Here is a 56,185-nt window from a genome sequence, read left to right as displayed (position 1 = left end):
CAAGGGCGGCAAGATCGAGTTCCGTGTCGACAAGCACGGCAACCTGCACTTCATCATCGGCAAGGTCTCGTTCGACGAGAAGGCGCTCGTGGAGAACTACGCGGCGGCCCTCGAAGAGGTCCTGCGTCTCAAGCCGTCGTCCTCGAAGGGCCGGTACATCACCAAGGCCACGCTGACGACGACGATGGGCCCCGGTATCCCGCTGGACCAGTCCAAGACGACGAAGCTGCTCGAGGACGACGCCGCCTGACGGCAGTCCTCCCCGCGGACGGTCCTGAGTCCGCACCACGCACGACGGCGCGGCACCCGACCAGGGTGCCGCGCCGTCGTCGTCTCAGCAGGTCGCCCGAGGGTGCGCCGGCCGGGTCAGCAGGCGCCGAGGTCCTTCCAGACGCCCCACTGCCCGCTCTGCGCGGGGTTCTCGTTGGTGGTCCACCACTTGGCCTCGTAGGTGCGGCCCTGGTGGGAGACGCGGGCGCCACCGGTGTAGACGGCGGAGGCCGACCACGCGGTCGCGGTGCAGGTCCCGGGGTTGGTGGGGTTCGTCGGGTTGGTGGGGTTGGTCGGCTCGGTGGGGTTGGTCGGCTCCGTGGGCGTGGTCGGACCGCTCGCGAGGCGGCCGCCGATCACGGACGCGACCTGGTAGCCGTTGGTCTTGTCCCAGTTGATCGACCAGGTCATGACGCCGCCGATCTTGCCGTACGGCTTCGCGGGCTTGAAGGCGCCGCAGCCGGTGCCGACCTCGAGGCAGTCGACGGCCTTGACGACGTTCGCGAGCGGCTGGTAGCCGCCGCCCGCGGCGCGCGGCACGGCCGGTACGCCGATGCCCACCTGGTCGGGGCGCAGGCCCATCTCGAGCTGGATGCAGGTGAGCGCGGTGAGGAAGTCGACCGTGCCCTGCGAGTAGACCTGCTGGTTGCAGCCCATCATCGAGCCGGAGTTGTAGTACTGGGTGTTGACGATCGTGAGGATGTCCTTGATCGCGAGGGTGAGCTGGTAGTACCCCATGCTCGTCGCCTGGTAGTCGATCGTCTGCGGCGCCATGGTGAGGATCAGGCTCGGACCGACCTTCGCCGCGAGCTGGTGGAGGGCGCTCGACATGTACGTGGCGTTGATGCCGTGCTCGAGGTCGATGTCGACGCCGTCGAAGCCGTACTTCTGCATGAGCGCGTACGTGGTGTCGGCGAAGTTCTTCGCCTCGGTCGCGTTCGAGACGATGACGTTGCCCTTCTCCCCGCCCACGGAGATCACGACCTTGCGGCCCTGCGCCCGGATGGCCGCGACGTCGGCCTTGAACTGGGCCTCGGTGTAGCCGCCGAGCTCCGCGCTCGCGAGGTTGAACGTGATGCCGCCGGGGGTCCCGGCGAGGTTGTCCGCGAACGCGATCGCGACGAGGTTGTACGCCTGGGGGACCTCGGACAGGCGCATCGTCACGGAGCCGTTGTCGAAGTTGTGCCAGTAGCCGGTGAGCCACTGCGTGCTGCCCGACGGCGCGGCGGCGCTCACGGGAGCGGCGGGCGCGGCCGACGGCGCCGCGGCGGTCGCGGGCGCGGCGGCGAGCGCTCCGCCCGCGACGACGGTCGCCGCGGCGACGACGGAGGCGAGGGCGCGCAGCGCGCGCCCGGTGAGGCCGCGCGTGCGGCCGGGGAGGACTGTTCTCACGGAGGTGCTCCTCGTGCTCGGGCGGGGCGCGTCGTCGCGCCTCGCCGGTCCGCACCCGCGGTGTGGGTGCAGGGGTCGCTCCCGACGCTAGGCCCGGTGCCCGCCGCGCGGCATGAGGGATTCCCCGGAACTTCGGGCCCCGCGGTTACGGGAGAACTCGTACCCTCCGGGAGGCGTGGCGCCGCGCCGGGGGCAGCCGCCGTCGGGCCCTCACGGCGCGGTGCCGGGCCCGCCGTCGTGGGCCGGGCCGTGCCCCGGCAGGTGCCCCAGGGCGGGCAGGTGGGACCCGTGCGGCACGGCGTGCCGCGCGGCGTCGGTCCCGCCGAGACCGAACGTCGCGACGGCGGCGACCACGACGGACACCGAGAAGAGCGCGACGAGCCGCGCCCCGGCGCGCGCCGGCGGGCCGTCGGCGGGGACGCGCGCCGGTCGGGCGAGGACGCACGCCGTCGCGACCCGCAGGGCGGCCGCGGCGGCCGCACCCGCGGAGAGCGGCACGCCGGACGCGACGGGCACGGCCACCCCGGCGACGGTCGCGACGAGGAGCAGGGCGATCCCGGCGCGCGGGACCGCCGTCGGGCGCCCGGGCCGCGGCCCGCGGGCGAGGAGCACGAGCGCGACGACGAGCTCCCCGGCCCCGGTGGCCAGCGCGAGCAGGCCGGACGGCGCCGGGAACGCGCCCCGGACGAGCCCGAGGTCGACGATCCCGGCGCCGAGCAGCGCGAGCGCGGCGCCGACGCGGCGGGTCGGGACGGGCGTCGTCATGCCGTGACGGCGCGGCCCGCGTCCTCGCGGTCCGCGGCGAGCCCGACGCCGAGGAGCAGCAGAGCGCTGGCGAGGTGCAGCACGTTGTCGGCGCCGTTGAGCGCGATGATGTTGGCGCCGGTGTCGACGAGGAACAGCCCCACCACGCCGACGAGGAGGTACACCGCGCCGATCGCGACGTTCGTGCCGCGCGCGGCCCGGACGCTGCGCGACGCGAGCAGCAGCGCCGCCCCGATGCCGAGGTGGACGATGTTGTGCAGGGGGTTCACCTCGAACAGCAGGAGGTTGCGGCCCTCGGTGGCGGCGAAGCCGACCCCCGACGTCACGACGAAGCCGGCGAGGCCGACCAGCAGGTAGACGGTGCCGAAGACGGCTGCGAGCAGGCGGTTCGGGGACGAGGTCATGGTGGTCTCCGCTCGGTGGTCGCGCGGCCTCTCCGCGCGTCGCCCCGGGTTCGGAGCGGTGCGGGATCCGGACGGGTCCGCCGGTGCGGGTCCCGGACAGGGATCGCTCCGGACGGAGCCGACCGCGATGTATCAGACGGGCGGTCCGCCCCTCTCGTCCGGGTGGAGGAGCGCCGACCAGACGCTCCCGCCCGTGTGCCGGAGGGACGAGATGCGACGCAACCGCACGAGCCGGGAGGGGTGTGACCAGTGACGATGGTTGTCGACCCCACCGGCCCGGCCGTAGAATCAGGCGCTTCCGGGGACCCCCCGCTGATGCCTGACCGGACGAGCGTGCCGAGGACAGTGCGCCCCATGACCAGAACGACCGACGAGGTGGCCGACACCGGCGAACCGGGCCTCAGCCTGGGGGACCGGGGTGCGTTCGCGCTCCTGGAGTACCGCGACGGCCGCCCGGAGGCGCTCGGTGACTTCGTCCGCGAGGCCTCCCCCCTCCTGTGGCACACGGTGCGCGCGCAGGGCGTCGAGCGCGAGCAGGCCGACGACCTCGTCCAGACGGTGTGGGTCGCGCTCGTGCGCAACGCGATGACCATCAAGGAGCCGCACGCCGTCCTCAAGTGGCTGCTCATCACGGCCAAGCGCGCGGCCTGGGAGGCCGTGCGCAAGCACCGCGACGAGGCCCGACGGCGCACCGAGCTCCCGGACGACACCGACGAGGGCGTCCCCGAGCTCCCGTCGGGCGACCCGACGCCGGACGTCGAGGTGCTCCGCAACGAGCGCGACCGCTCCCTCTGGGCCGCGCTCGACCGGCTGCCGGAACGCTGCCGCCAGCTCCTGCACCTCGTGTCGCTCGCCGACCGTCCGGACTACAAGGCCATCTCGGCCGCCATCGGCATGCCCGTCGGGAGCATCGGCTCCACGCGGGGCCGCTGCCTCGCCAAGCTGCGCGACATCATCGACGACCAGGGGGAACCGTGGGAAGCATCATGAGCACCGAGCCGACGCACAGCCCCGACGAGCCGCTCGACGCCGTCGACCTCGCCCTCCTGGCCGACCTCGCGCGGATCGCCGAAGAGATCGACCCCGTCCCGGACGGCCTCGTCGAGCGGTCGCTCTTCGCGATCACGCTCGCCGGGCTCGAGGCCGAGGTCATGGAGCTGGAGTACGTCCAGGCTCCCGCGACGTCCGTGCGCGGCGACGCGCCGCCCGTCGAGGCGCGCACGATCACGTTCACGTCCGAGTCCGTCACGGTGATGATCTCGCTGTCCCCGACGGACGACGGCCGCATCCGCATCGACGGCTGGGCCGCCCCCGCGACGGCGCTGCGCGTCGAGCTGCACCGCCCCGGCGTGGTGAGCGAGACGACGAGCGACGACGACGGCCGCTTCGTCTTCGAGGCCGTCGACCGCGGCCCGGCGAGCCTCGTGGTCCGCCGCGCCGACGGCGCCGGCGGCGCCGTGAGCACGCCGGTCGTCGAGCTCTAGCACCCGGTGGGCCGCGGGCGACGCCCGCGGCCCACCGACCGCACCACCACCAGCAACCCTTCCCCGCGCAGCGGTGCGCGGGCGGCCGCCCGTCGACGACGACGCGCGCGGCACCGGACGAACGTCATCTCCCGAGGAGGAGCACGTGAGCGAGACCCCTGAGCCCCCCGCAGCGGCGGACCCCGGCTTCTTCGGCGACCGGCCGAGCCGGCTCCAGTGGCGCACCCGCACGATCGACCCGGTCGCCGCGCAGCGTCGCGCCGGGCAGCAGTCCCCGCACCCGACCTGGTACGTGGGCGACCGCATCCTCATCCCCGAGTCGCCGTTCGACCGCGAGGGGAACCGCTCGCTGCGGTGGCTCGAGCGCGCGGCCGAGCGTCTCGGCCTCCGCGTGGAGGTGCAGCAGGAGAGCCTCGACGACGCCGAGCTCGTCCGTGAGGCGGGCCTCGACCCGGAGACGACGACCGACCTGCTCCGCACGTTCGGCTACTCCGTGCGCCTGCGCTACCGCGACGACGCCCAGGGACAGCTCCCGGACGCCTGGCACCTCGTCGAGGAGCTGCGCGGACGGCTGTGCCCCGACGACCGGCACAGCCCGCGGCTCGCGCTCGACCACATGGTCGCGCCGACCCCGTTCATCGGCGGCCAGCCGTACACCCAGCCGTTCCCGTACACGCAGCCGCACCCGTACACCCAGCCCCACCCCTACACGCAGCCGCACCCGTACACCCAGCCCCACCCCTACACGCAGCCGCACCCCTTCGCGGGCACGGCCGAGTACTCGCTCCCGGGCTCGGGCGGCCGCACGCCCGTGAGCTGGATCGGCCCCGTGCCGCGCCGCACGCTGCCCGCGGGGGAGACGCCGTGGGTCGCGGGCGACGGCGTCCGCCGCCCCGTCGTCGCCGTGCTCGACACCGGCGTCGGCGAGCACCCGTGGTTCGACGACGACCTCGAGACGCGCGGCACGATCGTCGTGCGCGATCCCGAGCTGCTCGGTCAGCCGCTGTCGACCCTCCCGCCGACGGAGTACCCGTACGAGGACCCGGAGATCGGCGGCGTGTCGGTCTCGCCCCTCACCGGCCCGCTCGACCCGGTCGCGGGCCACGGGACGTTCATCGCGGGTCTCGTGCACCAGCTCTGCCCGGACGCCGTCATTCTCGCCCCGCGCCTCTACGGCGGGTCGGGCGTCGTGCCGGAGCGCGACCTGCTGCGGACGCTGCGCCGCGTGCTCCTGTGGCACGTGCTCGGCCTGGCCGGTCGCGACGGCTACGCCCCGATCGACGTCCTCGTGCTCTCGCTCGGGTACTACCACGAGCGCCCGGAGGACGCGGACTTCGACGCCCCGTTCGGGGCGCTCATCCGCGCGCTGCGCCGGTACGGCGTCATCGTCGTCGTGTCGTCGGGCAACGACGGCCAGACCCGCCCGACCTACCCCGCGGCGTTCGCCCCGCGGATCGACCGGAAGGTGAGCCCTCCCGTCCCGCTCGAGGGGGTGACGCTGCTCCTCGACGAGCCGCCGGTCCTCACGGTCGGCGCGAAGAACCCCGACGGGACGGTGTCGCTCTTCAGCAACGACGGCCCGTGGATCACGTGCACCCGTCCTGGCGCGTCCCTCGTGTCCACGATCCCGCGCACGATCGACGGCGCCGTCGCGCCCTCGCGCCACGTCCCCGAGCTCTGGGGACCGGGGTTCCGCGCCACGATCGACCCCGAGGGGTTCCAGGGCGGGTTCGCCACGTGGAGCGGGACGTCGTTCGCGGCGCCCGTCCTCGCGGGCGAGCTCGCGGCGTCGCTGCTCGAGCGGATCGGCGACGACCCGACGGACCCGGACGTCGTGGAGCCCGGCCAGGGCGCGCCGGACCGCTGCGCCTGGCTGTGGCCGTCCATTACCCTGGCGACGGGTCTGGTCCCGACCCCGGGTGACGACGCATGAGGTGATGAACGGTGGTGCGCAGCGGCCGGGAGGTGCTCGAGGCCCGGCTGGCCGCTGCGCAGGCCGTGAACGCGCGCGGCCAGCACCGGCGCGCGAGCCGCGCGTTCGCGCAGATCGTCCAGGACGTCGACGCCGCGGGCGAGGACGCGAGCCGGGACGACGCCTACCTGGCCGCGCGCGCCCTGCTGGGGCTCGCGCTCGCCGAGTTCGAGCTGACGGGCGACGTCGACGGCGCCTACGAACGGCTCGCCGAGGTCGAGGCGCGCGGTGCCGCGCTGGCCATGCGCGACCTGGCCCTCGTCGTGCGGTCGCAGCGCGGGCTCCTGCGGCTGCGGACCGGCGACGTCTCCGCCGCGCTGGACGAGCTGGAGACGGCGGCCGAGGTCATCGACGACGCGCGCCCCCTCGACGCGGCCGTCCTGCTGCTCAACCTCGGCTCCCTGCGCCTCGAGCTGGGCGACGCCGAGGGGGCGAGCCGCGACCTCGACGACGCCGTCCACCGGGCCACCGCGCTCGGGGACGAGCTCCTGGTGTCCAAGGCCCGGCACAACCTCGGGTACGCGGAGTACCTGCGCGGCGACCTGCCGGTCGCCCTGCGCGCCATGGACGAGGCCGCGGCGCAGGCGCCGGACCGGCACGCCGCCGTCGGGCTCATCGACCGCGCGCAGGTGCTGCTCGACGCCGGCCTGCTCACGGAGGCGGACGAGGCGCTGAGCGAGGCGCGCGAGCACCTCTCCCGCTACCGCATGCTGCGCGACCTCGCAGAGGTCGAGCTGGTCCGGTCGCGCGTCGTGCTCGGCCTGCGGCGGTACGCCGAGGCGCGGCGCCTCGCGCGCTCGGCGTCGCGCCGGTTCGACCGCCTCGGCAACAGGCCGTGGGTGCTGCGCGCCCGCGTCGCGGAGCTCCAGGCGGCGCTCACCGAGCACCGCGCGACACCCGTGGGCCCGGCGCGCGCCCGTCGGCACGCGACCTGGGCGCTCGACCTCGCGCACGACGGTGAGACCCTGGGCAGCGTCTCGGGTCTCGGGATCACGGTCCCCGCGCGACTCCTCGCCGTCGAGTGGCTCGTGTCCGCGGGCGACGTGCGCGGGGCGCAGGAGGTCTTGCGGGCCGTGCCCCCGCGGCTCGGCCGCGCACCGCTCCCCGTCCGGCTCCAGCACGAGGCGGTCCTCGCGCAGCTCGCGTTCGTGGCGGGCGACCGGCGCGCCGGCGTCCGCGCCGTGCGGCGCGGCCAGGCGGCGCTCGCGGACCACCGGGCGCGGCTGGGGTCCGTGGACGCGGTGACGGCGTCCGCGGTGCACGGCGTGCGGCTCGGCAACGTCGACGTCGAGGCCGCGCTGCGCACCCGGCGCCCCGGGACGATCTTCGACGCCGTGGAGCGTGGCCGGGCGGCGTTCGCCGGGACGGGCCGCGTGCGCCCGCCGGCGGACCCGGTCCTCGCGGACCTCCTCGCCGCCGCCCGGCGCGAGGTCGAGGCGGCCCGCGCGCTGGGGGCGCCCTCGGACGCGGCCAGCCTCGCGCGCCGGCAGGACCACCTCCAGGCGGCGCGGCGCCTCCAGGACGACGCACGACGGCGCTCCTGGCAGCACGGGGGAGGGGCCGCGGCCCCGGTCCCCGCGTCGGAGCGGCGGCTGCGCGCCACGCTGGCCGACGCCGGGTCCGACGCGGTCGTGGCCGACCTCATGCTGGACGGCGACGACGTGCTCGCCGTCCGCGTCAGTGCCCGGGGTTCCCGGCTCGTGCGCCTCGCGTCGCGCGCAGCGGTCGCCGAGCAGGTGCGCCGTGCGCGCGCGGACTTCGCGGTCCTGTCGAACGTGCTCATCCCGGTCCCCATGCGCGAGGCCGCCGTCGGCTCGCTGTCCCGGACGCTGGCCGCGCTCGACGACGCGCTCGTCGTCCCGCTCGAGGCGGACGGCGACCTCCACGTCGCTGCCCGCGACCTGCTGCTCGCGCTGCCGTGGGCCTCGCTGCCCTCGCGGCGCGGGCTGCGCACGTGGGCGAACTCGTGGGTGGACCTGCGCGACGGCGAGCCGGTGCGCCGGACGGACGAGGCGCTCGTCGTCGCCGGACCGGGCCTGCGCTTCTCCGGCGCGGAGGCGAAGCTCGTCGCGTCCGTCTGGGAGGGGGCCGAGGCGCTCGCGGGGGAGGAGGCGACGTGCGAGGCCGTCGTCGACGGGCTGCGCACCGCGGGGGTCGTGCACCTGGCCGCGCACGGCACGCACGAGACCGACAACCCGTTGTTCTCGTCGCTGCGGCTCGCCGACGGCCCGCTGTTCGCGCACGAGCTCGACGGCACCGACCTGCACGGTGTGGTCGTCGTGCTGTCGGCGTGCGAGGTGGGGCTCTCGACGCCGCGCATCGGTGGCGAGTCGCTCGGCCTGACGAGCGTCCTGCTGCGGCTCGGCGCCCGCGCGGTGATCGCGAGCGTGGCCCCGCTGCGCGACGACGTCGCGGCGCGCGTCATGCCGTCGCTCCACGCCGAGCTGCGCGACGGCGCCATGCCGGGGACGGCGCTCGCCCGGGCCGTGGCCGACGAGCCCGAGCCGGTACCGCTGGTCTGCTTCGGCCCGCTGGTGCTCTGACGGCACGGCCCGTGGTTTGGAGCACGCGCCGTCGTCCCGTACGATGAGCGTGTACCCAAGACCGCCGGTCGTCCGACGCTGCCCGCAGACTCCGTCTGCAGGACGTGACGGACCGAAGTCCCGCCCACGAGGCGGAGGCCAGCGCAGGTAGCGAATCGACGACGTCCGCCCGGCCCCGCCGCGCGTGCGACTGCGAGCCCCGCGCCTGCGCGGGGCTCTTTCTCGTTCCGGGACGGACGCCGGTGGTACCACCACCGGAAGGATTGCCATGGCGAGGCCGGACAAGGCAGCCGCAGTCGCCGAGATCTCGGAGAAGTTCCGTGACTCGAACGCTGCCGTGCTGACCGAGTACCGCGGGCTCACCGTCGCGCAGCTCAAGCAGCTGCGTCGGTCGCTCAGCGGCAACGCAACCTACGCCGTGGTGAAGAACACGCTGACCGCTATCGCGGCCAAGGAGGCCGGTGTCGAGGGACTCGACGCCGACCTGCAGGGCCCGTCGGCAATCGCCTTCGTCACCGGGGACCCGGTCGAGGCAGCCAAGGGTCTGCGTGACTTCGCCAAGGCGAACCCCGCGCTGGTCATCAAGGGCGGTGTCCTCGACGGGCGCCCCCTGACCGCCGCGGAGGTCACGAAGCTCGCGGACCTCGAGTCCCGTGAGGTCCTGCTGGCCAAGGCGGCCGGCGCGATGAAGGCCAAGCTCTTCCAGGCTGCCTACGTCTTCACCGCGAACACCGCCCAGGCCGCCCGCGTCATCGATGCCCTGCGTCAGAAGCAGGAATCGGAGGGCGCTGCCGCCTGATCCCGCGCCCGGGGCACGCCCCGGTCTCGTGATCCACGCAGCGCAAGCACACACCCCGCTTCTGGCAGGCCCGCACCGGGCCGCTGCCGAGCACCGACCGAAAGGAACGCCATCATGGCGAAGCTCAGCACCGACGAGCTCATCGAGCAGTTCAAGGAGCTCACCCTCATCGAGCTCAACGAGTTCGTGAAGGCCTTCGAGGAGACCTTCGAGGTCACCGCCGCCGCCCCCGCCGCCGTCGCGGTCGCCGCCCCCGCGGGTGGCTCGGGCGACGCCCCGGCCGAGGAGGAGAAGGACGAGTTCGACGTCATCCTCGAGGCTGCCGGCGACAAGAAGATCCAGGTCATCAAGGAGGTGCGCGCGCTCACGTCCCTCGGCCTGAAGGAGGCCAAGGACCTCGTGGACGGTGCCCCGAAGCCGGTCCTGGAGGGCGCGAACAAGGAGACGGCCGAGAAGGCCAAGGCTGCCCTCGAGGGCGCCGGCGCCACGGTCACCCTCAAGTGATCGCACCGGTCCCGTCCTGACGGGACCGGTCGCACGCCGCACGAGGCCCGCACCCCGCCCGGGGTGCGGGCCTCGTCGTTCTCCGGGGGCGGCGCCGGGCGGGCAGGAGGGCCCGGGGGCGGCCCCGCGGCGTCGCGCGGCGTCCTGGGGGGCGACCGGGATCCGACGGCGTCGGCGCACCGGCTTCACGGAACGGCCACGAGTGTGCCACCATGTGCGGGTCGACGACGCAGGACAGCGAGGTCGACAGCAGCAGGTTCAGGGCCCGCACGGCGGGCCGGAGGACGGGCGACGAGGCCCGTGCGAGTACCGGCGAGGCGCGCAGCGCCCGGGACCGGGCGGGGGAGTGTGCCCCGAGGTTGTGTGGCGACGCCTTCTTGGGGTATGCTCACGCTTTGCGCTGTCCTGTGCCCCCGATCTCATATACCCCCGACCCCCTCGACGACGTACGTGCGCGTCCGCGAGGTGTCGTGGCGGCGGTGATCGTGTCCAGCCCGGCCGGTGCAGCGTTCTTTCGATCTGCAGGGAAGGACCCCTCTTGGCTGCCTCGCGCACCCCTTCTGCTCCGTCCGCCGACGCCATCGCGAACCGCACCGCATCGCGTCGCCTCTCCTTCGCCAAGATCTTCGAGCCGCTCGAGGTCCCCGACCTGCTGGGCCTCCAGACCGAGAGCTTCGACTGGCTGCTCGGCAACGAGGCGTGGCAGGCGCGCGTCGCCGCCGCGGCCGAGGCCGGGCGCCAGGACGTGCCCTCGACGTCGGGTCTCGAGGAGATCTTCGAGGAGATCTCCCCGATCGAGGACTTCGGGTCCTCGATGTCGCTGTCGTTCTCCAACCACCGCTTCGAGCCGCCGAAGTACACGGCCGACGAGTGCAAGGAGAAGGACTTCACGTACGCCGCGCCGCTGTTCGTCACCGCGGAGTTCGTCAACTACAACACCGGTGAGATCAAGAGCCAGACGGTCTTCATGGGCGACTTCCCGCTCATGACCGAGCGCGGCACGTTCATCATCAACGGCACCGAGCGCGTCGTCGTCTCGCAGCTCGTCCGCTCGCCCGGCGTCTACTTCGAGCGCGCCGCCGACAAGACGAGCGACAAGGACATCTTCTCAGCGAAGATCATCCCGTCGCGCGGTGCCTGGCTCGAGTTCGAGATCGACAAGCGCGACGCCGTCGGCGTGCGCGTCGACCGCAAGCGCAAGCAGTCCGTGACCGTGCTGCTCAAGGCGCTCGGCCTCACGGAGTCCGAGATCCGCGAGCAGTTCGCGGACTTCCCCTCCGTGCTCGACACGCTCGAGAAGGACCACGTCCACACGCAGGACGAGGCGCTCGTCGACCTCTACCGCAAGATCCGCCCGGGCGAGCCGCCGACGGTCGAGGCCGGCCGCGCGCTCCTCGAGAACTTCTACTTCAACCCGAAGCGCTACGACCTCGCGAAGGTCGGCCGCTACAAGGCGAACAAGAAGCTCGGCATCGACGCGCCGCTCAGCGACTCCACGCTGTCGGTCTCGGACGTCGTCGCGACGATCAAGTACCTCGCGGCGCTGCACGCGGACCACGCGAGCATCCCGGGCACCCGCAACGGCGAGGCCGTCGAGGTGCGCGTCGAGACGGACGACATCGACCACTTCGGCAACCGCCGCATCCGCGCCGTCGGCGAGCTCATCCAGAACCAGGTCCGCACGGGCCTGTCGCGGATGGAGCGCGTCGTGCGCGAGCGCATGACGACGCAGGACGTCGAGGCGATCACGCCGCAGACGCTCATCAACATCCGCCCGGTCGTGGCGTCCATCCGCGAGTTCTTCGGCACGTCGCAGCTCTCGCAGTTCATGGACCAGAACAACCCGCTCGCGGGCCTGACGCACAAGCGTCGTCTCTCGGCCCTCGGCCCGGGTGGTCTCTCGCGCGACCGCGCCGGCATGGAGGTCCGTGACGTCCACCCGTCGCACTACGGCCGCATGTGCCCGATCGAGACCCCTGAGGGTCCGAACATCGGTCTGATCGGCTCGCTCGCGTCGTACGGGCGCATCAACCCGTTCGGCTTCATCGAGACGCCGTACCGCAAGGTGACGGCGGGCAAGGTGACCGACGAGGTCGTCTACCTCACGGCCGACGACGAGGACCGCCACGTCATCGCGCAGGCGAACCAGACGCTCAACGCCGACGGCTCCTTCGCGGACGAGCGCGTGCTCGTGCGCACCAAGGGCGGCGAGGTCGAGATCGTCCCCGGCGCGCAGGTCGACTACATGGACGTCTCGCCGCGCCAGATGGTCTCGGTCGCGACGGCGCTCATCCCGTTCCTCGAGCACGACGACGCGAACCGCGCCCTCATGGGCGCGAACATGCAGCGCCAGGCCGTGCCGCTGGTCCGCTCCGAGGCCCCGCTCGTCGGGACCGGCATGGAGTGGCGCGCGGCCGTCGACGCGGGCGACGTCGTCGTCGCGACGAAGCCCGGTGTCGTCACCGAGGTCTCGGCCGACCTCGTGCTCGTCGCGAACGACGACGGCACGACCGGCAGCTACCGGATCGCGAAGTTCCGCCGCTCGAACCAGGGCACGAGCTACAACCAGCGCGTGCTCGTCGACGAGGGCCAGCGCGTCGAGCCCGGCTCCGTCCTCGCGGACGGCCCGGCGACCGACGAGGGCGAGCTCGCGCTCGGCCGCAACCTCCTCGTGGCGTTCATGTCGTGGGAGGGCCACAACTACGAGGACGCGATCATCCTCAGCCAGCGTCTCGTGCAGGACGACGTGCTCTCCTCGATCCACATCGAGGAGCACGAGGTCGACGCGCGCGACACCAAGCTCGGCCCCGAGGAGATCACGCGGGACATCCCGAACGTCTCCGAGGACGTCCTGGCGGACCTCGACGAGCGCGGCATCATCCGCATCGGTGCCGAGGTCGGCGCGGGCGACGTCCTGGTCGGCAAGGTCACGCCGAAGGGCGAGACCGAGCTGACCCCGGAGGAGCGCCTCCTGCGCGCGATCTTCGGCGAGAAGGCGCGCGAGGTGCGCGACACGTCCCTCAAGGTGCCCCACGGCGAGTCCGGCACGGTCATCGGCGTGCGCGAGTTCAACCGCGAGGACGGCGACGAGCTGCCCGCGGGCGTGAACCAGCTCGTGCGCGTCTACATCGCGCAGCGCCGCAAGATCACGGACGGCGACAAGCTCGCCGGCCGTCACGGCAACAAGGGCGTCATCTCCAAGATCCTGCCCGTCGAGGACATGCCGTTCCTCGAGGACGGGACGCCGGTCGACGTCGTCCTCAACCCGCTGGGCGTCCCCGGTCGTATGAACGTGGGCCAGGTCCTCGAGACCCACCTCGGGTGGGTCGCGAAGCAGGGCTGGGACATCTCGCTCGCCGACGGCAAGGACCTCTCCTGGAAGGAGAACGTCCCCGAGATCGCCGCGACGTCCGAGCCGGGCCGTCCCGTCGCCACCCCGGTGTTCGACGGCGTCCACGAGGACGCGCTCACGGGCCTGCTCTCGACGACGATCCCGAACCGCGACGGCGACCGCATGGTCGGCGCCGACGGCAAGGCGCGCCTCTTCGACGGCCGCTCCGGCGAGCCGTTCCCCGAGGCCGTGTCGGTGGGCTACATGTACATCCTCAAGCTCCACCACCTGGTCGACGACAAGATCCACGCGCGCTCGACCGGCCCGTACTCGATGATCACCCAGCAGCCGCTCGGTGGTAAGGCGCAGTTCGGCGGTCAGCGCTTCGGCGAGATGGAGGTGTGGGCCCTCGAGGCGTACGGCGCGGCCTACACGCTCCAGGAGCTCCTCACGATCAAGTCGGACGACGTGCCCGGTCGCGTCAAGGTCTACGAGGCGATCGTCAAGGGCGAGAACATCCCCGACTCGGGCATCCCGGAGTCCTTCAAGGTCCTCCTCAAGGAGATGCAGTCGCTGTGCCTGAACGTCGAGGTGCTCTCGAGCGACGGCGTGTCCATCGAGATGCGGGAGTCGGACGACGACGTGTACCGCGCAGCCGAAGAGCTCGGCATCGACCTGTCGCGCCGCCCCAACGCGGCGTCCAGCGTCGACGAGATCTGATCTCGGGCAGGTGGGAGCGGGTCACCCCGCTCCCACCGACGACCCCCACACCAACCGTCTTTTTGGCGTCGGGGCCGGCCACGGCCGGTCCCGGCAGGCGAAGGAAGTAGGACAACTTGCTCGACGTCAACGTCTTCGACGAGCTGCGTATCGGCCTGGCCACGGCCGACGACATCCGTGCGTGGTCGCACGGTGAGGTGAAGAAGCCCGAGACCATCAACTACCGCACCCTCAAGCCCGAGAAGGACGGACTCTTCTGCGAGAAGATCTTCGGCCCCACCCGGGACTGGGAGTGCTACTGCGGCAAGTACAAGCGCGTGCGCTTCAAGGGCATCATCTGCGAGCGCTGCGGCGTCGAGGTGACGCGCTCGAAGGTGCGTCGTGAGCGCATGGGCCACATCGAGCTCGCCGCGCCGGTCACGCACATCTGGTTCTTCAAGGGCGTGCCCTCGCGCCTCGGCTACCTGCTCGACCTCGCCCCGAAGGACCTCGAGAAGGTCATCTACTTCGCGGCGTACATGATCACCTCGGTCGACGAGGAGGGCCGCCAGGAGGACCTCCCGAACCTCCAGAACGAGATCGACCTGGAGAAGAAGGAGATCGCGGACGCCCGCGACAACGACATCAACTCCCGCGCCCAGAAGCTCGAGGCCGACCTGGCCGAGCTCGAGGCCGAGGGTGCCAAGGCCGACGCGCGCCGCAAGGTCCGCGACTCGGCCGAGCGCGAGATGGCGCAGATCCGCAAGCGCGCCGACGCCCAGCTCGACCGTCTCGAGCAGGTGTGGGACCGCTTCAAGAACCTCAAGGTCGCCGACCTCGAGGGCGACGAGATGCTGTACCGCGCCCTCCAGGACCGCTACGGCACCTACTTCGAGGGCTCGATGGGCGCCGCGGCGATCCAGAAGCGTCTCCAGGACTTCGACCTGGAGGCGGAGGCCGAGTCCCTGCGCGAGACCATCCGCTCGGGCAAGGGCCAGCGCAAGACGCGTGCGCTCAAGCGCCTCAAGGTCGTCAACGCGTTCCTCACCACGACGAACTCGCCCACGGGCATGGTGCTCGACGCCGTCCCGGTCATCCCGCCGGACCTGCGCCCGATGGTGCAGCTCGACGGTGGCCGCTTCGCGACGAGCGACCTCAACGACCTGTACCGCCGCGTGATCAACCGGAACAACCGCCTCAAGCGTCTCCTCGACCTGGGTGCGCCGGAGATCATCGTCAACAACGAGAAGCGGATGCTCCAGGAGGCCGTGGACTCGCTGTTCGACAACGGCCGCCGTGGTCGTCCGGTCACCGGCCCGGGCAACCGCCCGCTCAAGTCCATCTCGGACATGCTCAAGGGCAAGCAGGGTCGTTTCCGTCAGAACCTGCTCGGCAAGCGCGTCGACTACTCGGGCCGTTCGGTCATCGTCGTCGGCCCGCAGCTCAAGCTGCACCAGTGCGGCCTGCCGAAGCAGATGGCGCTCGAGCTGTTCAAGCCGTTCGTCATGAAGCGCCTCGTGGACCTCAACCACGCGCAGAACATCAAGAGCGCGAAGCGCATGGTCGAGCGTGCCCGCCCGGTCGTGTGGGACGTGCTCGAAGAGGTCATCACCGAGCACCCCGTGCTGCTCAACCGTGCACCGACGCTGCACCGCCTGGGCATCCAGGCGTTCGAGCCGCAGCTCGTCGAGGGCAAGGCGATCCACCTGCACCCGCTCGTCTGCGCCGCGTTCAACGCGGACTTCGACGGTGACCAGATGGCCGTCCACCTGCCCCTGAGCGCCGAGGCGCAGGCCGAGGCCCGCATCCTCATGCTCTCGAGCAACAACATCCTCAAGCCGTCGGACGGCCGTCCGGTGACCATGCCCTCGCAGGACATGATCATCGGTCTGTACCACCTGACGAGCGACCGCGAGGGTGCCGAGGGCGAGGGTCGTGCGTTCGGCTCCGTGGCCGAGGCGATCATGGCGTTCGACCAGGGCACGCTGGACCTCAACGCCCGGGTGAAGATCCGCACCACGGACCTCGTCCCGCCGGTCTCCGGCTTCGAGGCTCCCGAGGGCTGGGAGGAGGGTCAGCCGATCCTCTTCGACACCACGCTCGGTCGCGCGCTGTTCAACGAGACGCTCCCCGTCGACTACCCGTACGTGAACTCGGTCGTCGACAAGAAGCGCCTCTCGGCGATCGTCAACGAGCTCGCGGAGCGCTACCCGAAGGTCGAGGTCGCGGCGTCGCTCGACGCGCTGAAGGCCGCCGGCTTCCGCTGGGCGACCCGCTCGGGCGTCACGATCGCGATCTCCGACGTGGCGACGCCCAAGGAGAAGGCCGTCATCCTCGAGCAGCACGAGGAGCGCGCGCTCAAGGTCCAGCAGCAGTACGACCGTGGTCTCATCACGGACGACGAGCGCCGTCAGGAGCTCATCGAGATCTGGACCCAGGCGACGGACAAGGTCGCGTCGGTCATGCGCGAGAACCTCGAGGCGAACGACCGCAACACCGTGTACCGCATGGTCGGCTCGGGTGCGCGCGGTAACTGGATGCAGGTCCGTCAGATCGCCGGTATGCGCGGTCTCGTGGCGAACCCGAAGGGCGAGATCATCCCGCGCCCGATCAAGTCCAACTACCGCGAGGGCCTGTCCGTCCTCGAGTACTTCATCGCGACGCACGGTGCCCGCAAGGGTCTGGCGGACACCGCGCTGCGGACCGCCGACTCGGGCTACCTCACGCGTCGTCTCGTGGACGTGTCGCAGGACGTCATCGTCCGCGAGGAGGACTGCGGCACCGAGCGCGGCCTGACCCTGCCGATCGCCGAGGAGCTCGCGGGCAAGCTCGTGCGCCACCCGAAGGTGGAGACGAGCGTCTACTCGCGCACCCTCGCGGCCGACCTGGTCGACCCCGACGGGAACGTCGTCGGCAAGGCCGGCGACGACGCGGGCGACGTCCTCATCGACGCCGCGGTCACCGCGGGCGTCCGCGAGGCCAAGGTCCGCTCGGTCCTCACGTGCGAGTCGCGCGTCGGCACGTGCGCCAAGTGCTACGGGCGCTCGCTCGCCACGGGCAAGCTCGTCGACATCGGCGAGGCGGTCGGCATCATCGCCGCCCAGTCGATCGGTGAGCCGGGCACGCAGCTGACGATGCGTACCTTCCACACCGGTGGTGTCGCCTCCGCGGACGACATCACGCAGGGTCTGCCGCGTGTCACGGAGCTCTTCGAGGCCCGCACCCCCAAGGGTGAGGCGCCCATCGCGGAGTTCTCGGGCCGCATCGCGATCGACGACTCGGAGCGCTCGCGCCGTCTGGTGCTCACGCCGGACGACGGCTCGGAGGAGATCGCCTACCCGGTGACGAAGCGTGCCCGCCTGCTCGTGCAGGACGGCGACCACGTCAACGTCGGCACGCAGCTCGTCCAGGGTGCGGTGGACCCGAAGAAGGTCCTGCGCATCCTCGGCCCGCGCGCCACGCAGAAGCACCTGGTGGACGAGGTCCAGGAGGTCTACCGCTCGCAGGGCGTGGACATCCACGACAAGCACATCGAGGTCATCGTGCGGCAGATGCTGCGTCGTGTGACCGTGCTCGACTCCGGCGACTCGCACCTCCTGCCGGGCGAGCTCGCCGAGCGCGGCCGCTTCGAGGACGCGAACCGTCGCGCGGTGGCGGAGGGTGGCCAGCCGGCCTCCGGCCGTCCCGAGCTGATGGGCATCACGAAGGCGTCGCTCGCGACGGACTCGTGGCTCTCGGCCGCGTCGTTCCAGGAGACGACGCGCGTGCTCACCGAGGCGTCGATGAGCGGTCGTCGTGACCCGCTCCTCGGCCTCAAGGAGAACGTCATCATCGGTAAGCTCATCCCGGCCGGTACCGGCCTTCCCCGGTACACCAAGGTCCAGGTCGAGCCGACCGAGCAGGCCAAGACGGAGCTCTACCCGAGCTTCGGCTACGACGAGATCGACTTCCCGGCGCTCGGCATGGGCTCCGGCGAGGCGATCCCGCTCGAGGACCTGGACTTCGGCGACTACCGCTGACGTCCCACGACGGGTGCCCGTCGGCTGCCGCGCCTCGTGCGCGGTGGCCGGCGGGCACCCGTCGTCGTCCCTCCTGCGGGACGACGACGAGCCCGGGGGAGCGGCCGTGCTCGCGACCTGCCCCTTTGACTCCTTGCCGGGTGACAGGTAACCTGGTAAACCGTGCCCGCGCCGTCGGGCCCTCCGTGATGTCCCTGGCGGGACGGTGCGGGCGAGCGATCGTCGCACACCGCCGCGTGGCGGTCTCCGGACGGGCCGATGTGAGTGCCCGGGCACTCCGGATCCCGGTCCTGGTGGCGCGCTCGCGCCCACGGCCCGGAGCCGGACCATCGAGCCGGTGGTAGGTGGCTGCTGCAGCGTCTCTCGCGCTGCGGGTGCCTCGTGCGATCGGCTCCAGCAGCCAGCACGACCACCATCGGGGATAGCCCCGGTAGCTCGAGAAGACACGGAGACGTAGTGCCTACGATCCAGCAGCTCGTCCGCAAGGGGCGGACCTCGAAGGTGGGGAAGTCCAAGACTCCCGCCCTCAAGGGCTCCCCGCAGCGGCGCGGTGTGTGCACGCGCGTGTACACCACCACCCCGAAGAAGCCGAACTCCGCGCTGCGCAAGGTCGCTCGCGTGAAGCTCTCCTCCCAGGTCGAGGTCACGGCCTACATCCCCGGCGTCGGCCACAACCTCCAGGAGCACTCCATCGTGCTCGTGCGCGGCGGTCGTGTGAAGGACCTCCCGGGTGTGCGCTACAAGATCGTGCGCGGCGCGCTCGACACGCAGGGCGTGAAGAACCGCAAGCAGGCCCGCAGCCGCTACGGCGCCAAGAAGGAGAAGAGCTGATGCCTCGCAAGGGCCCGGCCCCGAAGCGGCCGCTCATCGTCGACCCGGTCTACGGGTCTCCCGTCGTCACGCAGCTCATCAACAAGGTGCTGCTCGACGGCAAGAAGTCCACCGCCGAGTCGATCGTCTACGGCGCCCTCGAGGGCGTCCGGGCGAAGACGGACGGCGACCCGGTCGTCGTGCTCAAGCGCGCGCTCGAGAACGTCCGCCCGGCGCTCGAGGTCCGCTCGCGCCGCGTCGGTGGTGCGACCTACCAGGTCCCGGTCGAGGTGCGCCCGGCGCGTGCGACGACCCTCGCGCTGCGCTGGCTCACGGACTACTCGCGCGCCCGTCGCGAGAAGACCATGACGGAGCGCCTCATGAACGAGATCCTCGACGCCAGCAACGGCCTCGGCGCCGCGGTCAAGCGCCGCGAGGACATGCACAAGATGGCGGAGTCCAACAAGGCCTTCGCCCACTACCGCTGGTAGTCCGCACGACGGGCCCCGGGGACCGGAGCGTCCCCGGGGCTGTCGGCGGGTCCGAGGCCGGTCATCCCGGTCCGAGCAGCGCCCCCGACTCAACCCATCTAACGAGGGAAGCAGACCGTGGCACTTGACGTGCTGACCGACCTGAGCAAGGTCCGCAACATCGGCATCATGGCCCACATCGATGCCGGGAAGACCACGACCACCGAGCGCATCCTGTTCTACACGGGTGTGAACTACAAGCTCGGCGAGACGCACGACGGCGCGTCCACGACCGACTGGATGGAGCAGGAGAAGGAGCGCGGCATCACGATCACGTCCGCCGCCGTCTCGTGCTACTGGAACAAGAACCAGATCAACATCATCGACACGCCCGGCCACGTCGACTTCACGGTCGAGGTCGAGCGCTCCCTGCGCGTGCTCGACGGCGCCGTCGCCGTCTTCGACGGCAAGGAAGGTGTCGAGCCGCAGTCGGAGACGGTGTGGCGCCAGGCGGACAAGTACAACGTCCCCCGCATCTGCTTCGTCAACAAGATGGACAAGCTCGGCGCGGACTTCTACTTCACCGTCGACACGATCATCAACCGCCTCAAGGCGAAGCCGCTGGTCATCCAGCTCCCGATCGGGGCCGAGAGCGACTTCACCGGTGTCGTGGACCTGCTCGAGATGAAGGCGCTCGTCTGGCACGGGGAGACCCAGCTCGGCGAGGCGTACGACACCGAGGAGATCCCCGCGGACCTGGTCGAGAAGGCCCAGCAGTACCGCAGCGAGCTCGTCGAGGCCGTCGCCGAGGCCGACGAGGAGCTGCTCGAGAAGTACCTCGGTGGCGAGGAGCTGACGATCGCCGAGCTCAAGGCCGGCATCCGCAAGCTCGTCATCGCGGGCGAGGCGTTCCCGGTCCTGTGCGGCTCCGCGTTCAAGAACAAGGGCGTCCAGCCCATGCTCGACGCGGTCATCGACTACCTGCCGTCGCCCCTCGACGTGCCGGCCATCGACGGTCACGACCCGAAGGACGAGGAGAAGGTCATCCAGCGTCACCCCGACGCCTCGGAGCCGTTCTCCGCGCTCGCCTTCAAGGTCGCGGCGCACCCGTTCTTCGGCAAGCTCACCTACGTGCGCGTGTACTCCGGTCGTGTCGAGCCCGGCCAGCAGGTCGCCAACTCGACCAAGGGGAAGAAGGAGCGCGTCGGCAAGATCTTCCAGATGCACTCCAACAAGGAGAACCCGGTCGACGAGGCGAGCGCCGGTCACATCTACGCGGTCATCGGCCTCAAGGACACCACGACCGGTGACACGCTGAGCGACATGGCGAACCCGGTCATCCTCGAGTCGATGAGCTTCCCCGAGCCCGTCATCGACGTGGCGATCGAGCCGAAGACGAAGGCCGACCAGGAGAAGCTCTCCACGGCGATCCAGAAGCTCGCCGAGGAGGACCCGACCTTCCGCGTCAAGCTGGACGACGAGACCGGCCAGACCGTCATCGGCGGCATGGGCGAGCTCCACCTCGACATCCTCGTCGACCGCATGCGTCGCGAGTTCAAGGTCGAGGCGAACGTCGGCAAGCCGCAGGTCGCGTACCGCGAGACGATCCGCCGCAAGGCCGAGAAGATCGAGTACACGCACAAGAAGCAGACCGGTGGGTCCGGGCAGTTCGCGAAGGTCCAGGTGACCTTCGAGCCGCTCGACACGTCCGAGGGCGAGCTCTACGAGTTCTCCAACGCGGTCACCGGTGGTCGCATCCCGCGCGAGTACATCCCCAGCGTCGACGCCGGCATCCAGTCCGCGATGGAGCTCGGCGTGCTCGCCGGCTTCCCGCTGGTCGGGGTGAAGGCGATCCTGCTCGACGGCGCCTACCACGAGGTCGACTCCTCGGAGATGGCGTTCAAGATCGCCGGCTCGATGGTCCTCAAGGAGGGCGTCAAGCGGGCGGACCCGGTTCTGCTGGAGCCGGTGATGGCGGTCGAGGTGCGTACGCCCGAGGAGTACATGGGCGACGTCATCGGCGACCTGAACTCACGTCGTGGAATGATCCAGTCCATGGAGGACGCGACGGGTGTGAAGGTCGTCCGGGCCCACGTACCGTTGTCAGAGATGTTCGGGTACATCGGTGACCTCCGGTCCAAGACCCAGGGTCGTGCGGTGTACTCGATGCAGTTCGACAACTACGCCGAGGTTCCTCGGAACGTTGCCGAAGAGATCATCAAGAAGACCCGGGGCGAGTGAGTCCCCACAGGTCGAAGACCCGCACAACCATCAACCTGTAGGAAACCGCAACGCCCCGCGGATGTAGGATCTCTCGGTCGACATTCGCAACGTTCGGCACATCTACCCAAGTCCCAGGAGGACCCCAGTGGCTAAGGCCAAGTTCGAGCGGACCAAGCCGCACGTCAACGTCGGCACCATCGGTCACGTCGACCACGGTAAGACGACGCTCACGGCGGCGATCTCGAAGACGCTCGCGGACACGTACCCGGACCTGCCGGCGAACACGCAGCGCAACTTCGACGAGATCGACGCGGCTCCCGAGGAGAAGCAGCGCGGTATCACGATCAACATCGCGCACATCGAGTACGAGACGCCGAAGCGCCACTACGCGCACGTCGACGCCCCGGGTCACGCCGACTACATCAAGAACATGATCACCGGTGCCGCCCAGATGGACGGCGCGATCCTGGTGGTCGCCGCGACCGACGGCCCGATGGCCCAGACGCGCGAGCACGTCCTGCTCGCCCGCCAGGTCGGCGTGCCGTACCTGCTCGTGGCGCTCAACAAGTCCGACATGGTCGACGACGAGGAGATCCTCGAGCTCGTCGAGATGGAGGTGCGCGAGCTCCTCTCCTCGCAGGAGTTCGACGGTGACAACGCGCCGGTCGTGCGCGTCTCCGGTCTCAAGGCGCTCGAGGGCGACCCCGAGTGGACCGCGAAGATCCTCGAGCTCATGGAGGCCGTGGACGAGAACGTGCCCGAGCCCGTCCGCGAGCTCGACAAGCCGTTCCTCATGCCCGTCGAGGACGTCTTCACGATCACCGGTCGTGGCACCGTCGTCACCGGCAAGGTGGAGCGTGGCACGCTCGACCTCAACTCGGACGTCGAGATCGTCGGCATCCGCTCGCCCCAGAAGACCACGGTCACGGGCATCGAGACGTTCCACAAGCAGATGGACCAGGCTCAGGCCGGCGACAACACCGGTCTGCTCCTGCGCGGCATCAAGCGCGAGGACGTCGAGCGCGGCCAGGTCGTCGTGAAGCCGGGCTCGATCACCCCGCACACGCAGTTCGAGGCGCAGGTCTACATCCTGGGCAAGGACGAGGGCGGCCGTCACAACCCGTTCTACTCGAACTACCGTCCGCAGTTCTACTTCCGCACGACGGACGTCACCGGCGTCATCACGCTGCCCGAGGGCACCGAGATGGTCATGCCCGGCGACAACACCGAGATGACGGTCGAGCTGATCCAGCCGATCGCCATGGAGGAGGGCCTCGGCTTCGCCATCCGTGAGGGTGGCCGCACCGTCGGCTCGGGCCGCGTCACCAAGATCCTCAAGTGATCTGACGCTGCCTCCGCAGCACCTCGTCGAAGGCCCGGTCCCGTCCGCGGGGCCGGGCCTTCGGCCTGCGGTCACCGTCACACCGGCGTCGCGTCGTCCCGACTTGGACGACGGCGGCTTCGTGTGGCAGACTGTTCAGGTTGCCTGTTACGGGTGCGCTCTTTCACGTGTCGAACAGTGTGTTGAACCGGTCCTCTCGCCGAGGGCCAGGACCCCGGGACTTCTCCCGGGTCTGCGGGTTGAGCTCTCTGTGTCGCCATGGATCGAGTACCCCGCGGAACACACGTTCCGACAGGCTCGCACAAACGTTGTGGTCCGGTTCGCGGAGCCGTGCGTCAGCACGGAGCCCGGCGGGAGTCCACATATCCAACGGCCCTGCGCCTCTCGGCGTGTGCGCCCAGGTGCGTCGCGACTACGCGACACGCCCGAGCGCGGGGGTCGGACAGCTAGCGGTTCGAGAGAGAGAGTCAGACGACGCCATGGCGGGACAGAAGATCCGCATCCGGCTCAAGTCCTACGACCACGAGGTCATCGACAGCTCGGCGCGCAAGATCGTCGACACGGTGACGCGCGCTGGTGCAACGGTCGTGGGTCCGGTGCCGCTGCCGACGGAGAAGAACGTCTTCTGCGTCATCCGGTCGCCTCACAAGTACAAGGACAGCCGCGAGCACTTCGAGATGCGCACGCACAAGCGGCTGATCGACATCATCGATCCCACGCCGAAGGCGGTCGACTCGCTCATGCGTCTCGACCTGCCGGCTGACGTGAACATCGAGATCAAGCTCTGAGGCTGGAGGACATCATGACTACCCCCCAGCAGAACGCGCGCCCGGTCACCGCGGTGCTCGGCACGAAGCTCGGGATGACGCAGCTCTGGGACGAGGCCGGGCGCCTCGTGCCCGTCACCGTCGTCGCGGTCGGCACGAACGTCGTGACGCAGGTGCGCACGTCGGACGCCGACGGCTACGCCGCCGTGCAGCTCGCCTACGGCCAGATCGACCCGCGCAAGGTCACGAAGCCGCTCAAGGGCCACTTCGAGAAGGCCGGCGTCACGCCGCGTCGTCACGTCGCCGAGGTCCGCACCACCGACGCCACCGAGTACTCGCTCGGCCAGGAGATCACCGCGGAGGCCTTCGAGGCCGGCGCCGTGGTCGACGTCGTGGGCACGACCAAGGGCAAGGGCACCGCCGGTGTCATGAAGCGTCACGGCTTCTCCGGCGTGGGTGCCTCCCACGGCTCGCACCGCAACCACCGCAAGCCCGGCTCGATCGGTGGGGCCTCGACCCCGTCGCGCGTCTTCAAGGGCCTGCGCATGGCCGGTCGGATGGGCAACGTCCGTCAGACCACCCAGAACCTGACCGTCCACGCGGTCGACGCCGAGAAGGGTCTGCTGCTCGTCAAGGGCGCGGTTCCCGGCCCCAAGGGCGGCGTCGTCCTCGTGCGCAGCGCCGCGAAGGGAGCGTGAACCCCATGTCCGCTCTGACCGTTGACGTGCTGGACCCCAAGGGCAAGAAGGCCGGCACCGCCGAGCTCCCCGCCGAGGTGTTCGACGTCGAGCTCAACGTCCCGCTGATCCACCAGGTCGTCGTCGCCCAGCGTGCTGCCGCACGCCAGGGCACCCACGACACCAAGTCCCGCGGCGAGGTCCGCGGTGGTGGTCGCAAGCCGTACAAGCAGAAGGGCACCGGCCGCGCCCGCCAGGGTTCGACCCGTGCGCCGCAGTTCGCCGGCGGTGGCGTCGTCCACGGCCCGACGCCGCGCTCGTACGACCAGCGGACGCCCAAGAAGATGAAGGCCGCCGCGCTCCGCGGTGCCCTCTCGGACCGCGCCCGCAACGGCCGCGTCCACGTGGTGACCGGCTTCGGCGTCGACGGCGTGCCGTCGACCAAGACCGCCGTCACGACGCTCGCCAAGCTCTCCGGGCGCAAGCACGTCCTCGTCGTCACCGAGCGTGGCGACGAGCTGACGATCAAGTCGCTGCGGAACGTCGAGCAGGTCCACCTCCTGGTGGCCGACCAGCTCAACACCTACGACGTGCTCGTCTCCGACGACGTCGTCTTCACGCAGGGCGCGCTCGACGCGTTCCTGACGGGCCCGGCCACGGGTCGCTCCGCGAAGGCCGTCGCCACCTCCACCGAGGCGGACGAGACTGCTGCCGAGGAGGCCGCGAAGTGACCACCGTGACCAAGGACCCCCGTGACGTGATCCTCGCGCCGGTCGTCTCCGAGAAGAGCTACGGCCTGCTCGACGAGGGCAAGTACACGTTCGTCGTCGACCCGCGGGCCAACAAGACCGAGATCAAGATCGCCGTCGAGCAGATCTTCTCGGTCAAGGTCGCCTCGGTGAACACGATCAACCGCAAGGGCAAGACGCGTCGCACGCGTTTCGGCCTGGGCAAGCGCAAGGACACCAAGCGTGCGATCGTCACCCTCCGCGAGGGCACGATCGACATCTTCGGCTGAGCCGACGAGAGCAGATTGAGGACAGATCCCCATGGGAATCCGTAAGTACAAGCCGACGACGCCCGGCCGCCGCGGCTCGAGCGTCGCCGACTTCGCCGAGATCACGCGCTCGCAGCCGGAGAAGTCTCTGGTCCGCCCGCTCTCCAAGAGCGGCGGCCGCAACAGCTCCGGTCGCATCACCACCCGTCACAAGGGTGGTGGCCACAAGCGTGCGTACCGCGTGATCGACTTCCGTCGTCACGACAAGGACGGCGTGCCGGCGAAGGTCGCGCACATCGAGTACGACCCCAACCGCACCGCGCGCATCGCGCTCCTGCACTACGCGGACGGCGAGAAGCGCTACATCGTCGCGCCGGCCAAGCTCAAGCAGGGCGACGTCGTCGAGGCGGGCGCGGGCGCGGACATCAAGCCCGGCAACAACCTGCCGCTGCGCAACATCCCGACCGGTACGGTCATCCACGCCATCGAGCTCAAGCCCGGTGGCGGCGCGAAGATCGCCCGTTCGGCCGGTGCGTCCGTGCAGCTCGTCGCCAAGGACGGGCCGTACGCGCAGCTGCGCATGCCCTCCGGCGAGATCCGCAACGTCGACCTGCGCTGCCGCGCGACGGTCGGCGAGGTCGGCAACGCCGAGCAGTCGAACATCAACTGGGGCAAGGCCGGCCGCATGCGCTGGAAGGGCAAGCGCCCGACCGTCCGCGGTGTCGCCATGAACCCGATCGACCACCCGCACGGTGGTGGTGAGGGCAAGACCTCCGGTGGTCGCCACCCGGTGAGCCCGTGGGGCCAGCCGGAGGGTCGTACCCGCCGTCCCAACAAGCCGAGCGACAAGCTGATCGTGCGTCGTCGCCGTACCGGCAAGAAGCGCTGATAGGAGCCTGGAGACATGCCTCGTAGCCTGAAGAAGGGCCCCTTCGTCGACGACCACCTGCAGAAGAAGGTGGACGCTCAGAACGAGAAGGGGACCAAGAACGTCATCAAGACCTGGTCCCGTCGGTCGGTCATCACGCCCGACTTCCTCGGTCACACGTTCGCCGTGCACGACGGTCGCAAGCACACGCCGGTGTTCGTCACCGAGTCGATGGTCGGCCACAAGCTCGGCGAGTTCGCTCCCACGCGGACCTTCCGCGGCCACGTGAAGGACGACAAGAAGGGTCGTCGCCGCTGACCCCCGGGTCAGTCTGGTGACGACCTGGACGGTCAAGAGACAAGAAGGCAGGACAGCAATGGAAGCCAAGGCGCAGGCGCGGTTCGTCCGTGTCACGCCCCAGAAGGCCCGGCGCGTCGTGGACCTCATCCGTGGCAAGCAGGCCTCCGAGGCCGTCGCGGTGCTGAAGTTCGCACCGCAGGCGGCGAGCGAGCCCGTCCGCAAGGTCGTGGAGAGCGCCATCGCCAACGCCCGGGTGAAGGCGGACCGCGCGAGCGAAGCGTTCGAGGAGCAGGAGCTCGTCGTGCGTGAGGCGTTCGTCGACGAGGGCCCGACCCTCAAGCGTTTCCGCCCCCGGGCCCAGGGCCGTGCGAACCGCATCCTCAAGCGCACCAGCCACATCACCGTGGTCGTCGCTCCGCGTGAGAACACGAAGGGAAGTGCCCGATAGTGGGACAGAAGGTTCACCCGCACGGGTACCGCCTCGGCATCACCACCGACCACCGGTCGCGCTGGTTCGCCGACAGCACCAAGCCCGGCCAGCGGTACCGCGACTACGTCCGCGAGGACGTCCAGATCCGCAAGCTCATGAGCACGGGTCTCGAGCGCGCCGGCATCTCCAAGGTCGAGATCGAGCGCACCCGTGACCGCGTCCGCGTGGACATCCACACGGCGCGCCCGGGCATCGTCATCGGCCGCCGCGGCGCCGAGGCCGACCGCATCCGCGGCGAGCTCGAGAAGCTCACCGGCAAGCAGGTGCAGCTCAACATCCTCGAGGTGAAGAACGCCGAGACGGACGCGCAGCTCGTCGCGCAGGGCATCGCCGAGCAGCTCGCGAGCCGCGTCTCGTTCCGTCGTGCCATGCGCAAGGGCATCCAGTCCGCGCAGCGCGCCGGCGCGAAGGGCATCCGCGTGCAGGTCTCCGGCCGCCTCGGTGGCGCGGAGATGAGCCGGTCGGAGTTCTACCGCGAGGGTCGTGTGCCGCTGCACACGCTGCGCGCGTACATCGACTACGGCTTCTTCGAGGCCCGCACCACGTTCGGCCGCATCGGCGTGAAGGTGTGGATCTACAAGGGCGACGTCACCGAGAAGGAGTTCGCCGCGCAGCAGGCCACGGCCGCTCCGCGCCAGGGCCGTGGCGGCCCGCGCGGTGAGCGCGGCGGCGACCGTCGTGGTGGCGGCCGTCGTCCCGAGCGTTCGGCCGAGCGGACCCCCGCGTCCGAGTCGCCGGCGGCGCCCGAGCAGGCTGCTCCCGCCGCAGAGGCGAAGGCCCCTGAGACCGGAACGGAGGCCTGAGTCATGCTGATCCCGCGCAGGCTCAAGCACCGCAAGCAGCACCACCCGTCGCGCTCCGGCGCGGCGAAGGGTGGCACCCAGATCTCGTTCGGCGAGTACGGCATCCAGGCTCTCGAGCCGGCGTACGTGACGAACCGCCAGATCGAGGCTGCTCGTATCGCGATGACCCGCCACATCAAGCGTGGCGGCAAGGTCTGGATCAACATCTACCCGGACCGTCCCCTGACCAAGAAGCCTGCCGAGACCCGCATGGGTTCCGGTAAGGGTTCGCCCGAGTGGTGGGTCGCCAATGTCAAGCCCGGCCGGATCGTCTTCGAGCTGGCGGGTGTCCCGGAGGACCTGGCTCGCGAGGCCATGCGCCGCGCGATCCACAAGCTCCCGATGAAGTGCCGTTTCGTGGTGCGCGAGGGTGGTGGCAACTGATGGCAATCGGAACGAAGGGGCTCGCCCCCGTCGACCTCGACGCCATGGACGACGAGACGCTCGTCGCCGAGCTCAAGAAGGTCAAGGAGGAGCTCTTCAACCTCCGCTTCCAGTCGGCCACCGGCCAGCTGGAGAGCCACGGGCGCCTCAAGGCCGTCCGCCGCGACATCGCGCGGATCTACACGATCCTGCGTGAGCGCGAGCTCGGCATCCGAACCGCGCCGAGCGCCGAGTGAGTGAGGCTGGAATGAGCGAGAACGCAACGAACGCGCCCGAGGCGGCCGAGGAGCGCGCGCACCGCAAGACGCGCCGCGGCTACGTCGTGAGCGACAAGATGGACAAGACCGTGGTGGTCGAGGTCGAGGACCGGGTCAAGCACCCGCTCTACGGCAAGGTCATCCGCCGCACGAGCAAGGTCAAGGCGCACGACGAGCAGAACTCTGCCGGCGTGGGCGACCTGGTGCTCATCATGGAGACCCGCCCGCTGTCCGCGACCAAGCGGTGGCGCCTCGCGGAGATCCTCGAGAAGGCCAAGTGATCCACCGGTCGTGACGGGCGGGCCCCGGCTCGCTCGTCACGACCGCTCTCGTGCCGCACCGCGGTGCGGCAACCAGTGAGGACAGGTCCGGCGGGTCCACCGCCCGGTCCTGGCCGGTTCACCCGCGAGGGACCCGGCACTGACAGCTATCCGTTCGGCAAGGCTCGCCCTCGGCGAGAACCGGCTCGACGACAGGAGTTCATTACATGATCCAGCAGGAGTCGCGACTTCGTGTCGCCGACAACACGGGTGCCAAGGAGATTCTCTGCATCCGTGTTCTCGGTGGCTCGGGCCGTCGCTACGCCGGAATCGGCGACGTCATCGTCGCAACCGTCAAGGACGCGATCCCGGGCGGCAACGTGAAGAAGGGCGACGTGGTCAAGGCCGTCGTCGTCCGCACCGCCAAGGAGCGCCGTCGTCCGGACGGTTCCTACATCAAGTTCGACGAGAACGCCGCCGTGATCCTCAAGAACGACGGCGAGCCGCGCGGCACGCGCATCTTCGGCCCGGTCGGGCGCGAGCTGCGCGACAAGCGGTTCATGAAGATCATCTCGCTGGCTCCGGAGGTGCTCTGACCATGGCCAAGATCAAGAAGGGCGACCTCGTCGTCGTCATCGCGGGCAAGGACAAGGGCAAGCAGGGGCGCGTCCTCGAGGTGCTCACCGACCGTGACCGCGTCATCGTCGAGGGCGTCCAGCGCGTCACCAAGCACACCAAGGTCGGCCAGTCGCAGCGCGGCACGCGGACCGGTGGGATCGAGACCGTCGAGGCCCCGATCCACATCAGCAACGTGATGGTCGTCGACCCGGAGACCAAGAAGGGCACCCGCGTCGGGTACCGCACCGAAGAGGTCGAGCGTGACGGCCGCAAGCGCACCGTGCGCGTGCGTGTCGCCAAGCGCTCCGGGAAGGACATCTGATGAGCACCGAGATCGTCGCCCCCGAGGTGCCCCGCCTGAAGCAGCGCTACCGCGAGGAGATCGTCGCCGGTCTGCGCGAGGAGTTCGGGCACGAGAACGTCAACCAGGTCGCCCGCGTCACGAAGATCGTCGTGAACATGGGTGTCGGTGACGCCGCCAAGGACTCGAAGCTCATCGAGGGTGCCATCCGCGACCTGTCCGCGATCACCGGCCAGAAGCCGCAGGTGACCAAGGCCCGCAAGTCCATCGCGCAGTTCAAGCTGCGCGAGGGCATGCCGATCGGCGCGCACGTCACGCTGCGCGGCGACCGCATGTGGGAGTTCCTGGACCGCCTGCTGTCGATCGCCCTGCCGCGCATCCGCGACTTCCGCGGCCTGTCGCCCAAGCAGTTCGACGGGAACGGCAACTACACGTTCGGTCTCACGGAGCAGTCGATGTTCCACGAGATCGACCAGGACAAGATCGACCGTGTCCGCGGTATGGACATCACGATCGTGACCACGGCGACGACCGATGACGAGGGCCGCTCCCTGCTGCGCCGTCTCGGCTTCCCCTTCAAGGAGAACTGACATGGCGAAGAAGGCCCTGATCAACAAGGCGGCCGCCAAGCCGAAGTTCGCGGTCCGCGCCTACACCCGGTGCCAGAAGTGCGGTCGCCCGCACTCGGTGTACCGCAAGTTCGGCCTGTGCCGCATCTGCGTGCGCGAGATGGCCCACCGTGGTGAGCTTCCGGGCGTCACCAAGAGCAGCTGGTAACAACTACGTCGTAGGTCCTGGCGGAGCGCGTCGCTCGACGCGCCCCGCCCGGATACCACGTCGAGGAAGGGCTAGAGCCCGATGACGATGACCGACCCGATCGCAGACATGCTGACGCGTCTGCGGAACGCGAACTCGGCTTACCACGAGACGGTGACCATGCCGTACTCGAAGCTGAAGTCGCACATTGCCGAGATCCTCCAGGCCGAGGGCTACATCTCCGGCTGGAGCGTCGAGGACGCGACGGTGGGCAAGAACCTCACCATCCAGCTCAAGTTCGGCCCGAACCGTGAGCGCAGCCTCGCCGGCGTGCGCCGCGTGTCGAAGCCCGGCCTGCGCAAGTACGTCAAGTCCACCGAGCTGCCGAAGGTTCTCGGCGGCCTGGGCGTGGCGATCCTGTCCACGTCCTCCGGTCTGCTCACCGACAAGCAGGCCGCCACGAAGGGCGTGGGCGGCGAAGTCCTCGCCTACGTCTGGTAACCCGGAAAGGAGATACGCCATGTCTCGAATCGGCAAGATCCCCGTTCCGGTTCCCGCCGGAGTGGACGTCACCATCAGCGGCGCGCTCGTGACCGTGAAGGGCCCCAAGGGCTCGCTCGAGCACCACGTGCCCGCCCCCATCCAGGTCGCTCAGGAGGACGGCACCCTCGTGGTGTCGCGCCCGAACGACGAGCGCGAGTCCCGCGCGCTGCACGGCCTGACCCGCACCCTCCTGGCGAACCTCGTGCAGGGCGTGACGCAGGGCTACGAGAAGAAGCTCGAGATCGTCGGCACCGGTTACCGCGTGACGGCCAAGGGCTCGGACCTCGAGTTCGCCCTCGGCTTCAGCCACCCGGTCGTCGTGACCCCGCCCGCGGGCATCACGTTCGCGGTCGAGAGCCCGACGAAGTTCTCGGTCTCCGGCATCGACAAGCAGCAGGTCGGCGAGATCGCAGCGAACATCCGCAAGATCCGCAAGCCCGAGCCGTACAAGGGCAAGGGTGTGCGTTACGCCGGCGAGGTCGTCCGCCGCAAGGCTGGAAAGGCTGGTAAGTAACGATGGCTCTGAAGGTTCTCGGCAAGGGCAAGGCCGTCGCGCGTCAGCGCCGGCACCTGCGCCTGCGCAAGAAGATCAAGGGGACCGCCGGTCGTCCGCGCCTCGTGGTGACGCGTTCCACGCGTCACATCACGGCTCAGGTCGTGGACGACACGATCGGTCAGACGCTCGCGTCGGCCTCGTCGCTCGAGGCGGACCTGCGTGCGCTCGACGGCGACAAGAGCGCCAAGGCCCGCAAGGTCGGCGAGCTCGTCGCCGAGCGTGCGAAGGCCAAGGGCGTCGACTCCGTCGTCTTCGACCGTGGCGGCAACAAGTACCACGGTCGGGTCGCTGCGGTCGCCGACGGCGCTCGCGAGGGCGGTCTGTCCCTGTGACGACGCCGACCATCCCCACACGGAAGCAAAGGATTCTCTGATGGCTGCAGGGCAGCGCAGCAACACCGGCGCCCCCACGGGTGCCGCCAACGAGTCGAGCGACCAGAACGCGCGCGGGGGGCGCCGCGACGACCGTCGCGGTGACCGTCGCGACGGTCGCCGTGGCGACGCAGCCGAGAAGAACGCCTTCGTCGAGCGCGTCGTCACCATCAACCGCGTCTCCAAGGTCGTCAAGGGCGGCCGCCGCTTCAGCTTCACCGCGCTCGTCGTGGTGGGCGACGGCGACGGCACCGTCGGCGTCGGCTACGGCAAGGCGAAGGAGGTGCCCGCGGCGATCGCCAAGGGTGTCGAGGAGGCCAAGAAGAACTTCTTCAAGGTCCCGCGCATCCAGGGCACCATCCCGCACCCCATCCAGGGTGAGGCCGCCGCCGGCGTCGTGTTCCTCCGTCCGGCCGCTCCGGGTACCGGTGTGATCGCCGGTGGTCCGGTGCGCGCCGTGCTGGAGTGCGCGGGCATCCACGACGTGCTGAGCAAGTCGCTCGGCTCGTCCAACGCGATCAACATCGTGCACGCGACCGTCGAGGCCCTGCGCAACCTGGAGCAGCCTGAGGCTGTCGCCGCGCGCCGTGGTCTCCCGCTCGAGGACGTGGCCCCGGCCGCGCTCCTGCGTGCCCGTGCTGCGGGGGTGAACGCCTGATGGCCAGGCTCAAGGTGACCCAGACGAAGTCCGCCATCGGCGGCAAGCAGAACCAGCGCGACACGCTGCGCACTCTGGGCCTCAAGCGGATCGGCGACACCGCCGTGAAGGAGGACCGCCCGGAGATCCGCGGCATGGTCGCGACGGTGGCGCACCTCGTCACCGTTGAGGAGGTCGAGTGACCATGGCTGAGAAGGCCACCAAGGAGACCGCCGAGGCTCCGAAGAAGAAGACCGCTGCGAAGGCGTCTGCTCCGGCGAAGGCCGAGCAGACCCCCGCGCAGACCGAGGGTGCCGGCGGCACGCTCAAGGTCCACCACCTGCGTCCGGCTCCCGGCGCCAAGAAGGCCAAGACCCGCGTGGGTCGTGGTGAGGCGTCGAAGGGTAAGACGGCGGGCCGCGGTACCAAGGGTACGAAGGCTCGTTACCAGGTTCCCGAGCGCTTCGAGGGTGGGCAGATGCCTCTGCACATGCGCCTCCCGAAGCTGCGCGGCTTCAAGAACCCGTTCCGCACCGAGTACCAGGTCGTGAACCTGGACAAGCTCGCGGCGCTGTACCCCGAGGGTGGCCAGGTCACCGTCGAGGACCTCGTCGCGAAGGGCGCGGTCCGCAAGGGCCAGCTCGTCAAGGTGCTCGGCACGGGTGAGATCACCGTCAAGCTCGAGGTCGCGGTCGACGCCCTCTCGGGCGCGGCTCGCGAGAAGATCCTCGCGGCCGGCGGTTCGGTCTCGGAGGACTGACACCCCTGGACAGGGCCGGTGGCGCGTACGCGCCGTCGGCCCTGTCCGCGTCTGAGGGCGCCTCCCTGCACGACCCGTGGTCCGTCCGGCAGCGCACCACGGTCTAGACTCTCCGACGGCTGTCTCCCCGCACCCCGGGGGTGACCGCCGTCACTCCCAGGTCCACGGCCGGCCCGTCCGGTGATCGGGACCGACTTGCCGTTCGACGCGGCGCTACGGCTAGGGTGCCTCTTGGCGCCCGTGCCGTGCGTCACACCTCGCCGGGCCTCCCGGCGACACGACATCCCGCCTCGGCGGGCCAGGAGGATAGGTGCTCAGCGCATTCGCCCGGGCTTTCCGGACGCCCGACCTGCGGCGCAAGCTGCTGTTCACGATCGCGATCATGGCGATCTTCCGGGTGGGGTCGTTCATCCCCACGCCCGGCGTGGACTACCCCAACGTGCAGCAGTGCATCGCGGAGACCGCCGACGGCAACGACCTGCTCAGCCTGGTCAACCTCTTCAGCGGCGGCGCGCTGCTCCAGCTGTCGATCTTCGCGCTCGGCATCATGCCGTACATCACCGCGAGCATCATCGTCCAGCTGCTGCGCGTCGTGATCCCTCGCTTCGAGGCGCTCCACAAGGAGGGCCAGTCGGGCCAGGCGAAGCTGACGCAGTACACGCGCTACCTGACGATCGCGCTCGCCATCCTCCAGTCGACGACCGTCATCACGACGGCGCGCAACGGCCTGCTCTTCCAGGGCTGCTCCGTCGACGTCATCCCGGACGCCAGCTTCGTCACGATGGCCCTCATGGTCATCACGATGACCGCGGGCACCGGCCTCATCATGTGGCTCGGCGAGCTCATCACGGAGCGCGGCGTCGGCAACGGCATGTCGCTGCTCATCTTCACGTCCATCGCCGCGAGCTTCCCGACCGCCCTGTGGTCGATCGCCGGCGGCGCGAACGGCGCGACGAACTTCATCATCATGATCGCGGTCATCGTGCTCGTCATCGGGCTGGTCGTGTTCGTCGAGCAGTCCCAGCGCCGCGTGCCGGTGCAGTACGCCAAGCGCATGGTCGGTCGCCGCATGTACGGCGGCTCGAGCACCTACATCCCGATCAAGATCAACATGGCGGGTGTCATCCCGGTGATCTTCGCGGCCTCGCTGCTCGCGGTCCCGGGCCTCATCGCGCAGTTCGGCGACCAGAGCGCCGACTGGGTGATCTGGATCAGCACCAACCTGGCCGACCCGTCCGCGCCGCTGCACATCCTGCTGTACGTGCTGATGATCCTGTTCTTCTGCTTCTTCTACACGTCGATCACGTTCAACCCGGACGAGGTCGCGGACAACATGAAGAAGTACGGCGGCTTCATCCCGGGCATCCGTGCCGGCCGGCCCACCGCCGAGTACCTCGACTACGTCATCACCCGCATCACCTCCGCGGGTGCCATCTACCTCGCGCTCGTCGCACTGCTGCCGACGCTGGTCCTCATCGGGCTCGGCGTGAGCACGAACATCCCGTTCGGTGGCTCCTCGATCATCATCGTCGTCGGCGTCGGCCTGGAGACGGTCAAGCAGATCAACTCCCAGCTGCAGCAGCGCCACTACGAAGGGTTCCTCCGTTGAGCAACGCCACCGACGGCCAGTCCGCCGCGCGCCCCGCGCGCCTCGTCATCATGGGCCCGCAGGGCGCGGGCAAGGGGACGCAGGCCGCCCGGCTCGCCGAGCAGCTGTCCATCCCGGCGATCTCGACCGGCGACATCTTCCGGGCGAACATCAAGGGCGGCACGGAGCTCGGCCGCCTCGCGCAGGAGTACACCGCGAAGGGCGACCTCGTCCCCGACTCGGTGACGAACGCGATGGTCCGCGACCGTCTCGCGCAGGACGACGCCGCGCAGGGGTTCATCCTCGACGGCTACCCGCGCAACGCGGCCCAGGTCGTCGAGCTCGACGCGATCCTCGCCGACCTGGGCGTCGCGCTGGACGGCGTCGTGGAGCTCACCGCGGACCGCGACGAGCTGCTCGCGCGCCTCGCGAAGCGCGCGGAGATCGAGGGTCGCGAGGACGACACGGAGGAGGCCATCGCGCGCCGCCTCGACATCTACGCGGAGCAGACGGCGCCGCTCACCTCCGCCTACGCGGACCGCGGCCTGCTGGTGCGGGTCGACGGGATCGGCGACATCGACGAGGTCACCGGCCGCATCGTGTCGGCGCTGACCGCGCTCGTCGGCTGAGCGCCCGCACGTCTTTCCGTCGGTTCTGAGGAGCAGCAGGGTGTTCGGTCGCGAGCGCATCGAGTACAAGACGCACGACCAGGTCCGGTCCATGCGCAGCGCCGGCCTCGTCGTGGCGCGCGCGCTCGGGACGGTGCGCGACGCCGTCCGACCGGGCATGACGACCGCCGACCTCGACGCGCTCGCCGCCGCGGTCATCGCCGACGCCGGGGCGACGCCGTCGTTCCTCGGGTACGAGGGCTACCCGGCGTCGCTCTGCGTGTCGGTGAACGACGAGGTCGTCCACGGCATCCCCGGGCCGCGGGAGCTGCGCCCGGGGGACGTCGTCTCCGTCGACTGCGGGGCCGTCGTCGACGGCTGGCACGGCGACTCGGCGGTCTCGTTCGTGCTCGGTGAGGGCGACCCGCACGACGAGGCGCTCGTCGAGGCCACGCGCCGCGCCATGTGGGCCGGGATCGCCGCGCTCGCGACGAGCGAGCGGCTGTGCGACGTCGGGGCCGCCATCGAGGACTCGGTGCGTGTCTCGGGGGAGTCTGACGGCGTCACCTACGGCATCGTCGAGGACTACGTCGGCCACGGGATCGGGTCCGCGATGCACCAGCCCCCGGACGTCCCGAACTACCGCACGCGCGAGAAGGGCCCGCGGCTGCGCCCGGGCATGTGCCTCGCGATCGAGCCGATGCTCACGCGGGGCGAGCGGTTCACCGAGGTGTGCGAGGACGACTGGACGGTCGTGACGGACGACGGCACCCGTGCCGCGCACTGGGAGCACAGCGTCGCGATCCTCGACGAGGGCATCTGGGTCCTCACTGCGCCCGACGGCGGCGCCGCGGAGCTCGCGGAGCTCGGCGTGCGCGTCGCACCGCTCGCGGCCTGACCGCGCACCGGCCGGTCGCGGGCCGCCTCGCTCCCGTCCGGCAGCGCTCGACGGCACCCGGCGCGACGGGGGAGTGACGCGTCGCACCGCGCGTACGACCCGCCACGGTTTCCCGTCCCTTGCCGGATGCCGTAGGATGGTCCGTCGGGTGTAGTCCGTGCACGTCGTTCATCCGGCCCCCGTCCCTCGGGACCCGGGCGACCGACCACCGCACGCGGCTCCACGCACCTCCCACGATCGGACGACCCTCGGGTCGGGCGTGCGCGGGAGTCCTAGCAGTTCAGACGAGAGTTAGCGGAGGACATGGCAAAGAAGGACGGTGTCATCGAGATCGAGGGCAGCGTGGTCGAGGCCCTGCCGAACGCGATGTTCCGCGTGGAGCTGGCCAACGGGCACAAGGTTCTCGCGCACATCTCGGGCAAGATGCGCCAGCACTACATCCGGATCCTCCCCGAGGACCGGGTCGTGGTCGAGCTGAGCCCGTACGACCTGTCCCGCGGCCGGATCGTCTACCGCTACAAGTAGTCGTCACGCGTCCACCCACTCACCCGCCTCGCACCCGGGACCACCGGGGCCGCTCGTCGGTCGCGCCCGGAGCGGGGCACCACTGAGGGAACGAAGATGAAGGTCAAGCCCAGCGTCAAGAAGATCTGCGACAAGTGCAAGGTGATCCGCCGGCACGGTCGCGTCATGGTGATCTGCGAGAACCTGCGGCACAAGCAGCGCCAGGGCTGAGCCCTCACCTGCGCCACGGGTGACGGTCCTCCGGGACCGCGGTCACCAGGCCGCCCGTCACGACGACGGCCGGCCACCAGCGCACCACCACGAACCTGCTCGGCACCCCGGACGCGAGTCCGGGAGGAGAACGCCACAGGCAGGGGAACCCCCGGCTCGGAGGCCGGGGCCCACGGAGCTCCCCGTGGGAGGGCGGTGCGACAGACCTCCGACGAAGCACGAGGAGCCGAAAGGCACATGGCACGTCTCATCGGCGTCGACCTCCCCCGCGACAAGCGGCTCGAGGTCGCGCTCACCTACATCTACGGCGTCGGCCGTACCCGCGCCCAGCAGACGCTGGCCGCCACCGGCATCAGCCCGGACGCCCGCGTGAAGGACCTCGGCGACGCCGAGCTCGTCGCGCTCCGCGACTACCTCGAGGGCAACTACAAGCTCGAGGGTGACCTCCGTCGTGAGGTGGCCGCCGACATCCGCCGCAAGGTCGAGATCGGCACCTACCAGGGCCTGCGTCACCGCCGCGGCCTGCCCGTGCGCGGCCAGCGCACGAAGACCAACGCGCGTACGCGCAAGGGACCGAAGCGCACCGTGGCCGGCAAGAAGAAGGCCCGCTGAGCCAGTCCGCAGGGCGGGCCCTGCTCGCGCACTGACGCGGACCTCACGGTCCGTCCCGTGCCGGGTGGAGATCCCCGCGGTCAGACCACCTCAGACCAGGAGAGAAGAAGGACATGCCTCCCAAGACTCGCGCCGCCGCTGGGCGCAAGCCTCGTCGCAAGGACAAGAAGAACGTCCCCGCCGGCCAGGCGCACATCAAGAGCACGTTCAACAACACGATCGTGTCGATCACGGACCCGTCGGGCGCCGTGATCGCGTGGGCCTCCGGCGGCGACGTCGGCTTCAAGGGCTCCCGCAAGTCGACCCCCTTCGCCGCCGGCCTCGCGGCCGAGGCCGCTGCCCGCAAGGCGCAGGAGCACGGCATGAAGAAGGTCGACGTCTTCGTCAAGGGCCCGGGCTCGGGTCGCGAGACGGCGATCCGCTCGCTGCAGTCGGCCGGCCTCGAGGTCGGCTCGATCCAGGACGTGACGCCGCAGGCGCACAACGGGTGCCGGCCGCCCAAGCGTCGTCGCGTCTGACCCTCGTCGTCGGCGTGCCGTCGACGGGCCGCCCGGTCACCGACCGGCCGAGCCCGTCGACGGCGCCCGTCACGGGGCAGTCGCCTCCTGACGGGGCCGACGCACCCTTCCCGGCCGGGTGGACAGAGTCCCGGCCGGGGCCGCGTGCCGCAGGCACGCACCTCGCCTTGAACCGTGCAGCGTCATATGGCGGACGCTCACCGAAAGGAAACCACCAGTGCTGATCGCACAGCGCCCCACCTTGACCGAAGAGGTCATCTCGGAGAACCGTTCGCGCTTCTCCATCGAGCCGCTGGAGCCCGGCTTCGGCTACACGCTCGGCAACTCGCTGCGTCGCACGCTGCTGTCGTCCATCCCGGGCGCGGCGGTCACCTCCATCCGCATCGACGGTGTGCTCCACGAGTTCACCACCGTGCCGGGTGTGAAGGAGGACGTGACCGAGGTCATCCTCAACATCAAGAACCTCGTCGTCTCCTCGGAGAACGACGAGCCCGTCGTGATGTACCTGCGCAAGCAGGGTGCTGGTGCGGTCACCGCGGCGGACATCGTCCCGCCCGCGGGTGTGGAGGTCCACAACCCCGAGCTGCACATCGCCACGCTCAACGACAAGGGCAAGCTCGAGATCGAGCTGACCGTCGAGCGCGGCCGTGGCTACGTCTCGGCCTCGCAGAACAAGTCGTTCGACGCCGAGATAGGCCGGATCCCGGTCGACTCGATCTACTCGCCGGTCCTCAAGGTGACCTACAAGGTCGAGGCGACGCGTGTCGAGCAGCGCACGGACTTCGACAAGCTGGTCGTGGACGTCGAGACGAAGCCGGCGATCTCGCCGCGCGACGCGCTCGCGTCGGCCGGCAAGACGCTGGTGGAGCTCTTCGGCCTCGCCCGCGAGCTCAACGTCGAGGCCGAGGGCATCGAGATCGGTCCGTCGCCGACGGACGCGGCCCTGGCCGCGGACCTGGCGCTGCCGATCGAGGAGCTCAACCTCACGATCCGCTCGTACAACTGCCTCAAGCGCGAGGGCATCCACCAGGTGGGCGAGCTCGTCGCACGCAGCGAGGCGGACCTGCTGGACATCCGCAACTTCGGTGCGAAGTCCATCAACGAGGTGAAGGAGAAGCTCGCCGAGCTCGGCCTGTCCCTCAAGGACTCGCCGCTCGACTTCGACCCGTCGGCCGCCGCGTACTACGACGGCGACGACGACGAGGCGACGTTCTCGGACACCGAGCAGCAGTACTGAGCCTGCGGCTCTAGACACCTCAGCGCGTCCGGGTCCGCACCTGCGGCGCGATCACTTCCCAAGGAGCACATCCCATGCCTACCCCCGCCAAGGGCCCCCGGCTCGGCAGCGGACCGGCTCACGAGCGCCTGATGCTCGCGAACCTGTCCACCCAGCTCTTCGAGCACGGCCGCATCACGACCACCGAGACGAAGGCGAAGCGCCTGCGCCCGGTGGCCGAGCGCCTCATCACGTTCGCCAAGCGCGGCGACCTGCACGCCCGCCGTCGCGTCCTGCGCGTCGTCCGCGACAAGTCCGTGGTGCACACGCTGTTCACCGAGATCGCCCCGCAGATGGCGGAGCGTGAGGGTGGCTACACGCGCATCACGAAGGTCGGCACGCGCAAGGGCGACAACGCGCCCCTCGCGGTGATCGAGCTCGTGACCGAGCCCGTCAGCCCGAAGCAGGCCGTCGTCCGCGAGGCGGAGAAGGCTGCCGAGAAGGCGAGCAAGAAGAAGGCCGACAAGCCGTCCAAGAAGGCCGACAAGGTCGAGGACGCGCCCGTCGAGGACGCCGCCGTCGAGGACGCTCCCGCCGAGGACGTCCAGGACGCGCCCGTCGAGGACGCCACGGAGGAGAAGAAGGAGGCCTGAGCCTCCTCTTCCCGCCCGAGCCCTCCGGGGCTCGTCGCGCAGGGCCCGGGACCGTACGGTCCCGGGCCCTGCTGCGTCTCCGGCTCTGCCGAGTCTCCGGCCCTGCCGCGTCCCTGGCCTGCCGCGTCCCGGCCGCTCCGGGGGAGGGGCACCGTCGGGCCGGGACGGGCCGAGCGAGCGGCCGGGTTCGACCCGGACGGCGGAGACCGGCCTGCCCGAGGTCGGCCTCGTGCCCCCTCGGGTCGATCTCGCGTGGAGCAGGGCCTACGGTCGAGACGTGACCTCCACCGACGCGTCGCCCGGGACCGGGACGTGGCCGCCCGTCGTCCTCGTGCACGGGTCGCGCACCTCGCGCTCGATGTGGCGCGACCAGCTCGCGGCGCTGCGTCGTGCCGGTGTGCGGGCCGTCGCGGTCGACCTGCCGGGCCACGGCGTGCGGCGCAGCGAGGCGTTCACGCTCGACGGCGCGGTCGAGGCAGTCGCGTCCGGGATCGACGAGGTCGGCGGCCGCGCGCTCGTCGTCGGGCTGTCGCTCGGGGGCTACGTCGCGATCGAGACGCGCGCGCGGCACCCCGAGCGCGTCGTGGGGCTCGTCGCCGCCGCGTGCTCGACGCCGCCGTCGACGCGCCTGCGCGGCGGCTGGCTCGTCCTCGCGCGCGGGATCGAGCGGCTCCCGGACGGGGGAGCCGGGCTGAACCAGGCGCTCGTCGACCGGGCGATGACGGCCCAGGCCGCCGCCGACCTCGCGGCCGGCGGGTTCGCCCTCGACGTCATGAGCGCGATCCTGCGCGAGGTGGGGTCGGTCGACCCGGTCCGGGCCCTCGCGGCGGCGGACTCGCCGGTCTGGCTCGTCAACGGGCGCTGGGACCACTTCCGGCTGGGGGAGCGCGGGTTCCTCGCCGCGGCGCGCGCGGGCGGGGGCCCGGCCCGGCTCGTCGTCGTCCCGGGCGCGCGGCACCTGGTGAGCCTGGACGCGCCCGTGGCGTTCAACCGCGCCCTGCTCGACGCGCACGGCGCGCTCGCCGCGGGCGCGCCACCGGGGGGCGGGGACGAGGGCGCGCCACCGGGCCTCCTCGAGCCCGCCGCGGCCGCGCCCAGGCCGCGCACCGCGGACGGGGCGCCGGACCGCGGCACGGCCGGTCGCTGAGGCGTCAGGCCGGCGGGAGGTCCCACGCCCGGGCGCCCCCGACGAGGGCCGCCGAGTTCGGCACCACGACGACGTCGTCGCCGAGCCGGTCGAGGACGCTCGGGGTGATGCGCCGCGCGTTGCCCCCGCCCAGGTAGAGGCGGTCCCACCAGAACACGGGCCGCAGCCCCTCGACGACCGCGAGGACGCGGCGCGACCAGAGCCCGTCGCCGAGGCGGCGGCGCTCGGGCTCGCCGACGTACTCGTCGTACGTGGTGCCCCGCCGCACCGGGGCGCGCGACCACTCGAGGTGCGGCGCGAGCCGGCCCCCGTGGAACAGCGCGGAGCCGAGCCCCGTCCCCAGCGTCAGCACCAGCTCGAGCCCGGACGCCGCGACGACGCCCGCGCCGTGCACCTCGGCGTCGTTGAGCACGAGCGCCGGGACGCCGAGCCGGCGCTCGACCGCCGCGCGGACGTCGAAGCTCGTCCAGGCCTCGACGAGCGCGGGGTCCACGCGCGAGCGGGGCCCGCTGCGCGTCACGTAGTGGGGCGTGTGCACGACGACGCCGCGCCGGATCATCCCGGGCATGCCCACCGTGACGCGGTCGGCGGGAGGCAGCGTGGCCGCGATGCCCGCGACCGTCTCGACGAGGAGGTCGGGCGGGAGGGGGTAGGGCGTGGGGACGCGCACCGCCGCGGCGTGCGCGGTGCCCGACGCGTCGAGCACGTTCGCCTTGATGCCGCCCCCGCCGCAGTCGACGGCGAGGGTGCGGACGTCGTGCGGGTCGCCGGTCATGGGCGGCAGCGTAGGCACGGCGGCGCGCGCGGCGCACGGGCGGGCGACTACGGTGAACTCCCGTGACCGCCGTCCCGCCCCCCGCCCTCCCGGACCCCGACGCCCCGCGACCCGACGTGCCGGACGACGTCGTGCGCGTGCGCCTGGACCTCGCCTACCAGGGGACGGCGTTCGCCGGGTGGGCCCGGCAGCCGACGCTGCGCACCGTGCAGGGCACGCTCGAGGACGGGCTCGCGACGATCCTGCGCGGCGCGGCGCCGCGGCTCACGGTGGCGGGGCGCACGGACGCGGGCGTGCACGCGCGGGGGCAGGTCGCGCACGTCGACCTCACGCGGGCGCAGTGGGAGGCGCTGCCCGGCCGGTCCGACCGCGCGCCGGGGGACGCGCTCGTCGCGCGGCTGGGGGGCGTGCTGCCGGGGGACGTCGTCGTGCACCGTGCCGCGCCGGCCCCGACCGGGTTCGACGCCCGATTCTCCGCGCTGCACCGCGCGTACACCTACCGCGTCGCGGACGACCCGGCGCAGCGGGACCCGCTGCGCCGGGAGTGGGTGCTGTGGAACCGGCGACCGCTCGACGTCGCGGCGATGGACGCCGCCGTGCGGCCCCTGCTCGGGGTGCGGGACTTCGCGGCCTTCTGCAAGCCGCGACCCGGCGCGACGACCATCCGGGAGCTGCAGCACCTGTCGTGGTCGCGCCCGGCGGACGGGCCCGACGCGGGGCTCGTGGTCGCGCACGTCCGCGCGGACGCGTTCTGCCACAACATGGTGCGCGCGCTCGTCGGCGCGTCGCTCGCGGTCGGAGAGGGGCGCCGCGACATCGGGTGGCCCGCGGAGCTCCTCGCGAGCCGGCGCCGGGACGCGGGGGCGGGCGTCGTGCCGGCGCACGGGCTCGTGCTCGAGGAGGTCACCTACCCGCCCGACGCGGAGCTCGCGGCGCGTGCCGACCGCATCCGCGCCGTGCGGAACGAGGAGGACGTCTGGGAGGACGCGCCGCCCCGCGAGCCGGCCTGAGCCGGACGCGGGCGGGCGCTCGCCCTCAGGGCTCCTCGACGACGTGGACGGCGGCCTCCTCGGCGCCCGCGGCGCCCCCGGAGATCCCCTCGTCGTCGGCGTACGTGTCGTTCTGGCGCCCGTCGAGGGCGTCGGGGTCCGCGACGAGGCGGCCCGCGCGGGTCTCGTCGGGCCGCTCGGCCGGGTCGCGCTCCCACTCCTCCGGCTCCTCCTCGGCCAGGCGCTGGTCGAGCGTCTCGCCGTGCACCTCTTCCCACGGCGTCTCGCCGAAGTGGTTCGAGCGGGGGCGCTCGGGCGGGGAGTAGCCCTCGTCGAGCACGTCGTCCACGCCGCGGTCGAGGAGCGTCTCCTCGGGCTGGAGCTGGTCGGTGTCGCCCTCGGCGCCCGTCTCCGGGTCGGGGCTCGTGGCGGTGGTGTCTTCGCTCATGCGTCCCACCCTGGCACCTCACGGGGACGGACGCAGCCCCGGACGCGAGTGCCTGCGAGGGCGCCCGGCCGGGACTACGGTGGGGCCGCACCGCGCCCCGGTGCGCACCCGCTGGAGCACCCCTGAACCGGAGGACGACCCCATGGCCGGCATCGACGACATCCTGTCCACCGTCCCGCTCGACCAGCTCGCCGGTCGGCTCGGCGTCGACGAGGCGACGGCGCAGCGCGCGGTGGGCGCGGCGCTGCCCGCGCTGCTGGGCGGGCTGCGCGCCAACGCGCAGGACCCGGCGGGCGCGGCGTCGCTCGGTGAGGCCCTCGCGCAGCACGACCCGGCGCTCGTGGAGGGCGGCGTCGACCTCGACGACGTCGACACCGACGACGGCCGCAAGATCGTCGGGCACGTGTTCGGGCAGAACGAGCAGGCTGTCGTCGCGCAGCTCGCCCGGTCGACGGGCACCGGCAAGGACCTGCTCGCGAAGGTGCTGCCCGCGCTCGCGCCGATCGCGCTGGCCTTCCTCGCGAAGCAGCTCGGCGGCGCCGGGTCGTCGGGCGGCGTCCCGACCGGCACCTCAGGCGGCACGGCGGGCGGTACCGCGGCGGGGAAGGGCGCGGGCGAGCGGCCGGGCGCCTCGCAGACCGGCGGGGGCGGCCTGGGCGACGTCCTCGGCGGGCTCCTGGGCGGCGGGTCGGGCGCCGGCGGCGGTCTCGGCGACCTCCTGGGCGGGCTGGGCGGCCTCCTCGGCGGCGGCCGGCGCTGAGCCGTCCCGCCATCCCGCCATCCCGGCGTCCCGCCACTCGCCATCCCGCCACCCGGCGTCCCGCGTCTCGGCGCCCGCCGGCCGTGGTGCCGGGCGGCGGGTGGCGTCGGCCCGGCCGAAGTGCCGGACGCCGGGGTCCGCAAAGCGCGTGACCGCGCGGCCGACGTCGGGGACCATGACGGGGTGGGACACCTCGACCTCAGCGACGTCACGTATCACCTGCCCGACGGGCGCACCCTGCTCGACGGCGTCGACCTGCGGGTCGCGGACGGCGCGCGCGTCGCGCTCGTGGGGCCCAACGGCGTCGGGAAGTCGACGCTGCTGCGCATCGTCACCGGTGAGGTCGCCCCGCACGGCGGTGCCGTCGTGCGCAGCGGCGGGCTCGGGGTGATGCGCCAGGACGTCGGCCGCATCGACGACGACCGCACGGTGCGCGACCTTCTCGTCGGGCTCGCGCCGACCGCCGTCCGCGAGGCGGCGCTCGAGCTCGCGGCTGCCGAGCACGACATCATGACGGTCGACGACGAGCCCGCCCAGCTCCGCTACGCCCAGGCCCTCGTGGACTGGGCGGACGTGGGCGGCTACGACGCCGAGGCCGGCTGGGACGAGGTGACCGACGAGGTGCTGTCGGTCCCGTTCGAGAAGGCGCAGTGGCGCGACGTGCGGTCGCTGTCCGGGGGCGAGCAGAAGCGGCTCGCGCTCACGGCCCTGCTGCGTGGGCCCGAGGAGGTCCTGCTGCTCGACGAGCCGGACAACCACCTCGACGTGCCGACGAAGCGCTGGCTCGAGGAGCGGCTCGTCGCGTCGTCCAAGACGGTCCTCTTCGTGTCCCACGACCGCGAGCTGCTGTCGCGCACCGCGACCCAGGTCGCGACGCTCGAGCCGACGCCGGGCGGCGGCACGATGTGGGTGCACGGCGGCGGCTTCGCGACGTACGCCCAGGCCCGTGCGGACCGGCGCGACCGGCTCGCCGAGCTCGCGCGCCGCTGGGACGAGGAGCACGCCAAGCTCCAGGAGCTCGTGCGGACGCTCAAGACGAAGGCCGCGTTCAACGACGGCCTCGCGAGCCGGTACCAGGCCGCGCGCACGCGCCTGCGCAAGTTCGAGGAGGCGGGGCGTCCCGAGGTCGTCGCGCGCGACCAGAACGTGACCGTGCGGCTCACGGGCGGGCGGACGGCCAAGCGCGCGGTGACGTGCGAGCGGCTCGAGCTCACGGGGCTCATGAAGCCGTTCGACGTCGAGGTGTTCTTCGGCGAGCGCGTCGCGGTGCTCGGCTCGAACGGCTCGGGCAAGTCCCACTTCCTGCGCCTCCTCGCCGCGGGCGGGAGCGACCCCGAGCCGGGCACCGTGCCCGACGACGTGGCCGGCAGCCCGGCGGCGCCCGCTCCCGTGGCGCACACGGGCCGGGCCGTGCTCGGGTCGCGGGTGCGGCCGGGGTGGTTCGCGCAGAACCACGACCACCCGGAGCTGCGGGGGCGCACGCTGCTGGAGATCCTCCACCGCGGCGAGGGGCACCGGGCGGGCATGGGGCGCGAGGGCGCGAGCCGGGCGCTCGACCGGTACGAGCTCGTGGGCCAGGCCGAGCAGCGCTTCGAGACGCTCTCGGGCGGCCAGCAGGCGCGCTTCCAGATCCTGCTCCTCGAGCTCGACGGCGCGACGCTGCTCCTGCTCGACGAGCCGACCGACAACCTCGACCTGCACTCGGCGGAGGCGCTCGAGGCGGGGCTCGCGGCCTTCCAGGGCACCGTGCTCGCGGTGACGCACGACCGGTGGTTCGCGCGCGGCTTCGACCGGTTCCTCGTGTTCCGCGAGGACGGCGAGGTCGTCGAGGCACCGGAGCCGGTCTGGGACGTCGAGCGCGTCCGTCGGGCGCGCTAGCCCTCCCTATCCTGGTGGGCATGGCCGTCCACAAGATCGTGCTCTTCTACGCCTTCACGCCGCTTCCGGACCCGCGTGCCGTGCAGCTCTGGCAGAAGGCGCTGGGGGAGCGGTGGCACCTCACGGGTCGCGTGATCGTGTCGGAGCACGGGATCAACGCGACCCTCGGCGGGACGGTCGAGGACCTCAAGCAGTACGTGAAGACGACGCGCCGGTACCCGGGCTTCGAGGGCGTCGACGTCAAGTGGTCCGACGGCACGGGCCGCGACTTCCCGCGCCTGTCCGTCAAGGTGCGCCCCGAGCTCGTCGCGTTCGGCGTGCCGGACGAGGTCCGGGTCGACGAGCACGGCGTCGTCGGCGGCGGGGAGCGGCTGAGCCCGCAGGCCCTGCACGACCTCGTCGAGGAGCGCGGCGACGACGTCGTGATGCTCGACGGCCGCAACGCGTTCGAGGCGGCCATCGGCCGCTTCCGCGGGGCCGTCGTGCCCGACGTCGCGACCACGCGGGACTTCGTCGCCGAGATCGACTCCGGCCGCTACGACGACCTCAAGGGGCGGCCCGTCGTCACGTACTGCACGGGGGGCGTGCGGTGCGAGGTGCTGTCTGCCCTGCTGCGCGCCCGCGGGTTCGAGGAGGTGTACCAGCTCGACGGCGGCGTCGTGCGCTACGGCGAGGTGTTCGGCTCGCAGGGGCTGTGGGAGGGGTCGCTCTACGTGTTCGACGAGCGCATGCACGTCGAGCTCGGCCCGGGGTCGACGCCGCTCGGCGCGTGCACGGCGTGCGGGGCGCCGACGGCGAAGTACGAGAACTGCGCCGACCCGAGCTGCCGGACCCTGCGCCTGTACTGCCCCGGCTGCGTCCACGAGGCCCGCTCGACGCGCTGCGAGACGTGCGTCCGGGAGCGCCCGGCCGCTTTGACCGGCGGCCTGCCTCGCGGGTAGTCTGGTGAGTCGTTGTGCTCATCTCACGACACCCGTGTCGCTAGCGCGCCCACTCGCTGCCGGCCAAGGAGCGGGTGTCGACCGAGCCCGCCGCGCAACGACCTGCCCTCTCGGCCGCACGCTTCAGCGGTCGAAGAAGACATCCTGAGACAGAAACGAAGGCTACGACCGTGCGTACGTACACCCCGAAGCCCGGCGACGTCCAGCGCGACTGGTACGTCATCGACGCGACCGACGTCGTCCTGGGCCGCCTGGCCACCCACGTGGCCACCCTGCTGCGCGGCAAGCACAAGCCGACCTTCGCTCCGCACGTCGACGGCGGTGACTTCGTCATCGTCATCAACGCCGGCAAGGTCGCCCTGAGCGGCAACAAGCGCGAGCAGAAGATGGCCTACAACCACTCCGGTTACCCGGGTGGTCTGCGTGCCGTCGCCTACGGCGACCTGCTCGACAAGCACCCCGAGCGTGCCGTCGAGAAGGCCGTCCGGGGCATGCTCCCCAAGACGACCCTCGGTCGCGCCCAGTTCGGCAAGCTGAAGGTCTACGCGGGTGCCGAGCACCCGCACGCCGCTCAGCAGCCGAAGCCGTTCGAGATCACCCAGGTCGCGCAGTAATCGCCGCCCAGGCGTAGCGCACAGAGAGACGCGAGGACACCACCCGTGGCCGAGACCACCGTCGACACCGACACCCTGGGCGACGAGACGCCCAGCACCTACACCTCCGAGTCCGCCGCCCCCACGGGCCGCGGCCAGAGCATCACCGCCCCCGGCCAGGCCCTGGGCCGCCGCAAGGAGGCCGTGGCGCGCGTGCGCCTCGTCCCCGGCACCGGCACCTGGAAGGTCAACGGGCGCACGCTCGAGGACTACTTCCCGAACAAGGTCCACCAGCAGCTCGTCAACTCCCCGCTGAAGCTGGTCGACGTCGAGGGTCGCTTCGACGTCGTCGCCCGCATCACGGGCGGCGGCTCCTCGGGCCAGGCCGGCGCGCTGCGCCTGGCGATCGCGCGCGCGCTCAACGCGATCGACGCCGAGCACAACCGCCCCGCGCTGAAGAAGGCCGGCTTCCTCACTCGCGACGCCCGCGTCGTCGAGCGCAAGAAGGCCGGTCTCAAGAAGGCCCGCAAGGCACCGCAGTACTCCAAGCGCTGATCCTGCGCTGTGCGCTCGTCGGCCCCGGTGGACCTCGTCCACCGGGGCCGACGGCGTTTGTGAGGAGCGGTGACCAAGACCCGTCGACGGCGGGCAGCGGCTGACGGTCGTACGGTCGGCGTACGGCCGGTACGAGGGGAAGGACTTCCATGGGACGGCTTTTCGGCACCGACGGGGTGCGCGGTCTCGCGAACGGCAACGTGACGGCGGAGCTCGCGCTGGACCTCGGCGTCGCCGCGGCCCGCGTGCTCGCGAGCGGTCAGGAGGAGGGGCACCGCCCGCGCGCGGTCGTCGGGCGCGACACGCGCGTGTCCGGGGAGTTCCTCGGCGCCGCGCTCATCGCGGGGCTCGCGAGCGCGGGCGTCGACGTGAAGGACGTCGGTGTCCTGCCGACCCCGGCCGTCGCCTACCTGACGAGCACCATGGACGTCGACTTCGGCGTCGTCATCTCGGCGTCGCACAACCCCATGCAGGACAACGGGATCAAGTTCCTCGCGCGCGGCGGCGTGAAGCTCGACGACGCGGTCGAGGACCGCATCGAGAGCCTCCTGGGCCAGGAGTGGGAGCGCCCGACGCACGGCGTCGTCGGCCGCATCTCCCCGGACTCGGGCCGCGCGGGCGGCGCGTACGTCGAGCACCTCATGTCGAGCATCGGCGCCGACGAGGACCACAAGCCGCTGGCCGGCCTGCGGATCGCGGTCGACTGCGCGAACGGCGCGGCGAGCGACGTCGGGCCCGCGGCGCTCCGTGCGGCCGGGGCGGACGTCGTCGTCATCAACGCGAGCCCCGACGGCCGCAACATCAACGCGGCGTGCGGCTCGAACCACCCGGAGCAGCTCCAGGCCGTCGTCGTCGCGTCCGAGGCCGACTTCGGCGTCGCGTTCGACGGCGACGCGGACCGCTGCATCGCGGTCGACCACGGGGGCACCGTCGTCGACGGCGACCAGATCATGGGCGTCCTCGCCCTCGCGCTCAAGGACGAGGGCGCGCTCCCGCACGACACGCTCGTCGTGACGGTCATGAGCAACCTCGGGCTCCTCCTCGCGATGCGCGCGGCGGGGATCAGCACCGTCCAGACGGCGGTCGGCGACCGGTACGTGCTCGAGGAGATGCGCGCCCACGGCTACGGCCTGGGCGGCGAGCAGTCAGGCCACATCGTCATGTCGCGCTACGCGACGACGGGCGACGGCGTGCTCACGGCCCTCCAGCTCGCGGCGCGGGTGCGCGCGACCGGCCAGAAGCTCGCGGACCTCGCGGGCGTCGTGCAGCGGCTCCCGCAGACCCTGCTCAACGTCCCGGGCGTGGACAAGGCGCGCGCGTCGACCGACGAGGCGCTGCTGGCCGCGGTCGCCGGTGCGGAGCGCTCGCTCGGCGAGACGGGGCGGGTGCTCCTGCGGCCGTCGGGCACCGAGCCGCTCGTCCGGGTCATGGTCGAGGCGGCGACGCAGCAGCAGGCCGACGCGGTCGCCGGGCAGCTCGCGGGCGTCGTGCGCGAGCGGCTCGCCCTGTGAGCGCGTCGGGACGGCCGACGGGACGCGAGGCGGGCACGAGCGTGAGGCAGGGGGTCGACGAGGCGCTGCGCGAGCACGTGCTCGCGCTCCTCGCCGCCTACCCCGACGGCGTCCTGCCGATCGTGCAGGCCGGCCACCCCGTGCTGCGCACGCCGGCCGTGCCGTACGCGGGCCAGCTCGGCGACGCGCTGCCGAGCTTCCTCGACGCGATGCGCGCGACCATGCGCGCGGCGCCCGGAGTGGGGCTCGCCGCGCCGCAGGTCGGCCTCGGCCTCGCGGTGGCCGTGGTCGAGGACCCGGGTGCCCCGGACGTCGACGACGACCGGGAGCGAAGCCCCCTGGAGTACCGGGTGCTCGTGAACCCGCGCTACGAGGTCGTCGGCGAGGAGACCCGCACGTTCTTCGAGGGCTGCCTCTCCGTGCACGGCTGGCAGGCCGAGCGGACGCGCGCCCACGCCGTCCGGCTCACGGGCCAGGACGAGGCCGGCGAGCCGTTCGACGACGTGCTGACCGGGTGGCCCGCGCGCATCGTCCAGCACGAGACGGACCACCTGCGGGGCGAGCTCTACCTCGACGCCGCCGACCTGCGCACGCTGTCCTCGACCCTCGGGGTCGCGCGGCTCCCGGGCGCCGGGAACTAGCCCACCGGGCGTCCGCGGCCCCTGGTCCTCACGACGTACGGGCCCGCCGCGGGAAGTCGTCCGCCGGGATGACGACCCTGCCGCGGCGGGCACGGCAGAATCGTCACGGGCGCGGCGCCGTCGCGCCCGGGGTCCTCAGGGGTGAACCGGGGGTCTCCCTGATGGTCGTCGTCCTCGCGCTCCGTAGGCTTGTCCTGGTGCAGGACGACCGACCTGCCGCCACCGCCCGCCTGGCCTCCCCGCCAGCAGACGAACGAGGACGCCGTTGCCGGACGCCGTGTCGACCTTCCTGGAGAATCTCGAGCACTGGATTCTCGCCCTCGCGGCGTCCGCGTGGATCTATCCCGCCCTGTTCGGCTTCGCGACGATCGACGGGTTCTTCCCGCCGGTCCCCAGCGAGTCGGTCGTCATCACGCTCGCGGTCTCCGCGCACGCGACCGGCGAGCCGAACCTCGTCCTCGTGCTCCTCGTCGCGGCCCTGGGTGCCTGGACCGGGGACCAGATCGCGTTCGCGATCGGTCGCGCCGTCGGCACGGAGCGTCTGCGCATCCTGCGCACGCCCCGCGGGCGGCGCGCCGTGGGGTGGGCCGAGCGCGCCCTCGCGCACCGCGGGGCGTCGTTCATCCTCGCGGCGCGCTACATCCCCGTGGGCCGCGTCGCGGTGAACATGACGGCCGGCGCCGTCGGGTACCCGCGGCGTCGGTTCATGGCGTTCTCCGGCATCGCGGCGGTGACGTGGGCCGTCTACTCGGTGCTCATCGGGCTCGTCGCCGCCCGCTGGCTGGGCCACGAGCCGCTGCTCGCGATGGTCGTGGGCATCGTGCTGGGCGTCGGGAGCGGGTTCGTCATCGACCGCGTGCTCATGATGCGCGCGCGCCAGCGCGGCGAGCTGCCGCCGACGGCGCGGGTGCCTGTCGGAGAGGATGCGACCGACCCGGCCGGGGCCGCGCCGACGACCGGCGGGACGCCGGCCGCGACCGCGCCCGGCGGGGGCGCGACGGCCGGCGGGAACCCCGCGACCGGGCCGGTGACCGGCGCGCCCGCGCCCCGTCCGCGCGCGGCGGACGCCTCCGGGACGGTGCCGCCCGGGTCGTCGGGGGCGACGTCGTCGGGCACGCCGCCCCGCGCGACCTGACCCTGCCCTGTGCTGAGCGTGCCGCCTCAGAGCTTGCGCAGGCGGACGCGCTGGACCGAGTGGTCCGAGCCCTTCGTGAGGACGAGGGTCGCGCGGCCGCGCGTCGGCAGGATGTTCTGCTCGAGGTTCGGCGCGTTGATCGCGTCCCAGATCGACTTCGCCCGCTCCACCGCCTGCTCGTCCGTGAGATCGGCGTAGCGGCGGAAGTACGACTCGGGGCGCGCGAACGCGGTGCGGCGCAGCGCGAGGAACCGGTCGACGTACCACTGGCGGATGTTGCGCGTGCGGGCGTCGACGTAGATCGAGAAGTCGAAGAAGTCCGACACGGCGACGGTCGACTCGTCGTGCGCGCTCGGGCGCGCCGGCTGGAGCACGTTGAGGCCCTCGACGACGAGGACGTCGGGCTTGCGGACGACGGCCTCGGCGCCCGGCACGATGTCGTACGTGAGGTGGTCGTAGACGGGGGCCCGCACCTCGGCGTGGCCGGCCTTGACCTTGGACAGGAACCGGATGAGCGCGCGACGGTCGTAGGACTCGGGGAAGCCCTTGCGGTCCATGAGGCCCCGGCGCGCGAGCTCCGCGTTGGGGTAGAGGAAGCCGTCGGTCGTGATGAGCTCGACGCGCGGCGTCTCCGGCCAGCGGGCCAGCATCTCGCGCAGCACGCGCGCCGTCGTCGACTTCCCGACGGCCACGGAGCCGGCCACGCCGATGACGTACGGCGTGTTGCCGGTCTCCTCGCGCAGGAACGTCGACGTCGCCTCGTGCAGGCCGGACGTCGCAGTGACGTAGAGGTTGAGCAGGCGCGAGAGCGGCCGGTACACGGCGTCGACCTCGGCGAGGTCGATCGGGTCACCGAGGCCGCGCAGGCGCGCGACGTCGTCGTCGGTCAGCGGCAGCGGCGTCGACTCCGACAGCCGGCTCCACACGGCCCGGTCGAGATCGACGTACGGCGAGGACGACGGCGCGGCCAGGTGGGCCCGCAGGAGGTCGGACGGGTCGTCGGCGGGGGAGGACACCCGCCCGATTCTGCCGGATGCGCGCCCGTGCCGGTGCACGGGGCGGCTTCGCGCCCCGACGACGGCACCGCGGGGCCGCCCTCCCCGGGTCGCCTCAGCGGGCGTCGTCGGCCCCGCGCGCGGCCCGACGGCGGCGCGGCGCCGGCTCGACGGCGTGCCCCGGGCCGGGGAGCGCGAGGTCGGGCAGGCGGGCCATGAGGGCGAGCGCGTCGGCCGGGGCGTGGGCGTCCACGTCGTTGTCGAAGTAGACCTCGATGTCGTGGCCCGCGGCGTGCCAGGCGCGCACGCGCTCGGCCCACGCGTCGAGCACGTGCGGCCGGTAGCCGCTGCGGTAGAGCTCCTGGTCCCCGTGCAGGCGCACATACACGAGCGGGCTCGTGACCGCCTCGACGAGCGGCCACCGGCCCGCGCCGTCCGACACGGCGAACGCCACCCCGTGCCGGCGCAGGAGGTCGAGCGCTTCCGGCGTGGCGAACGACGCGTGCCGCGGCTCGAGCGCGTGCACGATCGGGCGGTCCGCGTCCGCCTCCGTCCAGGCGGGCGCGCGCAGGCGGTCGTCGTGCTCCTGCGCGAGCCGCGCCGCCTCGCCGGTGGTGCGCGGCAGGAGCGTGAGGAACGCGTCGAGCAGCTCGTGGTCGAAGGCGGTGCGCGCGGGGAGCTGCCACAGGACGGGCCCGAGCCTGCTGCCGAGCGCGAGGACGCCGCTCGCGACGAAGTTGGCGACCGGCGTCCGCACGTCCCGCAGCCGCTTCATGTGGGTGACGAAGCGCGGTCCCTTGACCGCGAACGTGAAGCCCTCGGGCGTCTGGTCGCGCCACGCGACGAACGACGACGGCCGCTGCAACGAGTAGAACGACCCGTTGAGCTCGACGGCGGGGAAGAGCGAGGCGACGTGCTCGAGCTCGCGGCGCTGGGGGAGCCCCGCGGGGTAGAACGGTCCGCGCCAGTCCGCGTACCGCCACCCCGAGAGACCGATCCGGACGGTGGGCACGAGCACCAGCCTCGCGGTGCCGCGCGTCCCACGCCCGGCGAACGCGTCACGGACCGGGACGCGACGAGGCCCCGGGCTCGGGGAACGGTCCGTGCGCCGCGCGGGCCTCGATTAGGCAGCGGACCTCACGAAGAACCGCGGGATCGCGCGGCCCCGAAGGGGCGCGGGTCCGTGGCTAGACTCGATCACCATGTGCGGAATCGTGGGCTACGTGGGCCCTGGAACCATGGTCGGAGAGGCCTCGGGGCGACCCCTCGACGTCGCTCTCGAAGGACTCGGACGGCTCGAGTACCGCGGCTACGACTCGGCCGGGGTCGCGCTCGTCGCGCCCGGCGTCGACGCCGTCGCGTTCGCGAAGAAGTCCGGCAAGCTCGCGAACCTCGTGCAGGAGATCGAGACGCACCCGCTGCCCGCGGCGACCGCGTCGATCGGCCACACGCGGTGGGCGACGCACGGCGGTCCCACGGACACCAACGCGCACCCCCACCTCGCGGACGACGACCGCCTCGCCGTGATCCACAACGGCATCGTCGAGAACTTCGCGACCCTCAAGGCCGAGCTGCTCGCCGAGGGCGTGACGTTCCGGTCCGAGACCGACACCGAGGTCGCGGCGCAGCTCCTCGCGCGGGCGTACCGCGACACCAAGGACCTCACGCTCGCGATGGGGCAGGTGGCGCGGCGGCTCGAGGGCACCTTCACGCTCCTCGCCGTGCACGCCGACGCCCCGGACACGGTCGTGGGCGCGCGGCACGACTCGCCGCTCGTCGTCGGGCTGGGGGAGGGCGAGAACTTCCTCGGCTCCGACGTCGCGGCGTTCATCTCCCACACCAAGGAGGCGCTCGAGCTCGGGCAGGACCAGATCGTCACGATCACGCCGACGTCGGTCGAGGTGACCGACTTCGACGGCAACCCGGCCGAGGCGAAGCGCTACACGGTCGACTGGGACGCGGCCGCCGCGGAGAAGGGCGGCTTCTCGTCCTTCATGGACAAGGAGATCCACGACCAGCCGCACGCCGTCGCCGACACGCTGCTCGGCCGCACGGACCCGTCGGGCAAGCTCGTGCTCGACGACCTGCGCATCGACGAGGCCGTGCTGCGCTCGGTCGACAAGATCATCGTCGTCGCGTGCGGCACGGCGGCCTACTCGGGCCACGTCGCGAAGTACGCGATCGAGCACTGGTGCCGCATCCCGGTCGAGGTCGAGCTCGCGCACGAGTTCCGCTACCGCGACCCGATCGTCGACGAGAAGACGCTCGTCGTCGCCGTGACCCAGTCCGGCGAGACCATGGACACGCTCATGGCCGTGCGCCACGCGCGCGAGCAGGGTGCGAAGGTCATCTCGATCGTCAACACGCACGGCTCGACGATCCCGCGCGAGTCCGACGCCGTGCTCTACACGCACGCCGGCCCGGAGATCGCGGTCGCCTCGACGAAGGCGTTCCTGTCGCAGATCACCGCCGCGTACCTCCTGGGCCTCTACCTCGCGCAGCTGCGCGGGAACAAGTTCCCCGACGAGATCGCGGCGATCCTCGAGGACCTGCGCGAGATGCCGCGCAAGATCCAGACCGTCATCGAGCGCGGCGAGTACGTGCGCGCGACCGCGCGGTCGATGAAGGACGCCTCGTCCGTGCTGTTCCTCGGGCGCCACGTCGGGTTCCCCGTCGCGCTCGAGGGCGCGCTCAAGCTCAAGGAGCTCGCGTACATCCACGCGGAGGGCTTCGCGGCCGGCGAGCTCAAGCACGGGCCGATCGCGCTGATCGACGAGGGCCAGCCGGTGTTCGTCGTCGTGCCGTCGCCGAAGGGCCGCGAGGGCCTGCACTCCAAGGTCATCTCGAACATCCAGGAGATCCGGGCGCGCGGCGCACGCACGCTCGTCATCGCCGAGGACGGGGACGACGCCGTGCGTCCCTACGCGGACGAGATCTTCTGGATCCCCGAGTCCCCGACGCTGCTCTCGCCGCTGCTGGCCGTCGTGCCGCTGCAGATCTTCGCGATGGCGCTCGCGACGGCGAAGGGCCTCGACGTCGACCAGCCGCGCAACCTCGCGAAGTCGGTCACGGTCGAGTAGCCCTCCCGGCCCCGCCCCCGCCCACGCGCCGACCAGGTGGTCCTGGTTCGTCCGGTCTCCCGGACGAACCAGGACCACCTGCTCGTGGAGGCGGGGAGGCCTGGTCACCACCGTAGGGTGGACGCATGATCAAGGGCGTGGGGATCGACGTCGTGGACGTCGCGCGGTTCATGGAGACCCTGGAGCGCACGCCCCGGCTCCGCGAGAAGCTGTTCACCGAGGCCGAGCGTGACCTGCCTCCCGCGTCGCTCGCCGCGCGGTTCGCGGCGAAGGAAGCCATCGCCAAGGCGCTGGGTGCCCCCGCGGGCATGCGCTGGCACGACGCGACGGTGCACCGCGTCGTCGGCGGCCCGCCGGAGGTCGAGATCACCGGCACGGTCGCGGCACGTGCGGACGCGCTCGGCATCACGGCCTGGCACCTGAGCATCTCGCACGACGCCGGCATCGCCTCGGCGATGGTCGTCGCGGAAGGCTGACCCCCGCCCCCACCACCCGCCC

Annotated in this window: 62 protein-coding genes (1 of these 62 cut by a window edge); 55 read left to right on the top strand and 7 right to left on the bottom strand. The window is 71.7% G+C overall.

Annotation, left to right across the window (positions count from 1 at the left end):
* Window positions 1–250, top strand: the 3' end of a protein-coding gene (rplA, locus tag RDI86_RS12945; RefSeq protein ID WP_034653773.1) for a 50S ribosomal protein L1. Its footprint begins 467 nt before the window's first position; only the last 250 of its 717 coding nucleotides appear in the window; its start codon lies off the left edge, out of view; it ends in the stop codon at window positions 248–250.
* Between the two features lie 116 nt (window positions 251–366).
* Here the strand turns inward: rplA and RDI86_RS12940 are convergent, their stop codons facing one another.
* The 3 genes from RDI86_RS12940 to RDI86_RS12930 all read right to left on the bottom strand — a co-directional run bounded on the left by RDI86_RS12940 (window position 367) and on the right by RDI86_RS12930 (window position 2,831).
* On the bottom strand, window positions 367–1,662 hold the full coding sequence (locus RDI86_RS12940; RefSeq protein WP_061268501.1) for a glycosyl hydrolase family 18 protein: 1,296 nt from the start codon (window positions 1,660–1,662) through the stop codon (window positions 367–369).
* Between the two features lie 210 nt (window positions 1,663–1,872).
* The gene (locus tag RDI86_RS12935; protein ID WP_308821538.1) at window positions 1,873–2,427 is read right to left on the bottom strand and encodes a hypothetical protein; all 555 of its coding nucleotides are present in this window, start codon (window positions 2,425–2,427) and stop codon (window positions 1,873–1,875) included.
* Window positions 2,424–2,831 (bottom strand): DUF4383 domain-containing protein, encoded by a 408-nt coding sequence (locus RDI86_RS12930; protein ID WP_021483202.1) that lies wholly within the window; start codon window positions 2,829–2,831, stop codon window positions 2,424–2,426. The genes RDI86_RS12935 and RDI86_RS12930 overlap by 4 nt, the downstream gene beginning before the upstream one ends.
* A 354-nt stretch (window positions 2,832–3,185) precedes the next feature.
* On the opposite strand from RDI86_RS12930, the gene RDI86_RS12925 reads away from it, so the two are divergent.
* The 43 genes from RDI86_RS12925 to RDI86_RS12715 all read left to right on the top strand — a co-directional run bounded on the left by RDI86_RS12925 (window position 3,186) and on the right by RDI86_RS12715 (window position 41,386).
* Complete coding sequence (locus tag RDI86_RS12925; RefSeq protein WP_034653623.1) at window positions 3,186–3,821, top strand: RNA polymerase sigma factor; 636 nt, start codon at window positions 3,186–3,188, stop codon at window positions 3,819–3,821.
* A complete protein-coding gene (locus RDI86_RS12920) occupies window positions 3,818–4,315 on the top strand; it encodes a hypothetical protein (protein WP_034653625.1) in 498 nt (165 codons plus the stop codon). Before RDI86_RS12925 ends, RDI86_RS12920 begins: the two co-directional genes overlap by 4 nt.
* Before the next feature lie 145 nt (window positions 4,316–4,460).
* Window positions 4,461–6,248 carry a S8 family serine peptidase gene (locus tag RDI86_RS12915; protein ID WP_308821537.1) on the top strand — a complete coding sequence of 596 codons (1,788 nt, stop codon included), beginning with the start codon at window positions 4,461–4,463 and terminating at the stop codon, window positions 6,246–6,248.
* Window positions 6,249–6,259: 11 nt separating this feature from the next.
* Window positions 6,260–8,830: a CHAT domain-containing protein gene (locus RDI86_RS12910; protein ID WP_308821536.1), complete on the top strand. Its 2,571-nt coding sequence runs from the start codon at window positions 6,260–6,262 to the stop codon at window positions 8,828–8,830.
* A 268-nt stretch (window positions 8,831–9,098) separates the two neighbouring features.
* Window positions 9,099–9,629, top strand: a complete 531-nt coding sequence (gene rplJ, locus RDI86_RS12905; RefSeq protein WP_024840304.1) for a 50S ribosomal protein L10 — start codon at window positions 9,099–9,101, stop codon at window positions 9,627–9,629.
* A gap of 114 nt (window positions 9,630–9,743) precedes the next feature.
* A complete protein-coding gene (rplL, locus tag RDI86_RS12900) occupies window positions 9,744–10,133 on the top strand; it encodes a 50S ribosomal protein L7/L12 (RefSeq protein ID WP_021483444.1) in 390 nt (129 codons plus the stop codon).
* Between the two features lie 538 nt (window positions 10,134–10,671).
* Window positions 10,672–14,184, top strand: coding sequence for a DNA-directed RNA polymerase subunit beta (gene rpoB / locus RDI86_RS12895; protein WP_308821535.1), 3,513 nt, complete (start codon window positions 10,672–10,674; stop codon window positions 14,182–14,184).
* Window positions 14,185–14,300: 116 nt separating this feature from the next.
* Complete coding sequence (locus RDI86_RS12890; RefSeq protein WP_021479868.1) at window positions 14,301–18,182, top strand: DNA-directed RNA polymerase subunit beta'; 3,882 nt, start codon at window positions 14,301–14,303, stop codon at window positions 18,180–18,182.
* A 456-nt stretch (window positions 18,183–18,638) separates the two neighbouring features.
* Entirely contained in the window at window positions 18,639–19,013 is a 375-nt protein-coding gene (gene rpsL, locus RDI86_RS12885) for a 30S ribosomal protein S12 (RefSeq protein ID WP_021479869.1), read from the top strand.
* Complete coding sequence (gene rpsG, locus RDI86_RS12880; RefSeq protein WP_021479870.1) at window positions 19,013–19,483, top strand: 30S ribosomal protein S7; 471 nt, start codon at window positions 19,013–19,015, stop codon at window positions 19,481–19,483. Before rpsL ends, rpsG begins: the two co-directional genes overlap by 1 nt.
* A 117-nt stretch (window positions 19,484–19,600) precedes the next feature.
* Window positions 19,601–21,703, top strand: a complete 2,103-nt coding sequence (fusA, locus tag RDI86_RS12875; RefSeq protein WP_021479871.1) for an elongation factor G — start codon at window positions 19,601–19,603, stop codon at window positions 21,701–21,703.
* Window positions 21,704–21,830: 127 nt separating this feature from the next.
* Window positions 21,831–23,027 (top strand): elongation factor Tu, encoded by a 1,197-nt coding sequence (gene tuf, locus RDI86_RS12870; protein WP_021479872.1) that lies wholly within the window; start codon window positions 21,831–21,833, stop codon window positions 23,025–23,027.
* A gap of 479 nt (window positions 23,028–23,506) precedes the next feature.
* Window positions 23,507–23,815, top strand: coding sequence for a 30S ribosomal protein S10 (rpsJ, locus tag RDI86_RS12865; protein ID WP_012867945.1), 309 nt, complete (start codon window positions 23,507–23,509; stop codon window positions 23,813–23,815).
* A 14-nt stretch (window positions 23,816–23,829) separates the two neighbouring features.
* Window positions 23,830–24,492 carry a 50S ribosomal protein L3 gene (gene rplC / locus RDI86_RS12860; RefSeq protein ID WP_021479874.1) on the top strand — a complete coding sequence of 221 codons (663 nt, stop codon included), beginning with the start codon at window positions 23,830–23,832 and terminating at the stop codon, window positions 24,490–24,492.
* A gap of 5 nt (window positions 24,493–24,497) precedes the next feature.
* Window positions 24,498–25,202, top strand: coding sequence for a 50S ribosomal protein L4 (gene rplD, locus RDI86_RS12855; protein WP_034654917.1), 705 nt, complete (start codon window positions 24,498–24,500; stop codon window positions 25,200–25,202).
* Window positions 25,199–25,489: a 50S ribosomal protein L23 gene (gene rplW, locus RDI86_RS12850; RefSeq protein ID WP_021479876.1), complete on the top strand. Its 291-nt coding sequence runs from the start codon at window positions 25,199–25,201 to the stop codon at window positions 25,487–25,489. Before rplD ends, rplW begins: the two co-directional genes overlap by 4 nt.
* 31 nt (window positions 25,490–25,520) lie before the next feature.
* A complete protein-coding gene (gene rplB / locus RDI86_RS12845; RefSeq protein WP_021479877.1) occupies window positions 25,521–26,357 on the top strand; it encodes a 50S ribosomal protein L2 in 837 nt (278 codons plus the stop codon).
* 15 nt (window positions 26,358–26,372) lie between these two features.
* A complete protein-coding gene (gene rpsS / locus RDI86_RS12840; RefSeq protein ID WP_021479878.1) occupies window positions 26,373–26,654 on the top strand; it encodes a 30S ribosomal protein S19 in 282 nt (93 codons plus the stop codon).
* 58 nt (window positions 26,655–26,712) lie between these two features.
* Window positions 26,713–27,084, top strand: a complete 372-nt coding sequence (gene rplV, locus RDI86_RS12835; RefSeq protein WP_021479879.1) for a 50S ribosomal protein L22 — start codon at window positions 26,713–26,715, stop codon at window positions 27,082–27,084.
* Entirely contained in the window at window positions 27,084–27,929 is an 846-nt protein-coding gene (gene rpsC, locus RDI86_RS12830; protein ID WP_034654910.1) for a 30S ribosomal protein S3, read from the top strand. Before rplV ends, rpsC begins: the two co-directional genes overlap by 1 nt.
* A gap of 3 nt (window positions 27,930–27,932) precedes the next feature.
* Window positions 27,933–28,352: a 50S ribosomal protein L16 gene (rplP, locus tag RDI86_RS12825; protein ID WP_021480428.1), complete on the top strand. Its 420-nt coding sequence runs from the start codon at window positions 27,933–27,935 to the stop codon at window positions 28,350–28,352.
* On the top strand, window positions 28,352–28,588 hold the full coding sequence (gene rpmC, locus RDI86_RS12820) for a 50S ribosomal protein L29 (RefSeq protein ID WP_021480429.1): 237 nt from the start codon (window positions 28,352–28,354) through the stop codon (window positions 28,586–28,588). The genes rplP and rpmC overlap by 1 nt, the downstream gene beginning before the upstream one ends.
* A gap of 11 nt (window positions 28,589–28,599) precedes the next feature.
* Window positions 28,600–28,890: a 30S ribosomal protein S17 gene (gene rpsQ, locus RDI86_RS12815; protein ID WP_021480430.1), complete on the top strand. Its 291-nt coding sequence runs from the start codon at window positions 28,600–28,602 to the stop codon at window positions 28,888–28,890.
* Window positions 28,891–29,096: 206 nt separating this feature from the next.
* On the top strand, window positions 29,097–29,465 hold the full coding sequence (gene rplN, locus RDI86_RS12810) for a 50S ribosomal protein L14 (protein ID WP_021480431.1): 369 nt from the start codon (window positions 29,097–29,099) through the stop codon (window positions 29,463–29,465).
* Window positions 29,466–29,467: 2 nt separating this feature from the next.
* Entirely contained in the window at window positions 29,468–29,809 is a 342-nt protein-coding gene (rplX, locus tag RDI86_RS12805) for a 50S ribosomal protein L24 (protein WP_021480432.1), read from the top strand.
* Complete coding sequence (gene rplE / locus RDI86_RS12800) at window positions 29,809–30,378, top strand: 50S ribosomal protein L5 (RefSeq protein WP_021480433.1); 570 nt, start codon at window positions 29,809–29,811, stop codon at window positions 30,376–30,378. Before rplX ends, rplE begins: the two co-directional genes overlap by 1 nt.
* A gap of 1 nt (window position 30,379) precedes the next feature.
* On the top strand, window positions 30,380–30,565 hold the full coding sequence (locus RDI86_RS12795) for a type Z 30S ribosomal protein S14 (protein ID WP_021480434.1): 186 nt from the start codon (window positions 30,380–30,382) through the stop codon (window positions 30,563–30,565).
* Window positions 30,566–30,646: 81 nt separating this feature from the next.
* Complete coding sequence (gene rpsH / locus RDI86_RS12790) at window positions 30,647–31,045, top strand: 30S ribosomal protein S8 (RefSeq protein WP_021480435.1); 399 nt, start codon at window positions 30,647–30,649, stop codon at window positions 31,043–31,045.
* Between the two features lie 19 nt (window positions 31,046–31,064).
* Window positions 31,065–31,601: a 50S ribosomal protein L6 gene (gene rplF / locus RDI86_RS12785; RefSeq protein WP_021480436.1), complete on the top strand. Its 537-nt coding sequence runs from the start codon at window positions 31,065–31,067 to the stop codon at window positions 31,599–31,601.
* A 2-nt stretch (window positions 31,602–31,603) separates the two neighbouring features.
* Entirely contained in the window at window positions 31,604–31,975 is a 372-nt protein-coding gene (gene rplR / locus RDI86_RS12780) for a 50S ribosomal protein L18 (protein ID WP_021480437.1), read from the top strand.
* A 40-nt stretch (window positions 31,976–32,015) separates the two neighbouring features.
* The gene (gene rpsE / locus RDI86_RS12775) at window positions 32,016–32,672 is read left to right on the top strand and encodes a 30S ribosomal protein S5 (RefSeq protein ID WP_021480438.1); all 657 of its coding nucleotides are present in this window, start codon (window positions 32,016–32,018) and stop codon (window positions 32,670–32,672) included.
* Complete coding sequence (rpmD, locus tag RDI86_RS12770) at window positions 32,672–32,854, top strand: 50S ribosomal protein L30 (protein WP_021480439.1); 183 nt, start codon at window positions 32,672–32,674, stop codon at window positions 32,852–32,854. The genes rpsE and rpmD overlap by 1 nt, the downstream gene beginning before the upstream one ends.
* Window positions 32,855–32,856: 2 nt before the next feature.
* Window positions 32,857–33,411, top strand: coding sequence for a 50S ribosomal protein L15 (gene rplO / locus RDI86_RS12765; RefSeq protein ID WP_074808895.1), 555 nt, complete (start codon window positions 32,857–32,859; stop codon window positions 33,409–33,411).
* A 310-nt stretch (window positions 33,412–33,721) separates the two neighbouring features.
* On the top strand, window positions 33,722–35,020 hold the full coding sequence (gene secY, locus RDI86_RS12760) for a preprotein translocase subunit SecY (RefSeq protein WP_021480441.1): 1,299 nt from the start codon (window positions 33,722–33,724) through the stop codon (window positions 35,018–35,020).
* 50 nt (window positions 35,021–35,070) lie between these two features.
* Window positions 35,071–35,628, top strand: coding sequence for an adenylate kinase (locus RDI86_RS12755; protein WP_031315308.1), 558 nt, complete (start codon window positions 35,071–35,073; stop codon window positions 35,626–35,628).
* 40 nt (window positions 35,629–35,668) lie between these two features.
* Window positions 35,669–36,505 (top strand): type I methionyl aminopeptidase, encoded by an 837-nt coding sequence (gene map / locus RDI86_RS12750; protein ID WP_061268495.1) that lies wholly within the window; start codon window positions 35,669–35,671, stop codon window positions 36,503–36,505.
* Between the two features lie 303 nt (window positions 36,506–36,808).
* Complete coding sequence (infA, locus tag RDI86_RS12745; RefSeq protein ID WP_012867920.1) at window positions 36,809–37,030, top strand: translation initiation factor IF-1; 222 nt, start codon at window positions 36,809–36,811, stop codon at window positions 37,028–37,030.
* Between the two features lie 96 nt (window positions 37,031–37,126).
* Window positions 37,127–37,240, top strand: a complete 114-nt coding sequence (gene rpmJ, locus RDI86_RS12740) for a 50S ribosomal protein L36 (protein WP_009740505.1) — start codon at window positions 37,127–37,129, stop codon at window positions 37,238–37,240.
* Between the two features lie 237 nt (window positions 37,241–37,477).
* A complete protein-coding gene (rpsM, locus tag RDI86_RS12735; protein WP_021479758.1) occupies window positions 37,478–37,852 on the top strand; it encodes a 30S ribosomal protein S13 in 375 nt (124 codons plus the stop codon).
* A gap of 113 nt (window positions 37,853–37,965) precedes the next feature.
* Window positions 37,966–38,370: a 30S ribosomal protein S11 gene (gene rpsK, locus RDI86_RS12730; protein WP_021479759.1), complete on the top strand. Its 405-nt coding sequence runs from the start codon at window positions 37,966–37,968 to the stop codon at window positions 38,368–38,370.
* A gap of 217 nt (window positions 38,371–38,587) precedes the next feature.
* Window positions 38,588–39,607, top strand: a complete 1,020-nt coding sequence (locus RDI86_RS12725) for a DNA-directed RNA polymerase subunit alpha (protein ID WP_021479760.1) — start codon at window positions 38,588–38,590, stop codon at window positions 39,605–39,607.
* Window positions 39,608–39,681: 74 nt separating this feature from the next.
* Entirely contained in the window at window positions 39,682–40,239 is a 558-nt protein-coding gene (rplQ, locus tag RDI86_RS12720; RefSeq protein WP_021479761.1) for a 50S ribosomal protein L17, read from the top strand.
* A 277-nt stretch (window positions 40,240–40,516) separates the two neighbouring features.
* Entirely contained in the window at window positions 40,517–41,386 is an 870-nt protein-coding gene (locus RDI86_RS12715) for an alpha/beta hydrolase (RefSeq protein ID WP_308821532.1), read from the top strand.
* Window positions 41,387–41,390: 4 nt separating this feature from the next.
* Here the strand turns inward: RDI86_RS12715 and RDI86_RS12710 are convergent, their stop codons facing one another.
* Window positions 41,391–42,161, bottom strand: coding sequence for an ROK family protein (locus tag RDI86_RS12710; protein ID WP_308821531.1), 771 nt, complete (start codon window positions 42,159–42,161; stop codon window positions 41,391–41,393).
* Window positions 42,162–42,277: 116 nt separating this feature from the next.
* Here RDI86_RS12710 and truA point away from each other — a divergent pair, with 116 nt between their 5' ends.
* A complete protein-coding gene (gene truA / locus RDI86_RS12705; protein ID WP_308821560.1) occupies window positions 42,278–43,171 on the top strand; it encodes a tRNA pseudouridine(38-40) synthase TruA in 894 nt (297 codons plus the stop codon).
* A 25-nt stretch (window positions 43,172–43,196) separates the two neighbouring features.
* Here the strand turns inward: truA and RDI86_RS12700 are convergent, their stop codons facing one another.
* Window positions 43,197–43,598, bottom strand: a complete 402-nt coding sequence (locus RDI86_RS12700) for a DUF5709 domain-containing protein (RefSeq protein ID WP_043652004.1) — start codon at window positions 43,596–43,598, stop codon at window positions 43,197–43,199.
* 142 nt (window positions 43,599–43,740) lie between these two features.
* Between RDI86_RS12700 and RDI86_RS12695 the strand changes: the two genes are divergently transcribed.
* From RDI86_RS12695 to RDI86_RS12660, 8 genes are all read left to right on the top strand, one after another.
* Window positions 43,741–44,358, top strand: coding sequence for a DUF937 domain-containing protein (locus RDI86_RS12695; RefSeq protein ID WP_076405084.1), 618 nt, complete (start codon window positions 43,741–43,743; stop codon window positions 44,356–44,358).
* Between the two features lie 183 nt (window positions 44,359–44,541).
* Complete coding sequence (locus RDI86_RS12690) at window positions 44,542–46,236, top strand: ATP-binding cassette domain-containing protein (protein WP_308821530.1); 1,695 nt, start codon at window positions 44,542–44,544, stop codon at window positions 46,234–46,236.
* Between the two features lie 20 nt (window positions 46,237–46,256).
* Entirely contained in the window at window positions 46,257–47,177 is a 921-nt protein-coding gene (locus RDI86_RS12685) for a rhodanese-related sulfurtransferase (protein WP_308821529.1), read from the top strand.
* Window positions 47,178–47,347: 170 nt separating this feature from the next.
* Window positions 47,348–47,791 carry a 50S ribosomal protein L13 gene (gene rplM, locus RDI86_RS12680; RefSeq protein WP_021479847.1) on the top strand — a complete coding sequence of 148 codons (444 nt, stop codon included), beginning with the start codon at window positions 47,348–47,350 and terminating at the stop codon, window positions 47,789–47,791.
* A gap of 45 nt (window positions 47,792–47,836) precedes the next feature.
* Window positions 47,837–48,325, top strand: a complete 489-nt coding sequence (gene rpsI, locus RDI86_RS12675; RefSeq protein WP_021479846.1) for a 30S ribosomal protein S9 — start codon at window positions 47,837–47,839, stop codon at window positions 48,323–48,325.
* Between the two features lie 149 nt (window positions 48,326–48,474).
* Complete coding sequence (gene glmM, locus RDI86_RS12670; RefSeq protein WP_043658749.1) at window positions 48,475–49,836, top strand: phosphoglucosamine mutase; 1,362 nt, start codon at window positions 48,475–48,477, stop codon at window positions 49,834–49,836.
* 41 nt (window positions 49,837–49,877) lie between these two features.
* Window positions 49,878–50,477 carry a peptide deformylase gene (locus tag RDI86_RS12665; RefSeq protein ID WP_061268670.1) on the top strand — a complete coding sequence of 200 codons (600 nt, stop codon included), beginning with the start codon at window positions 49,878–49,880 and terminating at the stop codon, window positions 50,475–50,477.
* Between the two features lie 265 nt (window positions 50,478–50,742).
* Window positions 50,743–51,612 (top strand): DedA family protein, encoded by an 870-nt coding sequence (locus RDI86_RS12660; protein WP_082774672.1) that lies wholly within the window; start codon window positions 50,743–50,745, stop codon window positions 51,610–51,612.
* Window positions 51,613–51,638: 26 nt separating this feature from the next.
* On the opposite strand, the gene coaA is transcribed toward RDI86_RS12660, so the two are convergent.
* Entirely contained in the window at window positions 51,639–52,628 is a 990-nt protein-coding gene (coaA, locus tag RDI86_RS12655) for a type I pantothenate kinase (RefSeq protein WP_044144243.1), read from the bottom strand.
* A gap of 94 nt (window positions 52,629–52,722) precedes the next feature.
* The gene (locus tag RDI86_RS12650) at window positions 52,723–53,619 is read right to left on the bottom strand and encodes a DUF72 domain-containing protein (RefSeq protein WP_083711874.1); all 897 of its coding nucleotides are present in this window, start codon (window positions 53,617–53,619) and stop codon (window positions 52,723–52,725) included.
* A gap of 190 nt (window positions 53,620–53,809) precedes the next feature.
* On the opposite strand from RDI86_RS12650, the gene glmS reads away from it, so the two are divergent.
* Window positions 53,810–55,687 (top strand): glutamine--fructose-6-phosphate transaminase (isomerizing), encoded by a 1,878-nt coding sequence (glmS, locus tag RDI86_RS12645; protein WP_061268657.1) that lies wholly within the window; start codon window positions 53,810–53,812, stop codon window positions 55,685–55,687.
* A gap of 125 nt (window positions 55,688–55,812) precedes the next feature.
* Window positions 55,813–56,163 (top strand): holo-ACP synthase, encoded by a 351-nt coding sequence (locus RDI86_RS12640; protein ID WP_021482029.1) that lies wholly within the window; start codon window positions 55,813–55,815, stop codon window positions 56,161–56,163.
* Window positions 56,164–56,185 lie beyond the last annotated feature (22 nt).

This window comes from Cellulosimicrobium sp. XJ-DQ-B-000, assembly GCF_031119065.1.
GTDB lineage: Bacteria > Actinomycetota > Actinomycetes > Actinomycetales > Cellulomonadaceae > Cellulosimicrobium > Cellulosimicrobium funkei.
This window is presented reverse-complemented; position numbering and strand designations above follow the sequence as displayed.

Bases quoted from the DNA above. Each gene is read 5' to 3' on its own strand.
- RDI86_RS12935 (WP_308821538.1), bottom strand. From the start codon at position 2,427: ATGACGACGCCCGTCCCGACCCGCCGCGTCGGCGCCGCGCTCGCGCTG.
- RDI86_RS12930 (WP_021483202.1), bottom strand. From the start codon at position 2,831: ATGACCTCGTCCCCGAACCGCCTGCTCGCAGCCGTCTTCGGCACCGTC.
- RDI86_RS12925 (WP_034653623.1), top strand. From the start codon at position 3,186: ATGACCAGAACGACCGACGAGGTGGCCGACACCGGCGAACCGGGCCTC.
- RDI86_RS12920 (WP_034653625.1), top strand. From the start codon at position 3,818: ATGAGCACCGAGCCGACGCACAGCCCCGACGAGCCGCTCGACGCCGTC.
- rplJ (WP_024840304.1), top strand. From the start codon at position 9,099: ATGGCGAGGCCGGACAAGGCAGCCGCAGTCGCCGAGATCTCGGAGAAG.
- rplL (WP_021483444.1), top strand. From the start codon at position 9,744: ATGGCGAAGCTCAGCACCGACGAGCTCATCGAGCAGTTCAAGGAGCTC.
- rpsG (WP_021479870.1), top strand. From the start codon at position 19,013: ATGCCTCGCAAGGGCCCGGCCCCGAAGCGGCCGCTCATCGTCGACCCG.
- rpsJ (WP_012867945.1), top strand. From the start codon at position 23,507: ATGGCGGGACAGAAGATCCGCATCCGGCTCAAGTCCTACGACCACGAG.
- rplC (WP_021479874.1), top strand. From the start codon at position 23,830: ATGACTACCCCCCAGCAGAACGCGCGCCCGGTCACCGCGGTGCTCGGC.
- rplD (WP_034654917.1), top strand. From the start codon at position 24,498: ATGTCCGCTCTGACCGTTGACGTGCTGGACCCCAAGGGCAAGAAGGCC.
- rplB (WP_021479877.1), top strand. From the start codon at position 25,521: ATGGGAATCCGTAAGTACAAGCCGACGACGCCCGGCCGCCGCGGCTCG.
- rpsS (WP_021479878.1), top strand. From the start codon at position 26,373: ATGCCTCGTAGCCTGAAGAAGGGCCCCTTCGTCGACGACCACCTGCAG.
- rplV (WP_021479879.1), top strand. From the start codon at position 26,713: ATGGAAGCCAAGGCGCAGGCGCGGTTCGTCCGTGTCACGCCCCAGAAG.
- rplP (WP_021480428.1), top strand. From the start codon at position 27,933: ATGCTGATCCCGCGCAGGCTCAAGCACCGCAAGCAGCACCACCCGTCG.
- rpmC (WP_021480429.1), top strand. From the start codon at position 28,352: ATGGCAATCGGAACGAAGGGGCTCGCCCCCGTCGACCTCGACGCCATG.
- rpsQ (WP_021480430.1), top strand. From the start codon at position 28,600: ATGAGCGAGAACGCAACGAACGCGCCCGAGGCGGCCGAGGAGCGCGCG.
- rplN (WP_021480431.1), top strand. From the start codon at position 29,097: ATGATCCAGCAGGAGTCGCGACTTCGTGTCGCCGACAACACGGGTGCC.
- rplX (WP_021480432.1), top strand. From the start codon at position 29,468: ATGGCCAAGATCAAGAAGGGCGACCTCGTCGTCGTCATCGCGGGCAAG.
- rplE (WP_021480433.1), top strand. From the start codon at position 29,809: ATGAGCACCGAGATCGTCGCCCCCGAGGTGCCCCGCCTGAAGCAGCGC.
- RDI86_RS12795 (WP_021480434.1), top strand. From the start codon at position 30,380: ATGGCGAAGAAGGCCCTGATCAACAAGGCGGCCGCCAAGCCGAAGTTC.
- rpsH (WP_021480435.1), top strand. From the start codon at position 30,647: ATGACGATGACCGACCCGATCGCAGACATGCTGACGCGTCTGCGGAAC.
- rplF (WP_021480436.1), top strand. From the start codon at position 31,065: ATGTCTCGAATCGGCAAGATCCCCGTTCCGGTTCCCGCCGGAGTGGAC.
- rplR (WP_021480437.1), top strand. From the start codon at position 31,604: ATGGCTCTGAAGGTTCTCGGCAAGGGCAAGGCCGTCGCGCGTCAGCGC.
- rpsE (WP_021480438.1), top strand. From the start codon at position 32,016: ATGGCTGCAGGGCAGCGCAGCAACACCGGCGCCCCCACGGGTGCCGCC.
- rpmD (WP_021480439.1), top strand. From the start codon at position 32,672: ATGGCCAGGCTCAAGGTGACCCAGACGAAGTCCGCCATCGGCGGCAAG.
- rplO (WP_074808895.1), top strand. From the start codon at position 32,857: ATGGCTGAGAAGGCCACCAAGGAGACCGCCGAGGCTCCGAAGAAGAAG.
- RDI86_RS12755 (WP_031315308.1), top strand. From the start codon at position 35,071: ATGGGCCCGCAGGGCGCGGGCAAGGGGACGCAGGCCGCCCGGCTCGCC.
- infA (WP_012867920.1), top strand. From the start codon at position 36,809: ATGGCAAAGAAGGACGGTGTCATCGAGATCGAGGGCAGCGTGGTCGAG.
- rpmJ (WP_009740505.1), top strand. From the start codon at position 37,127: ATGAAGGTCAAGCCCAGCGTCAAGAAGATCTGCGACAAGTGCAAGGTG.
- rpsM (WP_021479758.1), top strand. From the start codon at position 37,478: ATGGCACGTCTCATCGGCGTCGACCTCCCCCGCGACAAGCGGCTCGAG.
- rpsK (WP_021479759.1), top strand. From the start codon at position 37,966: ATGCCTCCCAAGACTCGCGCCGCCGCTGGGCGCAAGCCTCGTCGCAAG.
- rplQ (WP_021479761.1), top strand. From the start codon at position 39,682: ATGCCTACCCCCGCCAAGGGCCCCCGGCTCGGCAGCGGACCGGCTCAC.
- RDI86_RS12710 (WP_308821531.1), bottom strand. From the start codon at position 42,161: ATGACCGGCGACCCGCACGACGTCCGCACCCTCGCCGTCGACTGCGGC.
- RDI86_RS12700 (WP_043652004.1), bottom strand. From the start codon at position 43,598: ATGAGCGAAGACACCACCGCCACGAGCCCCGACCCGGAGACGGGCGCC.
- RDI86_RS12695 (WP_076405084.1), top strand. From the start codon at position 43,741: ATGGCCGGCATCGACGACATCCTGTCCACCGTCCCGCTCGACCAGCTC.
- RDI86_RS12685 (WP_308821529.1), top strand. From the start codon at position 46,257: ATGGCCGTCCACAAGATCGTGCTCTTCTACGCCTTCACGCCGCTTCCG.
- glmM (WP_043658749.1), top strand. From the start codon at position 48,475: ATGGGACGGCTTTTCGGCACCGACGGGGTGCGCGGTCTCGCGAACGGC.
- glmS (WP_061268657.1), top strand. From the start codon at position 53,810: ATGTGCGGAATCGTGGGCTACGTGGGCCCTGGAACCATGGTCGGAGAG.
- RDI86_RS12640 (WP_021482029.1), top strand. From the start codon at position 55,813: ATGATCAAGGGCGTGGGGATCGACGTCGTGGACGTCGCGCGGTTCATG.